The following is a 54,696-nucleotide window of genomic DNA, read 5'->3' on the forward strand; positions in this document are numbered from 1 at the left end:
CCGCCGCAGCGGCGGGCGCCACGCCCAGCGTCAGCCCATCTTGAAGACGCAGACCTTGTTGCCGTCCGGATCGCGGAAGTAGGCGCCGTAGAACGTCGGCAGGCGCTGGCCGGGCGGGCCGTCGCAGACGCCGCCGGCCGCCATGGCCGCGGCATAGGCTTCGTCCACCTGCTCCTTGGACGCTGCGGGCAGGCCGAACATGCTGCCGTTGCCGACGGTGGCGGGCTTTTCGTCGTAGGGCTTGCTGACGGCGATCATGCCGGGCGTCGTGCTGCTGCCGTAGAACTGCATCCGGTCGCCGTTGGCGAAGGTGCGCTTGCCCCCCAGCGGGCCAAGCACGGCGTCGTAGAACTTGGTCGCCTTCTCGAGGTCGTTGGTGCCGATGGTCGCATAACCGATCATTTGGGAATCCCCCTTTGAATCCGGCGACCCTAGCCGATGACCTGCGCGGAAGCGCAAGCGCCGCGTGACGTGAGCCCGCCGGCCGGTCCACTATCGCCGCAACGAAGCGACGGAGGGGCGGATGAAGCGCGGCACGATGTGGGGCCTGGCGGCGATGCTGTTGGCCGGTTCGGCGCAGGCGGACGTCTCCAGCGCCGTGCGCCAGGAGACGAGCGCCGTGCCGGGCCTGGCCGCGCCGGCCGAACTGATCGTCGACCGCTGGGGCATCCCGCACATCTACGCCCAGTCCTCGCGCGACGCCTTCTTCCTGCAGGGCTGGAACGCAGCCCGGGACCGCCTCTGGCAGATCGACCTCTGGCGCAAGCGGGGCCGGGGCCGTCTCTCCGCGAGCCTCGGGCCGGCCTATGTGGCGCAGGATCGGGCTGCGCGCCTGTTCCTCTACCGTGGCGACATGGCCGCCGAGTGGGCGGCCTACGATCCCGCCGGCAAGGAGGCCGTCGAGGCGTTCGCCGCCGGCGTGAACGCCTATGTCGCCGACGTCCGCGCGGGCAAGCGCCCGCTCCCCGTGGAATTCAAGCTGACCGACAGCCGGCCCGAGGACTGGAAGCCGGAGGACATCCTGCGCATCCGCAGCCATGCCCTGGTCTCCAACGTCGCCTCGGAAGTCGCCCGCGCCCGCACCATCTGCGCCGGCGGCGTGGAGGCCGACACCCTGCGTCGCAAGCTCGAACCCGCGCATAAGGTGACGATCCCCAAGGGCCTGGACCCCTGCGACGTGCCGGCCAATGTGCTGGCCGATTATGTGCTGGCCACCGAGCCGGTGAGCTTCAAGCCCTTGGCGCCCAGGCCCCTCGCCCAGGTGATCGACGAGCGATCGGCCGAGGGCTCGAACAACTGGACGATCGCCGGCTCCCGCACCGCCACCGGACGGCCGATCCTGGCGAACGACCCGCACCGGGCCGTGGGGACGCCCTCGCTCCGCTACATCGCGCACCTGGACGCGCCGGGCCTGTCGATCATCGGCGCCGGGGAACCTGCCCTGCCCGGAGTCTCGCTCGGTCACAACGGGACCGCCGCCTTCGGCCTGACCATATTCTACATCGATCAGGAAGACCTCTACGCCTACGAGACCCGCGGCGACGCCTATCGCTACAAGGGCGGCTTCGAGCCGATGACGGTGGTCCGGGAGACCATCGAGGTGAAGGGCGAGGCGCCGCGCGAGGTCGAGCTGCATTTCACGCGGCACGGGCCGGTGGTGTTCCAGGACGACGCCAAGGGCCGCGCCTTCGCCATCCGCACGATCTGGAACGAACCGGGCCTCGCCGGCTATTTCGGCTCGTCCCGGCTGTGGCGGGCCAAGGGCTGGGAGGATTTCCAGAACGCCCGCGACCGCTGGGGCGCGCCGCCGTTGAACCTTGTCTATGCCGATACCAACGGCGACATCGGCTGGTCGGCTGCGGGGCGCACTCCGGTGCGACCCAACTGGGACGGCCTGATGCCCGTCCCCGGCGATGGCCGCTACGAGTGGGCAGGCTTCGTGGAGGACGGCGGTCTGCCCACGGCGAAGAACCCCGCCGCCGGTTACTTCGCCACCGCCAACGCCATGAACATCCCCGCTGAGCCGGCCTATCCCCGTGACCGCCGGAAGCTGGGCTTCGAATGGGCGGACCCGTCGCGGACGCAGCGCGTCCACGAGGTGTTGGACGCGCTCCCCAAATCGACCCTCGCCGACTCCATGGCGCTGCAGGTCGACAGCGTCAGCCCGCAGGCCCGCCGGGGGGTGGCGTTGGTGAAGGGGCTGCAAAGCGCAGATCCGGACATGGCCCGCGCCCTCGCCCTGCTCTCCGCCTGGGACGGGCACGAGAGCACCGACAGCGCCGCCGCGGCGATCTACGAGACCTGGGCGGTGAAGCACTTGGGCCGCCACACCACCGCGGCCGCGGGCCTCTCGGCCGACGCACGGAAGCTGATCGGCGCGGGCGCCCCCGACCCGATGCTGACGTGGCTGGAAGCGCGGCCGGCCAGGGTCCGCGAGCCGATCCTGCTTTCAAGCCTCGCGGACGCCGTGGGCGAGCTGAAGGGCCGCATGGGCCCTGACATGGCGACGTGGACCTGGGGCCGGCTGCACCGCGCGACCTTCGTCCCCGCCATTGCGGCTTTGGCCGACCCTCACCTCGCCGCCCAGATGACGGTGGGGCCGCTCCAGGTCCCGGGCTCGTCCTCGACGCCGCGCGCCGCCACCTGGCGGGCCGAGGATTTCGCCCAGTCGGCCGGCGCCTCGGTCCGGATCGTGCTGGATGTGGGGGCCTGGGACAACTCCATGGCCATCAACACGCCGGGCCAGTCCGCCGATCCCACGAGTCCCCACTACCGCGACCTCTTCCCTCTCTGGGCCGCCGGATCCTTCGTGCCGCTCCGCTTCACCCGCGCGGCGGTGGAAGCGGACGCGGAAACGGTGATGACCCTGATGCCCGCGCCCTAGAATCCGGCCGCCCGGGCGGGTTGTCGGCATTGGGGCCCTCAGGGTTCAGGCGGGCTTGTGGACGCCGACGGCGATAAGGACGAGCGCAACCGCGATCAGCATCCAGCCCGGATGGCGGCCCCGCGTGCCCCAATGGTTCGCCACGGCCCCGAACAGGTACGAGCTGCCCACCAGCAGGCCGGCGATCAGCCTGCCGTCCGGCTCGACCCCGGCCGCAATCGCGATCAGGGCCAGGCCGCCCACGAACCAGTTGAAGGTGCTGAGGTGCAGCAGCGGCGGGATCAGCCGCCGGATCGGCGCCGACATCCGCAGGTCCGCGGCCGCGGCGAACGGCGCCACCATCAGCCGCTGCACCAGCACCCCGTGGAACACCGCCACGCCCATGCCGACCACGCCCGCCGCGCCCAGGGCTCCGTCCTGCCAGTCCATGACCATACACCTCTGTATGGAACCTCTGCGCCGTCCCTTGTTCGACGTCAATACACTTGTGTATGGTGAGACGATGAACGAGCGCCTGACCCGGTCGGACTGGATCCAGCACGGCCTGCGGACCCTGGCGGCGGAGGGGGCCGGCGCGCTGAAGGTCGGGCCGATGGCCAGCGGGCTGGGGGTGTCGCGCGGCAGCTTTTACTGGCACTTCGAAGACGTCGCCGCGTTCCGCGCTGAGCTGCTGCAGGCCTGGCGGGAACAGGCCACCGACCGGGTGATCCGCAGGCTCTCCGAGCGCACCACCCCCGACCGGCTGAACTATCTGCTCAAGGGCGCCTTCAGCGAGGACCGCACCCTGGACCGGGCCGTGCGTTCGTGGGCCGCCGAGGACGCCGAGGCCGCCGCCGTCGTCACCTCCGTCGACGCCAGCCGCGTCGCCTATATCGCCAAGCTGCTGACCGAGGCCGGGGTGGACGCCGGCAAGGCCCTGCCCCGCGCCAACTTCGTCTACTGGGCCTACCTGGGCCAGGCGGCGGTCATGGATCCCCGCCACGCTACCATCGACCCCTCCGCCATCGACGACATCGGCGACCTGTTCGAGGCCTAGACCCGGCCGGTCACCGGGACCAGCGCCCCGGTCACCGCCGTGGCCGCCTCGCTGGCCAGAAACAGCATCACGGCCGCGAGGTCTGCGGGCGCCACCCAGGCAGAGGGGTCGGCGTCGGGCATGTCGGCGCGGTTGGCCGGCGTGTCGATGATCGAGGGCAGGACGGCGTTGACGGTGACGTTGTCGCCCTTCAGCTCCTCTGCGAGCGCCTGGGTCAGGCTGTGCACGCCGGCCTTGGCGGCCGCGTAGGCGCCCATGCCCAGCGCGGCTTTCAGGGCCGCCGACGAGCCGACGTTGACGATCCGCCCCGCGGCGCTGCGCTTCAGGTGCGGAACAGCGGCGCGGCAGGCGGTCGCGGCGGTCAGTACGTTCAGCCGGTACATGGCCGGCCAGCTTTCGATCGCGCCGCCCTGCAGCGTCTCCCAGGTGAACCCGCCTGCGATGTTCAACAGGACGTCGATGCCGCCGAACCGATCGGCGACCGCATCCATCGCTGCGCCCGCCTGGCCAGCGTCCGACAGGTCCACCCCGCCCAGCACCAGCGCGTCGGCCCCAGAGGGCAGGCCGGCGGACGGGTCCTTCGCGAAGTCGATGAGCCCCAGCCGCGCATCCTGCGCCGCGGCGGCTTTCGCCACCGCCTGGCCAAGGACACCGAAAGCTCCGGTGATCACCACGACACGTCCGGCCATCCGCTAGTCTCCAAGCAACGAGAAGGCGGCCGAGGTCTCCGCCGGCCGCCTCCTGAGAACCGTATTTCGAGCGGAAGCGCTAGAGGCGCTCGACGATCGTGACGTTGGCCATGCCGCCGCCTTCGCACATGGTCTGCAGGCCGTACTTCTTGCCCCGGGCCTTCAGCGCATAGAGCAGCGTGGTCATCAGCTTGGTGCCCGAGGCGCCCAGGGGATGGCCCAGCGCGATGGCGCCGCCGTTCACGTTCACCCGCTCCGGATCGACGCCGAGCTTCTGGATGAACGCCACCGGCACCGAGGCGAAGGCCTCGTTCACCTCGTAGAGGTCGATGTCGTCCACCGACATGCCGGCCCGCTTCAGCGCGCGCTCGGTGGCCGGGATCGGGGCTTCGAGCATGATCACCGGGTCGTGGCCCAGCAGCGACAGGTGATGGATGCGAGCCAGCGGCGTCAGGTTGTGCTCCTTCAGCGCCTTTTCCGACACCACCATCACGCCCGAGGCGCCGTCGCAGATCTGGCTGGAGGTCGCCGCCGTGATCCGGCCGCCCTCGCGCAGCAGCTTCACGCCGCGCATGCCCTCCAGGCTGACGTCGTAGCGGATGCCCTCGTCGCTATCGTGGCGGACCGTATTGCCCTCGGCGTCCAGGCCGTCGATGGCCAGGATCTCGTCCTTGAAGGCCCCGCCCTGGGTCGCGGCGATGGCGCGCTGGTGGCTGTGGTAGCCGAACTCGTCCAGCTGGTCCTTGGTCAGGCCGTACTTCTCGGCCACCATTTCGGCGCCCATGAACTGGCTGAACTGGATGTTGGGATAGCGCTCCTCCATCCGCGGGCTCTTGGGAATGCCGAAGCCTTCCTTGGCCGGCAACGAGACCGACAGGCCCATGGGCACGCGGGTCATGCTTTCGACGCCCGAGGCGATCACCACGTCCATGGTGCCGCTCATCACGGCCTGGGCGGCGAACTGCAGCGCCTGCTGCGAGGAGCCGCACTGACGGTCGACCGAGGTCGCCGGCACGCTTTCCGGCAGCTTCGAGGCCAGTACGGCGTTGCGGGCGACGTTGGTCGATTGCTCGCCCACCTGCATCACGCAGCCCATGACCACGTCCTCGACCGCGGCCGGATCGACGCCGGTGCGGTCCATCAGCTCGTTCAGCACCACCGCGCCCAGGTCGGCGGGGTGCCAACCCCGGACCCGGCCGCCCTTGCGGCCGCCGGCGGTGCGGGTTGCGGCGACGATGTAGGCCTCGGCCATTGCATAGCTCCCAATGCTCGTTCGCGCCGCATCCGGCGCTTCGCTGCGGGTCTTAACGGGGCGCCCTTGCGTAAGACAACGGAGGTGACCGGGGCGTCATTCGACGCGGCCGTCGCGCCGCTCGACGCAAAGCTCTCGAAGTCGCTCCGGCCCTTGGGCAGCGTGAGCCCGGAGGGAGGCAGTTCGCCGAGGAGTCCCGTATGACCGCATTGTTGCTCGCCGTCCTTCTCCAGGGCACGGCGCCCGTCACCACGTTCACGGCGCCGAATATGCCCAAGCCCTATGCCGGGACGCCGGACAAGGACGGCGTGGTCTGTCGGAAGGAGGCTGTTCTGGGCAGCCGGATGAAGACCAAGGTCTGCATGCGACCCTCGGAAGCGCTTCAGCGGGCCAAGGACGACCGCGACCTGGTGGACAAGGCCCAGGTGCTGCAGACGATCCGAGACCCGGGCCTCGGCCCGCCCCCCTGATCAGGCGGGCGTCATCGGAAGGTGGCGCCGAGAATCCGCTCCAGCCATTCCTGATCCACCGCGTCGAAGGCGGCCGGCTGCTCGGAATCCACGTCGAACACGCCGATCAGTTCGCCCCGGCTATCGATCACCGGCACGACGATCTCGCTGGCCGAGCGGCTGTCGCAGGCGATGTGGCCGGGGAACGCATGCACGTCCTCCACCACCTGGGTCTGGCGGCTTGCGGCCGCGGTCCCGCAGACCCCGCGTCCGAACGCGATGCGCATGCAGCCCAGAGTGCCCTGATAGGGTCCGATCACCAGCTCGTCGCCCTTGGTCTCATCGACCACGTAAAACCCGGTCCAGAAATAGTGCTCGAAGCTGTTGGCCAGCATCGAGGCCACCGTCGCCATCCGCGCGACCCGATTGGGCTCGCCCTCCAGCACCGAGGCGATCTCGGCGGACACGGCGGCGTAGCGCTCCGCCTTTTCAGCAGGCAGGGCGATTTCGTTGAAGGCTTCGGCCATGCGCGGCATGTAGCGAGGCGGGAGCGCGGGGACCAGCCCCGGCCTGTCAGTCGACCGTAGCGACGCGCAGGGTGGAGGCCCGCAGCGGCGGCGTTGCGGCCCGCCAGGCGGCGCTGGCCGCCTTGGCCTCCGGCGCACCCATTGCCGCGGCGAGCGAATGGCCATCTGCGCGGCAGGTCGCGCCGGACTCGCCGACGACGCAGACCACGTCCTTGCCGAAGCCGACGCTCATCAGCTCCGCCCAGGCGGCCGCGGCCGGCGCGCCCTGAAGCTCCAGCTTGACCCATGTGGCGGGGTCGGGCGTCTGGGCGACGCAAAGGGTGTGGCCGTCGATGACGTGAAGTACGGGTCCCCGGACCTGCTGTCCGACAGCGGCCTGCGGGGCCCGGCACGGCTCCTCTTGCGCTTGCGCCGCACCGTGGGCCAGCACGCTCAGTCCCAAGGCGAGAAGAATCCGCGTCATGGCGTGCTCCTCCGCAAGGCCCGTGCCGCCAATTCGCTAATGCGCAGCCGGACGATTGGCTGCGTGGCGGGACATCCTTTCCGGTACGGGCGCGGAAGAAGCGTCAGGCGATCTCTCGATGAGCGCCAAGCCGGGCCGCGGCGGGGTGACGGAACGCTATTGCGCAGCGCGCGCTTTAGGGGCCTCACAGTCAAGCCTCAGGTCCCGCCGCATGTCCCTGCTCATCTTCGCCATCATCGTTCTGGTCGTGGCCGCCCTCATCGCGTGGGCCGTCCAGAAGCTGCCGCTCCCCTCGCCCTTCAACCAGATCATCCAGGCGCTGATCCTGATCGTCGCCGCCGTGGTCATCGCCCAGCGCGCGGGCCTGTTCTAGGCGCCCTCCACGCTCGGCGCCGCCTGTTCGTCGAAGCGTTTCTGGACAAAGGCCCGCCGCGCCCCTCTCCTGACCGACCTGTTCGGCTTGGGGATTCCTCACATGCGTCTGGCGGCTCTGGTCTCGGCGATGGTTCTGGCGACGGCGGGCGCCGTCTCGGCTCAGGTCGCCGACGGTCCCTCCCGCACGTTCGGCGCCCGCGACCTGTTCGGTTTGCAGATGGCCAGCGACCCGCAGGTGCGGCCCGATGGCGGCGCGGCGGCCTATGTGCGCGTTTCCAACGACATCATGACCGACCGCGCCCGGCGGTCGATCTGGCTGGTGGACACCGCCACCGGCGCCCAGACGCCGCTGGTCGTCGACGAGGCCTCGAACCTGGCGCCCCGCTGGTCGCCCGACGGTTCGCGCCTAGCCTATGTGGCCGCGGGGCCCGATGGCGCGCAACTCTACGTCCGCTGGATGGCCACCGGCCGCTCGGCCCGGGTCGCCAGCCTGGAGCAGGCCCCCAACGACATCGCCTGGTCGCCCGACGGCAAGACGCTGGCCTTCACCATGCTGACCGTGGATGAGGGCCGCCCCCTCGCGCCTTCGATCCGCAAGCCGGAGGGCGCCAAGTGGGCCGAGCCGCTGAAGGTGATCGACCGCATCACCTACCGGGCGGACGGGGAAGGCTTCCTCAAGCCCGGCTACCGCCAGGTGTTCGCGGTAAGCGCCGACGGCGGCCAACCGCGCCAGCTGACCTTCGGCAAGTTCGACAACGCCGGGCCGATCAGCTTCACCAGGGACGGCCGGTCGGTGCTCTTCTCGACCAACCGGGCCGAGACCTGGGAGCGCGACCCCCAGGAAGCCGAGATCCATGCCGTCAGCCTGGAGGATGGCGCCCTGACCCGGCTCACCAACCGGGTCGGCCCCGACCTCGCGCCGACGGTCTCTCCCGACGGTTCGAAGATCGCCTACGTGGGCTTCGACGACCAGCGCCGGCGCGGCTACGAGAACCAGCGCCTCTACGTGATGGACCGCGACGGCCGGAACAGCCGCGTCCTGACCAGCGGCCTCGACCGCAGCGTCGGCGCTCCTCAGTGGGCTGCCGACGGCAAGAGCCTCTATGTCAGCTATGACGACGAGGGTGTGACCAAGGTCGCCCGTGTCGGCCTGGACGGGAAGATCGAGACCGTGCTCTCCGGCCTTGGCGGCGGCGGCCTGGACCGTCCCTATACGGGCGGCGAATTCTCGGTGGGCCGCAACGGCCTCCTGGCCTTCACCGACGCGGCCACGACCCGGCCCTCGGACCTCGTCCTCTACCGAGCGGGCAAGGCCCGGCGCGTCACCGACCTCAACGCCGACCTCCTCGCCGGCAAGTCCATGGCCCGGGTCGAGGCGCTGCCGGTGACGTCGAGCTACGACAAGAAGCCCATCGGGGCCTGGATCGCCTATCCGCCCAACTTCGATCCGTCCAAGAAGTACCCGCTGATCCTCGAGATCCACGGCGGCCCCTTCGCGGCCTACGGCCCGAGCTTCTCGACCGACGTGCAGCTCTACGCCGCCGCGGGCTATGTGGTGGTCTATTCGAACCCGCGCGGCTCCACCTCCTACGGCGAGGCCTTCGCCAACGAGATCGACCGCAACTACCCCAGCCACGACTACGACGATCTGATGAGCGTGGTGGATGCGGCCATCGCCAAGGGTGTCGTCGACGAAAAGCGCCTGCACGTGACCGGCGGATCGGGCGGCGGGGCGCTGACGGCCTGGATCGTGGGCAAGACCGACCGCTTCCGTGCGGCGGCCACCCAGAAGCCCGTCATCAACTGGTCCAGCCAGGTGCTGACCACCGACGGCTACACCTTCATGGCCAGCTACTGGTTCGGGAAGATGCCCTGGGAGGACCCGCAAGGGTACTGGGCCCGCTCGCCGCTCTCGCTGGTGGGCAATGTGAAGACTCCGACCCTGGTGGTCGTGGGCGAACAGGACGACCGAACGCCGCCATCCGAGGCCGACCAGTACTTCGCCGCCCTCCAGTTGCGCGGCGTGCCGACCGCCCTCGTCCGTGTGCCGGGCGCCAGCCACGGCGGCATCGCGGCGCGCCCCTCGCAGTCCGGCGCCAAGGCGGGCGCCATCCTGGCGTGGTTCGAGCGATACAGGTGAGGTGAGTTTCGCCGGGGTGTTACGGGTCGGATGCAATATCCCGCGTAACATGGTTTATTCGGCTCGCATGCCGAGGCGGGGAACATAGGGGCCATGGCGCGCGATGCGCCCAGCACCACCATCCGCGTGGCCGCGCGCCTCGCCAACGGCTTCGCCCTGGATCTGGTGAAGCTGGGTGGGTTCGGGCGCGACGTGATCGACGGCCTGCTGATGGTCGCCATCAGCCAGGCCAACGTCGCCCAGATCACCCGCAACGCCGATCTTCAGCGCACCTATGCGACCCTCGACCAGCCGCCGCCGGACGAGCTGCGCCGCCCGGTCAGCGTCAGCGCCATCGCCAATTCGCTGCGGATCCCGTTCGAGACGGCGCGCCGCCGGATTTCCAGCCTCGTGGAGCTGGGCGTCGTGCGCACGGCCGCGCGCGGCGTCATCATCCCGACGGCGCCCCTGAACTCGCCCTTCTACCGGATGGGGGCGGGGGCGAACTACGCCCTGGTGCGCAATCTCTACTTCCGCCTGCGCGGCATCGGCCTGCTGGAGGATCTGCCCCGTCCGGCCGCCGGCGCCTTCGACGCGGAGCGTCCGCCCGTTCGCCTCGTGATCCGCCTGTCGTCGGACTACCTGCTGCGCCTGGCTGAGCCGATCACGATCCATATGGGCGACCTGGTGACGGGCCTGGTGCTCATGGACGTCGTCCACGCCAACACCGAGCACTTGGACGACAGCCAGGGCGGCGAGGACGACGGCGCGTGGACCGAGCGCAGCTTCGTGCCGGACAGCCTGCGCCGGCCGGTGCGGACGACCACCCTCGCCGAACGGCTGGGCATCCCACAGGAAACCGTGCGCCGGCACATTCACCGATTGGTCGAATCCGACAGATGCGAACGCAGAGAGAACGGATACGTCGTTCCCGCCCGCGTATTGGCCCGTCCGCCCTTCGTCCAGTACATGTTGGACAATCAGTCGCACCTGCATCGGTTGTATGCGGCGCTGCGCGATTTTGGCGTTCTTGCCGAGTGGGAACGCGAGGTTCTTGCCCTCCGCGGCGCCGCCTGACCGAAACGAGAACGCGGCATGGCCCCAAAATGGGTAGGCGTTCGTTTTCAAGCTGGGCTACGGCGCCTCAACTTATGGACGTACCTCGGGGGAGGTACGGGCGCGGGGGCTGCTCCATCGGGGGGTGAGGCGGCCCCCGCATCACCGGGTCGGGGAACATGACAAGGCCATTGGAACGCGAAATCGAAGGGGCCCCGTTGGCGGAAACGCCCGAGGCCGGGCGAGGCGAAGGGCCTCATCCCGTTGACCGCCATGTCGGCCTGCGCATCCGCATGCGACGCAAGGAGATGGGCGTGAGCCAGGAACGGCTTGCGGAAGCCCTCGGGATCACATTCCAGCAGGTCCAGAAGTACGAGCGGGGCGCCAACCGCGTCAGCGCCTCCAAGCTGTGGGAGATCGCCGCGGCGCTCAAGACGCCGGTGGCCTATTTCTATGACGGCCTCGGCGACCAGGACGCCCTCGCGGCCCAGCGCGACGCGGCGCAGGAATTCATGCTCTCCACCGAGGGCATGGAGCTCATGGCCGCCTTCCCGCGCATCGCCGAACCCGCCATCCGCCGCAAGATCGTCGAGCTGGTGCGGGTGGTGGCCGACGAAGGTTAGGCCGAAGCTGTAGCCTTGTAGCCGTCGCGCAGCTCGCGTTTGAGCACCTTGCCGATGTGGCTGCGCGGCAAGGCCTCCACCAGGGTCAGGTCCGCCAGCCGCTGGGTCTTGCCGACCCGGCCGTTGACGAAGCCCTTCACCTCTTCGGCCGTGGCGGATGCGCCCGGCTTCAGCGCCACGAACGCCACCGGCGTCTCGCCCCAGGCGTCCGACGGCACGCCCACGACGGCCGCCTCCAGCACCGCGGGATGCTGGTGCAGTTCGGCTTCCAGGTCGCTCGGGTAAATGTTGAACCCGCCCGAGATGATCATGTCCTTCTTGCGGTCCATGAGGCTGAGGAAGCCGTCCTCGTCGAAGCGGCCGACGTCCCCGGTGCGGATGAAGCGCAGGCCGTCGGGGCTGTACCACTCGGCTTCCGAGGTCTTCCCCGGTTGGTTGTGGTAGCCGACCATCATCGCGCCCGAACGGCCGACCACTTCGCCCACTTCGCCTTGGGCCACTTCCTTCCCGTCCTCGCCGATCAGGCGGATGTCGTGGCCGGGCAGCGGCCGGCCGACCGTATGCAGCTTGTCCGGAAACTCGTGGCACTGCAGCCCGCACGAGCCGCCGCCCTCGGTCATGCCGTAGAATTCCACGAGGCCGCCCGGCCAGCGGTCCAGCACCTGGCGTTTCAGCTCGGCCGAGAACGGCGCGGAGGTAGCGAACTTCATCTGGTAGGATGACAGGTCGTAGCGGTCGAAGTCCGGGTGCTCCATCAGCCGGCGGTACTGCACCGGCACCAGCATAGCGTGGGTGGCGCGGTGCTTCGCCGACAGGTCCAGGAACTGCTTCACGTCGAACTTCGGCATCAGGACCGCCGTGCCGCCGTTGGAGATCGTCGGCAGGTACGAAACCAGGGTGGTGTTGGAGTAGAGCGGCGTTGAGATCATCGTGACCGCGTCCGCCGGATAGACCCCGCGCCGGATCTGCCCCCATCGCATCCGGTGCGGCTGGACGATCCCCTTAGGCGCCCCGGTCGTGCCGGAGGAATAGATGATGTTGAAGCCCTGGTCCGGCTCCACCTCGTGCAGCACGGGCTTTGCCCCCTCCGGCGCCAGCCACTGCTCGAATGGCGTCCCAGCGTCCGAGCCGTCCAGCGAGACGCGCCTTGCGGTCACCTGGTCCATGACGCCGGCCATGTGCTCAGCGAGCTGGGCGTCCAGGAAGAAGACCTTGGCGCCTGAGTCCTTGAGCTGGATGACCAGGCTCTCAGGCGTCGACGACGGCGCCAGCGGCGCGACGGTGGCCGCCGCGCGCAGGATGCCGAAGAACGTCGCGCCGTATTCCGCCGAGGTGGTGGCGCAGATGGCGGCCACATCCGCCCGGCCCACGCCGTCCCTCTGCAGGGCCGCCGCGACCCGGTCCATCAGGGCGTCCAGCTCGCGGTAGCCGATGGTCCGTTTGGCATCCACCAGAGCCGGCTTGTCGCCGTGCTCGGCGGCCTGGGCGCGGATGACGTCCGCGAGGGTCCCGAAATCCTGGGACAAAAGCTCTTCGGCGGTCATGCGGCGAACTCCAGTCTACGCGGTTCAGGCCAGTCCGGACTTGCCGGACGCGGGCTCGCCCTCCTGCGCCAGGTCGGCGGCGGCGGCAAGCTTGCGGAGGGTCTCCATATGGCTGGCGCGGCTGATGCCGTAGCCCATCAGGAGAAGCGCTGCGGTCCCGTAGAGGACGATCTGGGTGGGGGCGTAGATCAGGCCCAGCCCGCGCACGATCTCCTCCGGGACGCTGCCCGGCTTGGCTCCGGTCGGGAACCTGACGGCCGACACGATCAGGCCCGCGGCGAAGATGCCGAGACCCGTGGTCGACTTGTTGGCGAAGGCGATGGCGGCGAAGAACAGGCCTTCCTGGCGGCGGCCGGTCTTGAGCTCGGCGTCCTCCACCACGTCGGCGATCATCGACGAGAACAGGATGTTCGCCGTCACCCCGATGCCCACGTAGAGCAGGTTGGTCACGAAGATCGTCCCGAAGATCAGCGGCGAGTCGTTGGAGGGAAAGGCGCCCAGCAGGCGCAGGATGATCGGCCCGACCCCAAAGGCGACGCCGGTCGGGATCAGCACCATGGCCACCGGCTTCTTCTCGAACCGCCGCGCGAGCCGGGGGGCGACCACGAAGGCCATGATCGCGGCCAGCAGGCTGGACACGCCGAACAGGGCGATTTCCCCGGTGCTGAACTCCCAGAAATAGGTCGAGAAATAGAGGGTGGTGGCGAAGCCCAGGCCGATGCCGGCGTAGAGGAAGAAGCCGGCCGCCAGGATCATCAGGAAGTTGCGGTTGTTCAGTGTGCCGACCATTTCGCGGGCCAGGCGCCCGAAGGTGATCCGCTCAGACGGCGGACTGCGCAGGTGCGGGATCTGCCGGTGGGTGCCCAACGAGGTCACCAAAATCGCCAGCAGCATGAGCCCGGCGCCGAACAGGCCGTGCTGCGCATAACCCTCCGGATTGAGTTGGCCGGCCGGATACTCGGCGGTGGGCTTCAGGAACACCGCCGTGGTCACGGCATAGGCGACCAGCCCCCCGCCCCAGCCGAAGAGATAGCGATAGCTGAGCAGCCGCGTGCGCTCGTCGTACTCGGTGGTCAGCTCTGCCGCGAGCGCCGCGGACGGGATCTCGTAGCAGCTGATGAAGCTGCGGATCAGCACCGCCACGGCGACCAGGTAGGCCACCTGCGCCGGCTGGCTCCAGCCCGTGGGCGGATTCCAGATGAGGATGTAGGACAGCCCCACAGGGATCGCCGCGGCATACATCCAGGGGTGCCGCCGGCCCCATTTCGAGCGGGTGTTGTCCGATAGCTGGCCCACGATCGGATCGATGAAGGCGTCGAGCAGCAGAGCGACCATGATGGCCAGGCCCACGGTCTGGGCCGGCAGCCCCACCACCTGGGCGTAGAAGAAGGCCAGGAAGTACGAGAAGCCGTTGTCCTTCACCCCGAAGGCGACGGACCCGAACCCGTAGAAGAACCGGGTCGAGAAGCTCAGGCGGCGCGCGCCTGCCTGCGCCGGAGCGTCGGTGGCCAAAGGATATCCTCCAGGGTGCGCGGCGTTCGCCATCTGCCGATCGAGGCGGAACCTGGGGTAGCCGGCCAGCCACGTCAATCCGTTTGAGCGTGCGGTACGGATCGTCCCACAAACCGATACGCGGTCAAGTTGAGCGTCTGGTACGAAGTGACGTTCGCAACGCCATCAGGCGGCGGGGGACGTCAGGCCCTCGAACAACGGCCGCACATAGTGCTGCACCACCGTCTCCGGCGCCATGCCAGGGGTCCAGTAGTGCAGCTCGGCGGCCGCATTGATCGCCGTGCTGATGATCTGCGAGGCGATGTTGACGTCCACCGGCGCGATGGAGCCATCGGCGACGCCGTCGCAGAGGATCGAGGCGAAACGGTAGGACAGGCGGTTGAACCGCTGCATCAGATCGGGCCGCAGCGGCTCCGGCACGGCGCTGAGGGCGGAGGTGCGCAGGAGCGGCGCCTCGCCGCTGACCTGATGTTCGATCAGCGCCGCCACGGCCGACGCTAGCACCTCGAGTCCGGAGCCCCCGGCCCCCTCGGCCGCATGGATCGCCCGCCACATGATGTCGAAGGTGCGCTGGAAGCACGCCACCACAAGGTCGTCCTTGGTTTCGTTGTGGTGATAGAAGGCGCCCTTGCTGACGTTCAGCCGCGCCGAGATCCGCTCCACCGAGGCGCCGTGATAGCCTTCCTCGTTGATCAGGCAGGTGGCCGCCTTGAGGAAGAGCTCGGACGAGGCGCTGGCGGCGGGCCCGTCGTCACGGACGAGGCTGAGAGGCTTGCGCGCCGGCCATGCGCCGCCCTCCGGCACGAGGCCACGGGTCAGGATCGCCGCCATCCGGTCCGCGGTGCGGGGATAGTCAGAGACCTCGACCTGATGCTGCCAGGCCGCCGTCCAGAACATCTCGGACAGCAGGATGTGCGCGCGTGCATTCCGGTGCAGTCGCGGCAGGACGTCCGGCCCGGCCAGCAGGTTCCGGAAGCTTCGGAACATGTCCACATAGGCCGTGTTCACCCGCTCGGAATTGAGAGCGCGGACATCGTTGAACGCCGGCAGCGGATCGGCCTCGCCCTGCACGACCCGCGCGGCATAGTCGAACCAGGCGTGGATGAAGGCCGTGAGGCGATCCGTCGGCGTCGCTTCACCCGCCGCCACGGCGATCAGGACCTCGTAGGTCTCGACGCCCTTGAGGAACGCAGCCGCGGCCAGTTCCTCCTTGTTGCGGAAGTAGTAGATGACGCCCGTCGGGACCAGATCGAGGCGAGCTGCAACGTCGCCGAGGGTCATGCCGCGCACGCCCTTGCGGTTCATTTCCTCGACCGCGGAGCGGACGATCGCGTTGCGCTTGGCCTCGTAGCGTCGCGTGGGCCGGCGCGCCCCCGTCTCACCGCTCGACGAGGCCCCATCGTCGGCTGTCATCCCCATGTCACCTGTCTTAGCGTGGTTCGCGGCGGGTCTCCATGGCCCCTTCCGCAAGGTCAGTTGTGGCAAGCCGTGGCCAGTGCTCTGTTTCGCACCGGAGGATCCCCATGCTGCTCGAGGGCTTGAAGGTCGTGGAGATGGCCACCTGGGTCGCCGGGCCCAGCGCCGCGGCGGTCCTGGCCGACTGGGGCGCCGAGGTGGTCAAGGTCGAAAGCCCGATCGGGGACGCCACCCGCGTCTACTATCCCGACACCGCCGAGGCCCCGGGCAATCCCATCTTCACCAACGAGAACCGCGGCAAGAAGGGCGTGGTCCTCGACATCTCCAAGCCCGCGGGGCGCGAGGCGCTGAAGGCCCTGCTGCGACAGGCCGACATCTTCGTCACCAACGTCCGGCCCGGATCCATGAAGCGGCTGGGCCTGGACTACGACGCCCTGAAGGCCGAGATGCCGACCCTGATCTACGCCGCGGTCACGGGATACGGCCTGGTGGGACCGGAGGCCGACACGCCGGCCTTCGACATGACCGCCTTCTGGACCCGCTCTGGCGTCGCCCACGCCACCATCCCCCCCGACCAGGAGCCCTTCGCCTCACGCCCGGGATTCGGCGATCATGTGACGGCGCTGGCCACCGTCTCAGCGATCCTGGCAGCGGTTCACGAGCGCCATTCGACGGGTCGCGGCCGCTTGGTGGAGACCAGCCTGCTTAGGGCCGGCGCCTATGCGATCAGTTGGGACCTGGCGATCCAGCTCCGCTACGGCCATGTGGTCACCGCCCAGCCGCGCGACGAGCGGCCGGGGCCGATCTCGGGCTTCTTCCGCACCAAGGACGACCGCTGGCTGCTGCTGCTGCCCCGCACCCTGGATTGCTTCGCCCAGTTGATGATCGCCCTGCACCGGCCCGAGATCCTCGCCGAGCCGCGCTACGATCCGCCGGTGACGGACATGGAGACGGTCCGCGAGATCCGGGCCATCGTCGACGAGGCCTTCGCGCAGATGACCCTGGCTGAGGTCGGCGAGCGGTTGACGGCGGGCGATCTCGCCTGGGCGCCCATGGGGACGCTGGCCGAGCTCGCCGAGGCGGACTTCGCCCGGGACGCAGGCTGTTTCGAGTTCGTGGACGACGGCTGGGGCCAGACCTTTCGCGTGCCCGCCTCGCCCGCACGCTTCCCGGAAGGCGCGCCGAAGGTCAGCCGGCCTGCGCCCAAGCTGGGCGAGCACACCCGCGAGGTGCTGGAGGCCGCGGGCCTGACACCCGACGAGATCGCGGCGCTGCTCTAGCGGGCGCCCGCAGCCGTCGATCGACCGTTGATCTCGTTGCGGCTTGTACGGGGCCCGCGCCGGCGCGAACCTCCTCCCGTGGCAGGGGGATCGAGCATGGGCATATCGCGGCGGGCGTTCCTGGAACGCGTGGGCAAGGCCGGCGGCTACGGCGCGCTGTTCGTCACCATGCAGGGCCTCGGGCTCCTGGCGGCGCCGCGGGCCTATGCCGGGCCGCCCAAGCTTCCGGCCGGCAGTGGCAAGGGCGTCAAGGTGGCCGTGCTCGGCGCCGGGATCGCGGGCCTGGTCGCCGCCTACGAACTGCGCAAGGCCGGCTATGAGGTGACGGTGCTGGAGGCTCAGGACCGTCCAGGCGGCCGCGCCTGGAGCGTCCGCCGGGGCACGGTGATCCGGCAGATGGACCGGCCGGACCAGGTCGTCGACTGGGAGGATGGCCGCCACCACTACATGAACGCCGGCCCCGCCCGGATCCCCCAGACGCACCACGCGATCCTCGGCTACTGCCGCGACCTCAACGTGCCGCTGGAGGTGATGGTCAATGGCAACCGCACCGCCAAGCTGGACTATGCCGGCAAGGTGGTCACCAACGGCCAGGCGATCAATGACACCCGCGGCGCCTTCTCCGAACTGCTGGCCAAGGCCATCGACAAGGGCGCGCTCGACCGCGAACTGACCGGCGTCGATAAGCAGCGGCTGATGGGCTATCTCGGCGCCTACGGCGACCTCGACCCCAAGCACATCTATTCCGGCGCCGGCGCCCGGTCGGGCTTCAAGAACCACCCCGGCGGCTATGCCCACCCGCCCAGCGGCGTCGATCCGCTCCGGCTGTCCGACCTGATGCAGGCGCAGTTCTGGGGCATCTCGGGCTTCTTCGAAGAACTGATCGAGATGCAGGCCACCATGCTGCAGCCGGTCGGCGGCATGGATCGCATCAGCTACGCGCTCTACGATCAGGTGAAGCCGTCGGTGACCTTCGGCGCGGTGGTGAAGGAGATTCGCCGCGCCGGCCGAGGCGCCAGGATTGTCTATTCGGCTGGCGGCGCGGCCCGCACCCTGGACGCCGACCATGTGGTCGTGACCATCCCGCTGCCGGTCCTCGCCAAGATCCCGTCCGACTTCTCGCCGCGGGTGCAGGCGGCCATCGTCTCGGGAGGCAAGACCTATCCGCACGGCACCAAGGTGGCCTGGCAGAGCCGGCGCTTCTGGGAGCAGGACGACTACCAGTTCGGCGGCCTGGGCTGGACCGACCAGCCCAATGAGCTGATCTGGTATCCGTCCGGCGGCTTCGGTGAGAAGACCGGCGTCATCATGGGGGCCTACTCCATCGGCTTCTCAGGCATCCTCAACCCGCCGAAATACGCCGGCATGTCGTTCGAGGAGCGCTATGCCGTCTCACGCGCGGTGATCGACAAGTTCCATCCCGGCCGCGGCAAGGAGCTGGAAAAGCCCTTCACCGTCTCATGGAAGCAGACGCCCTTTGCCGAAGGGGTGTCCGTCGGGTGGAGCGAGAACCAGCGCTCGACGGACTATGCCGAGCTCTGCAAGCCGGACGGCCCGTTCTACTTCGCCGGCGAGCACATGAGCTACATCAACGCCTGGCAGGAAGGCGCCGCGCTGGCGGCGCACGAGGCGATCCAGCTGATCCAGGCGCGGGTCTCCGCGGCCTGACGCGTCTGCCGATCCAGAAATGAAAAAGGGCCGCGCGGTTCGCCGCGCGGCCCGAAGTTCGAGGAAGGAGAACGCCCCGAGAGGGCAAGGCCACTGTGTGACCGACGTTCACCTGCCGACAGAGGACACCGGTGTCGCGAGTCGGATTTGCCGCAAGACGCCCAGGATCGAAGCACGATCGACCCCGGGCGCCTGAATCCACGGCAAGGCCCGGCCCCTGAGACTCAGCGCGTGCCGTACATCCGGTCCCCGGCGTCGCCCAGGCCGGGCAGGATGTAGCCATGGTCGTTCAGCCGCTCGTCGACGGCGGCTGTCCAGAGGCGGACCCCGGGATGGTGGCCGTGGAATTTCGACACGCCCTCCGGCGAGGCCAGCAGGCAGGCCATGCGGATATCCCGGGCCCCCGCTTCGAGCAGGCGGTCGACCGCCGCGATGGCCGTATTGCCGGTGGCCAGCATCGGGTCGATCACCACGACCGCGCGCTCGGCGATGTCGGCCGGGGCCTTGAAGTAGTACTCCACGCAGGCCAGCGTCTGGGGATCGCGGTAGAGGCCGACGTGGGCCACGCGCGCGGCGGGAACCAGCTCCAGCATCCCGTCCAGCATGCCCATTCCCGACCGCAGGATCGGCGCGAACACCAGCTTCTTGCCGGCGAGCTGCGGCGCCTTCATCCGCGACAGAGGGGTCTCGATCTCGACCTCTTCCAGCCGCAGGTCGCGGGTCACCTCGTAGCAGAGCAGCGCGCCGATCTCCTTGAGCAGCTGCCGGAAGCTCTTGGTCGAGGTGTCCTTCTTCCGCATCAGGGTCAGCTTGTGCTGCACCAGCGGGTGGTCGACGACAGTGACGCCCTTCGTCTCGCGAACCATCTTCAAGTCCCCTCAGAAAACCGTGCCGTCGGAGATGACGGCGATGGGCGGCGACAGGTCGGGCCGCTTCGCCTGCGCGATCCGCCGGCCCGCGGCCCACGACCCGCCCTCGAGGACCCGCGCCAGCGGAAAGTCCTCGGCGCTGACGCCCAGGCGGTCGCGCACCAGCGGCGCCAGCTTGTCGAGGAGGGCCACGGTCAGCGAGCGCCATCCCACGACCAAGGCGCTGTCGACGGGATGGCCGCGCGATGCATCCTCGGGATCCTTGAGGACCAGCACGCCCGTGTCCACGAACAGCCCGCCGTTCCGATACTCGGCCAGGCCGGTCAGGCCGTCGATATCGACCACCTGGACGCCCGCCGCCTGTAGCGGTTCGATCAGCGAATAGCTCATCCACTGGCTGAGCTTGTGCAGGGGGACGTAGCCCTCGATCGCGGGGTGGGTCCAGCAGTCGCCCAGCGGCGCGCCGCCCAGGGTCAGGCGGCCGGGCCAGATGGGGCCCAACGCCTGCAACAGGACGTCGAGGATGACCGGCGCCGGAAGCCGGCCATCCGCGGCGCGCCCGGCCATGACGTCGAACAGCGAGCCGGGCCGGCCCACCGCCTCGCCAAGCCGCCGCAGAAGCGCCGCGCGCCCCTCCAGGCCGACGAGCGGGTTGTCGGCGGAAACCTGGAACGCCGCCGCGATCATCGCCGCATCCACCTTGTCCAGCGCATCGGCGCGCAGGGGATCGGCCGGGTCGGACGACAGGGCGCCGGACTCGAAAAACCGCAGCGACGCCACGCCCAGCCCTTCGGACCGCCCCAGCACCGCCCCGGTAACGGCGTCGCGGTAGCGCCAGGCCGAGCCCGCGCCGGCGTCCAGCAGCACCGACGGGATCACCAGGTCGAAGGCCGCACGCCCCAGGGCCGCCGGATCGGACGGCTTCTCCCGCTCGTCCCACAAGTCGCGCCCTTCGACGACGAAGTGCCGCCAGCGGGCGTGGAACGGGACCTTGAGGTCGGGATAGTTCAGCCGCACCGTCTCGGCCGTCAGGTCGGCCGCCGCCGCCAGCCGCCCCATGTCCACGCGCCATTCCGCCAGGCCGCCCGCTTCGGCGATGGCCAGCATCTCGTGGGCGCGGCTCCGCACCGCCGCCGCGGACAGAAGCCCGCGGGCGGTCTCGCTCTCGTTCACGCCTAGAATTCCTTCAGATCCCGGCCGACCGTCTTCTTGAGGTCTTCCGCCGACGGCGCGCCTTCCGGCGTGAAATAGCCGGCAGCCTTCTTGGCCTCCATCTCCACGCTGGCGTCCGGGGGGACCAGCTCGTCCGGGATCGGCACCCGCTCCCCGATCTCGATCCCGCCGCCGACCAGGGCGTCGTACTTCATGTTGGACATCGAGACGAAGCGGTCGATCCGCCGGATGCCCAGCCAGTGGATGATGTCGGGCATCAGCTGCTGGAAGCGGGCGTCCTGCACCCCGGCCACGCATTCGGTGCGCTCGAAATAGGTCGCCGCCTGGTCGCCGCCCGGCTGCCGCTTGCGCGCATTGTAGACGAGGAACTTGGTCACCTCGCCCAGCGCTCGGCCTTCCTTGCGGTTGTAGACGATCAGGCCGGTCCCACCGTCCTGAGCCTGTCGCGTCGCCTCCTCGATCCCGTGGGTGAGGTAGGGACGGCAGGTGCAGATGTCCGAGCCGAAGACGTCCGAGCCGTTGCATTCGTCATGCACGCGGCAGGTAAGCGGGACCGAGCGATCGCCCAGCTTCGTCGCATCACCGAAGATGTAGAGCGTGATCCCACCGATGGGCGGGAGGAACACCTGCATGTCGGGCCGGGTCACCAGCTCCGGATACATGCCGCCGGTCTGTTCGAAGAGCGTCCGGCGCAGGGTCTGTTCGTCCACGCCGAACCGCGCCGCCACGCCGGGCAGATGCCAGACGGGGTCGATGGCGGCCTTGGTCACCGCGATGTCGCCGGTTTCGTACAACACCTTGCCGTCGGCCCTCAGCCGGCCGGCGCGCATGGCGTCGGCGATCTCGGGCAGCGTCAGCCGGGCCTTGGTGACCGCGATGGTCGGGCGGATGTCGACACCCTCGGCGATCTCGGCGGCGAAGTCCTCGGCGATGCGGGCGCCCCAGGGATCCAGCGAGACGATCTTGCCCGCCTCGCTCCACTGCGGGTGCGGCCCCACCGGCACGACCGGATGGGTGTTGACCAGCTCCGGGCGGATCATCGGATCCATGGCGCCCGAGGCCACCGCCAGCGCCCGATAGACGGAATAGGCGCCGCCGTGGGCGCCGATGGCGTTGCGGTCGGTCCCGGCGTTCGCCGTGGCGATGACGGGGCCGCGTTCGCGGGCGGTGGACGCATCCCAGACGATCGGAAAGCGGCTGGCCGCGCCCGTGCCCGGGTGCGACGTCAGGCGGATATGCGATGTCCTGTTGCCGGACATAGGGCTCGAACCTCCAGAGTCGAAAAGGCCCTGTCGCCGGGTTCGCCGGCGCAGGGCCTTTGAGAGACGAGCATGATCCTGGCGCTCCGACTTGGCAAGAAATCCCGAAGGCGGTCCAAAAGGCGGCGCCCAAAAACCGGGCGCCGGCGGTTGACGCATGCACGCACCCCAGCGTTGTCTGGACACCTCCGACGCGCGCCTCAGGGTGAGCCCGTGATCCAGGGGCCTGCTTCTCTGCCGGAACTGCCAAAACTGCAGCGCGCACGTGGCGCCGGGCGCATCGTCGTGGCCGCCGATGGCGGGCGCACGCGGCTGGTGCGCCTGTTCCAGGACGGCTGCGGCAAGATCCGGCTGCCGCGCGACGCTCGCGCCGTCGGGCTCGAGGCTGTCCTCATCAATTCGTCCGGCGGACTGACGGGCGGCGACCACATGGAGTGGCTGGCCACCGCCGGCGACGGCGGCCGCCTGACGCTGTCGACCCAGGCCTGCGAGAAGGTCTACCGCGCCCGCGATGGCGAGGCTCGGCAGCGGGTCGGCCTGATCCTGGGCGAACGGGCCCGACTCGACTGGCTTCCGCAGGAGACCATTCTGTTCGACGGCGGCGCCCTGTCGCGCACGCTGGAAGCCGACCTGGCTGCGGGCGCGCGCCTGCTGGCGGTTGAGGCGGTGATCCTCGGCCGCACCGCCATGGCCGAGACCGTGCGCCACGGCCTGCTGCGCGATCGCTGGCGGATCCGCCGCGAGGGCCGGCTCGTGTTCGCCGACGATCTGCGCCTGGACGGCGCCATCGCGGAACTGGCCGCCCAGGCGCCGGTGCTGGACGGCGGCCGCGCCTTCGCCTCGCTGCTGCTGGTGGACGAGGATGCCGGGCGCCTGCTGACGCCGCTGCGGGCCGCGCTGGGAAAGCATGGCGGCGCCAGCGTCTTCGATGGCAAGCTGTTCGCCCGCGTCGTCGCGCCCGACGGCTTCGCCCTGCGCGAGGCGCTGCTTCCGGCGCTGGAGATTCTGCGCGACGGCGAGCCCCTGCCCCGGGTCTGGAGGACCTGAATGAACCTGACGCCTCGCGAGAAAGACAAGCTGCTGGTCGCCATGGCCGCCGAGGTCGCGCGCAAGCGTCTGGCCCGCGGCGTGAAGCTGAATCACCCGGAGACGATCGCCCTGATCACCGACTTCGTGGTCGAGGGCGCCCGCGACGGCCGCAGCGTCGCCGACCTGATGGAGGCCGGCGCCCACGTCGTCGGCCGCGGCCAGGTCATGGAAGGCATCGCCGAGATGATCCACGACGTGCAGGTCGAAGCCACCTTTCCCGACGGCACCAAGCTGGTGACCGTCCACCACCCGATCCGCTGAGGAAAACGACGATGCAACGCAAGACCTGGAACAGGATCATTCCCACAGTCGCCGCCCTGTCGGCCACCGTGGTCGCCGGCCTGCCAGCTTCCGCCCATGAGGGCCATCACGAGCACATGGAAGCGGTGCAGGCCCTGCGCCATCTGGTCTCGCAGCCCGACCACCAGATCGCGTTCGCCGCGCTCATCGTCCTGGCCGCGGCCGCCGGCTGGGGCTGGCGCCGGGCGAAGGCGCGCAAGTGATCCCGGGCGAGATCATCCCGGCCGACGGCGAGATCGAGCTCAACGCCGGGGCCGCCGTCGTGACGCTGCGCGTGGCCAACACCGGGGACCGGCCGATCCAGGTGGGCAGCCATTACCACTTCTTCGAGACCAACCCGGCCCTGGGTTTCGACCGGGCCGCCGCCCGCGGCATGCGCCTGGACATCCCGGCGGGCACGGCCGTCCGCTTCGAGCCCGGCCAGTCGCGCGAGGTGACCCTCGTGCCCTTCGGCGGCGCGCGCGTGGTCTACGGCTTCCGGCAAGACGTCATGGGCGGGCTCTGATGGCCCGGATCCCGCGCGCCGCCTACGCCGACATGTTCGGCCCCACCACAGGCGACCGGGTTCGCCTGGCCGACACCGAGCTGTTCATCGAGGTCGAGCGCGACCTGACCACCTACGGCGAGGAGGTGAAGTTCGGCGGCGGCAAGGTGATCCGCGACGGCATGGGCCAGAGCCAGGCGACCCGCGCTTCCGGGACCGCCGACACCGTCATCACCAACGCCCTGATCGTCGACCACTGGGGGATCGTGAAGGCCGACGTGGGCCTGCGCGACGGGCGCATCCTGGCCATCGGCAAGGCGGGCAACCCCGACGTCCAGCCGGGCGTAACCATCGTCATCGGACCAGGCACGGAGGTGATCGCCGGCGAGGGCAAGATCCTGACCGCCGGCGTCATGGACGCCCACATCCACTTCATCTGCCCCCAGCAGATCGAGGAGGCGCTGATGAGCGGCGTCACCACCATGCTGGGCGGCGGCACCGGCCCCGCCACCGGCACCAACGCCACCACCTGCACCCCCGGCGCCTGGCACCTTCAGCGGATGATCGAGGCCGCCGAGGCGTTTCCGATGAACCTCGGCTTCTCGGGCAAGGGCAACGCCAGCCTGCCCGAGGCGCTGGTGGAACAGGTCGCCGCCGGCGCCTGCGCCCTGAAGCTGCACGAGGACTGGGGCACCACGCCCGCCGTCATCGACTGCGCCTTGAGCGTCTGCGACGACCTCGACGTCCAGTGCATGATCCACACCGACACGCTGAACGAGAGCGGCTTCGTCGAGGACACCATCGCCGCTTTCAAGGGCCGGACGATCCACGCCTTCCACACCGAGGGCGCCGGCGGCGGGCATGCGCCGGACATCCTGAAGGTCGCGGGCCTTCCGAACGTGATCCCGTCGTCCACCAACCCGACCCGGCCCTACACCCGCAACACCCTGGCCGAGCACCTCGACATGCTCATGGTCTGCCACCACCTGGACCCCTCGATCCCCGAGGACGTTGCCTTCGCCGAGAGCCGGATCCGCAAGGAGACGATCGCCGCCGAGGACATCCTGCACGACCTGGGCGCGCTCTCGATCATCTCCTCCGACAGCCAGGCCATGGGCCGGGTCGGCGAGGTGTCGGTCCGCACCTGGCAGACCGCCGACAAGATGAAGAAGCAGCGCGGTCCCCTGCCCGGCGACGGCCCCGCCGACAACAACCGGGTGAAGCGCTACATCGCCAAGATCACCATCAACCCGGCCATCGCCCACGGCATGAGCGCGCACATCGGCTCGATCGAACCGGGCAAGCGCGCCGACCTCGTACTGTGGAGTCCGGCCTTCTTCGGCGTGAAGCCGGACCTTGTCATCCTGGGCGGCAGCATCGCCGCAGCCCCCATGGGCGATCCCAACGCCTCGATCCCCACGCCTCAGCCGGTCCACTACCGGCCGATGTTCGCGGCCTACGGGCGCAGCGTGACCCGCTCGTCCGTCGTCTTCACCTCCAAGTTGGCCGTCGAAAGCGGCCTGCCGGCGAAGCTGGGGCTGTGGAAGGAGATGGTGGCGGTGGAAAACGTGCGCGGGGGCCTCTCCAAGGCCTCGATGATCCACAATTCCGCGACCCCGGCGATCGACGTCGACCCCGAGACCTACGAGGTCCGCGCCGACGGCGAGCTGCTCACCTGCGAGCCCGCCGAGGTGCTGCCCATGGCGCAGAGGTATTTCCTGTTTTGACTACGATCACCGACATCCTGCCCGCCGGCGCCTGGACGGGCGATCCCGCCGATCGGGTGACGCTGGACTACGACGGCCGCCACCGCCGGCGGATCGTGCTGACCGGCGCGTCCGGCGCCGAGTACCTGCTGGACCTCGCCGAGGCGACGCACCTGAAGGACGGCGATGGGCTGCAGCTGCCCGGCGGCGGCGTGGTGGCCGTCGTGGCGAGGCCCGAACCGCTTCTGGAGATCACCGCCCACACGCCGGCGGAGTTGATCCGCCTCGCCTGGCATATCGGCAATCGGCACCTCGCCGCCCAGGTCTTCGCCGACCGCATCCTGATCCGCCGTGACCACGTGATCGCCCACATGCTCCAGCACCAGGGCGCGCATGTGCGCGAAGTCATGGCGCCGTTCGATCCGGAAGGCGGGGCCTATCATGACCACGGGGCCCACGATCATGCCCACTGAAGCGCGGCTGCTCCGTCTCCTGACGTGGCTGTCGCCCGCCTTTCCCGTCGGCTCGTTCGGCTTCTCGCACGGGCTGGAGACGGCGATCCGCGAAGGCGCGGTCAACGACGTGCGCTCGCTCACGGGCTGGATCGCGGCCCTGCTCGAGCACGGGTCGGCCTGGACGGATGCGGTCCTGGCCAAGGCCGCCTGGACCGCCGTAACCGCCGAGGACCATGTGGCTCTCGACGAGATTGTCGAGCTCGCCGAGGCGATGGCGCCTTCCCTGGAACGCCGGCGCGAGACCATGGCTCAGGGCGAGGCATTCCTGACCGCCGTCGCGGCCTGGAGCCCGCCGCCCATCATCCACGCGCCCTATCCCGTGGCGCTCGGCGCGGCCGCCGGGGCGGCGTGCCTCCCCCTGGAACCGGCCCTCATGGCCTGGCTGCACGCCTTCGCCGCCAACCTGGTGAGCGTGGCGGTGCGCGCCGTGCCGCTCGGCCAGTCCGATGCTCTGCAGGTGATCGCCGCCCTTGAGCCAGTCATCATCCGCACCGCGGCCCGGGCCGCGGAATCCACCCTGGACGACCTCGGCTCGGCGACGCTCAATTCCGACATCGCCGCCATGCGGCATGAAACCCTGGACGGAAGGCTGTTCGGCTCATGAGCGGCAACGGACCCCTGCGCGTCGGCATCGGCGGGCCGGTCGGCTCGGGCAAGACGACCCTCACCGAGAAACTGTGCAAGGCGATGCGCGACCGCTGGTCCATCGCGGTGGTCACCAACGACATCTACACCCAGGAGGACGCCCTGATCCTGACCCGCCTCCAGGCCCTGCCGGAGGACCGGATCCTGGGCGTGGAGACCGGCGGCTGCCCGCACACGGCGATCCGCGAGGACGCCTCGCTGAACCTTGCCGCCATCGCCGATCTGAACCGCCGTCACCCCGACCTGGACGTCATCTTCATCGAGAGCGGCGGCGACAACCTGGCGGCCACCTTCAGCCCGGACCTCGCGGACCTGACGCTCTACGTCGTCAGCGTCTGCCAGGGCGAGAAGATCCCCCGCAAGGGCGGCCCCGCCATCACCCGCTCGGACCTCCTGATCATCAACAAGACCGACCTGGCCCCGCACGTCGGCGCCGACCTGTCGGTGATGGACCGCGACGCCCGGACCGCCCGCGGCGAGCGGCCCCATGTCTTCACCGACCTTAGCCGGCTGCAGGGGGTCGACGAGGTCATAGCCTTCCTCGCCAAGGCCGGCGGGCTGCCGGTCGCCAAGGCGGCCTGACCGGAAGCACTGCTGCCAGGAAGCTGTCAGCAGCTCTGCGTGAAAGCAGGGTCATGACCCGACCCATGCCCAATCGCCGCACCCTGCTCGCCGCCGGCGCTGCGCTGGCTGCTACACCGGCAAGAGCCGCAGCCGACGATCAAGTCCTCGAACTGCGCCAGTACACCTGCCACCCTGGCGGGCGGGATCGCCTGATCGAACTTTTCGAGCGCACGTTCGTCGCGCCGCAGGAGGCGCTGGGCGCGCAGGTGCTCGGGACGTTCCGCGACCGTGACGACCCCGACCGTTTCGTCTGGCTGCGCGGCTTCGACGACTATGCGGCGCGGCCGCAGGCCCTGGCGACCTTCTATGGCGGCCCGGTCTGGAAGGCCCATCGCGAGGCGGCCAACGCCACCATGCTGGATTCGGACAACGTGCTGTTGCTCAAGCCGGTCGATCCGTGGCGCAGGTCGCGGACCGGCCTGCCGCGCGAAATCCTGATCTACGTCCATTACCTCGACAGCGATCTTGTCGCCCCTTTCGCGGCCTTCTTCGCGGGGACGATGCGGCCGCAGATCGAGGCGGATGGCGGGGAGATCCTGGGAACCTTCGTCAGCGAGACGCGGCCAAACAACTTCCCGGCGCTGCCCGTGCGCGAGCGCGATCGGGTCTTCGTCTGGGCTGCGCATCCGACGGGCGGTGAAGCCGCTTTTCTCGCCCGCCGCCGCGCACGGACAGGTTGGCGCGAGACGGCGGGCGAAACATTGCTGCCGGCGCTGATGCGCAAGCCGGAGTTGCTGCGACTTGCCGCGACCGACGGCTAGCGGGCCACCGTCCCCATGAGCCGCAGCCGGCTGACGCCGCCGTCGGGATAGATATTGAGCCGCACGAACCGGATCGGCCCGAGGTCGGCCAACTCGTCCCGAAAGGCGTGGATGTGGTCGGCCTGCAGCTTCACCTCGGGCAACAGCACCGGCCAGCTCTCGGCCTGGGCCGCCAGCTCGTGCGGCGCGCCATGCGCCCTGGCCGTCGCCTGGATGGAGCAGCGGTCGGGGTAGTTGCCCTTGAAGTGCGCCGTGTCGACGATCACCTCGCCGATCCGGCCGAAGGTCCCCAGCTCCAGGATCGCCCAGTCGTGGCCCGGCTCCCGCCGCCGGCGGGTCTCCCACCCATCGCCCATGTCCACGCCGCGGCCCGGCGCGGTCATGTTCTCGACCCGGCCGAAGTGCTCGTCGTTGGCGATGATGCCGCGGCCGCCCCAGGCCATGGCCATCAGGTCGATGACCTCGCCCTCCGCGACCTTGCTCCAGTCGGGATCCACGCGGCCCCAGACGCGCAGCCGCGCGACGCCGCCGTCCGGATAGATGTGCAGCCGCACATGGGTGGCGGGCGTGGCGTGCTCCACCGGGAACCAGGCGCGGTCGTTCCCCTTCAGCTCCAGCCGCCCCGTGGCCTTGATCCAGCCGGCGTCGTCGCCGGGAAGGGTTTCGCCGGAGACGCACAGCTCGACCTCGGCGCCGGGCGGATAGTTGCCGGTGAAGTGGCGCGTATCGATCTCGAAGCCCGCGACGATGCCGGGCACGCCTAGCTTGACCACGCACCAATCGTGGCCGGGCGTGCGCTTGCGGCGGCTTTCCCAGCCGTCCATCCACTTGCCGTTCTCGTCGTACTTGCCCGGGATGAACACCGGCTCGGTCGGCGCGATCAGCCGCGCCTTGTCGGCGAAGAAGTCGTCGGTGGCGTAGACCACCTCCGAGCCCAGGCGGGGCTGGGCAAGATCCACGAACTGGCGGCGAAGGTCATCGAACATGGGCTTTACGTCTCTAGATCAGGTCGGCGAGGCGGAAGCCGGCGATCCGGTGGATCTGGGCGATAGCCGTCTCGAACTCGGTTTCCGGGTCGTTGGCGAGGCGCGCTTCGAACGCCGCCAGGATATCGCTGCGCGTCGCGCCTTTCACCGCGAAGATGAAAGGAAAGCCGAAGCGGTCGTTGTAGGCGGCGTTCAGCCGCTGGAACGCCTCGAACTCCTCGGGGCTGCACTGGTCGAGCCCGGCGCCCGCCTGCTCGCGGACCGAGGCGTCGGCCATCTTCGCGCGGCTGGCCAGTTCGGGGTGGGCGCGGATCAGGGTCAGCTTCTGCTCCCGCGAGGCGGCGTTCACCACCGCGGCCATGGCCTTCGCCAGGCCCTCGCGATCGGCCGGCGGATCCGGCCACACGCCCTCCGCCACCCAGGGCGAGGCCTCGTAGACCGGTCCGAAGCGGGCGATGAAATCCTCCTTAGCGCCCATGCGGATGCCGCTCCCGCCAGTGCCGGGCGATCTCGATCCGCCGGCAGAACCAGACGTCCTGGTGACCCAGGGCATAGCGGATGAAGCGCTCCAGGCCCGCCATTTTCCCCGGCCGCCCGACGATGCGGCAGTGCAGGCCGATGGACAGCATCTTCGGCCGGTCCTCGCCCTCGGCGTAGAGCACGTCGAAGGCGTCCTTCAGGTAGGAATGGAACTGCTCGCCGGTATTGAGGCCCGTTCCCGAGAAGCGCATGTCGTTGGCCTCCAGGGTGTACGGCACGATCAGGTGCGGGCGCCGCCCCACCTCCGTCCAGAACGGCAGGTCGTCCGAGTAGTCGTCGGCGTCGTAGAGGAACCCACCCTCGGCCGCCACCAGCGCCCGCGTGTTGGGGCTGGTGCGGCCGGTGTACCAGCCCAGCGGCCGCTCGCCCGTCAGCCGCTTGTGGATGTCGATGGCGCGGAACATGTGCTCGCGCTCCACCCGCTCGGGCACGTCCTGGTAGTTGATCCAGCGCCAACCGTGGCTGGCGATCTCGTGGCCCGCCTCCAGCATGGCTTCGACCACGGCCGGGTTGCGCTCCATGGCCATGGCCACGCCGAACACCGTCACCGGCGTCTTGTAGCGGTCGAACAGCCGCAGCAGCCGCCAGACCCCGGCCCGGCTGCCGTACTCATAGATCTGTTCCATGCTCATATGCCGCGCGCCGGCGACGGCGGGCGGATTGATCATGTCGGAGAGGAAGGCCTCGGAGGCCGGATCCCCATGCAGGACGCAGTTCTCGCCGCCCTCCTCGTAGTTCAGCACCATCTGGATCGCGATCCGCGCCCCGCCCGGCCAGTCGGCGTGCGGCGGATCCTTGCCGTAGCCGATGAGGTCGCGTGGGTAACTGGGCTCGGGCATGGTTGTCCGCTTAGCAGGCTTCGTAAGGGGCGCACCGTCGCAATCCTGCGCCACGGTTGCAATTCCCGGCCTCAGGGCGGATTCTGGGCGGCTGGATTTCGGAGTCTTCCTTGAGCGGCCTCACCACCCACGTCCTCGACACCATGCACGGCCGGCCCGCAGCGGGCGTGACGCTGCGCCTGTCGCGCGCGGAACAGGTGCTGGCCTCAGCGGTGACCAACGCCGACGGCCGGGTGGACCAGCCCTTGCTCGATGGCGACGCCCTCACGCCAGGCGCCTACCGTCTCGAGTTCGACGTGGGCGGGTATTTCCGCAGCCTCGGCGTCGCCCTTGCGCGGCCCGCGTTCCTGGAGACCGTGGTCATCGACTTCGGCGTCGCCGAGGCGGGCGCCCACTACCACGTGCCGCTCCTGGTCAGCCCCTTCGCCTATTCGACCTACCGGGGCAGCTGACATGGGCCGGCCGATCCGATTCCTGCTGGACGGCGAGGTGCGAGAGCTGCCCGCCGACACCGACCCGACCCTGACCGTCCTCAACCTGCTGCGCTACCACCTGCGCCTGACGGGCACGAAGGAGGGGTGCGCCGAGGGCGACTGCGGCGCCTGCACCGTGGTGCTGGGCGAGCTCAGCGAGGGCCGCGTGCGCTTCCGGGCGGTGAACGCCTGTATCCTCTTCGCGCCCATGCTGGACGGGCGGGCCCTGTTCACGGTGGAGAGCCTGGGCCGCGAGGGCGCGCTGCATCCGGTCCAGCAGGCCCTGGTGGACCATCACGGCAGCCAGTGCGGGTTCTGCACGCCGGGGTTCGTCATGAGCCTCTACGCCATCCAGCAGGAAGGCGCCCCCGCCGACCCGGCAAGCCTGAAGGACGCCCTGGCCGGCAACCTCTGCCGCTGCACTGGCTATGGCCCGATCCTCGCCGCAGGGCAGGCGATGGGCGAGGCGCCGGCACCGGACATCGCCGCGGCCCTTGAGGCCATCCAGCCCGCCGAAGAGCTCGCGCTCGAGCACAAGGGGCGGCGGTACTTCGCGCCCCGTTCGGCCGATGAGCTGGCGGCCGCGCTCTTGGCGCATCCGGACGCCACGATCCTGGCCGGCGGCACCGACGTCTGCCTCTGGGTGACCAAGCAGCAGCGGATCCTGTCGACCCTCATCTCGCTGAACGAGGCGGCCGATCTGACGGGGGTCGAAGACCTTGGCGACGCCGTCCGGATCGGCGCGGCCGTCCGCTACGTCGACGCCCAACCTGCACTGACAGCGCTCCACCCCGAGTTCGGCGACCTGCTGCGCCGGCTGGGCGGACTGCAGGTCCGCAATCTCGGCACGGTCTGCGGCAACATCGCTAACGGCTCGCCCATCGGCGACATGCCGCCGGCGCTGATCGCGGCCGGCGCGACCCTGGTCCTGCGCCGCGGCTCGACCCGCCGCGAGGTGCCGCTGGAAGCCTTCTTCCTCGCCTACGGCAAGCAGGACCGCCAGCCCGGCGAGTTCGTCGAGGCGGTGATCGTCCCCAAGATCGCCAAGGGCCGAATCTTCAAGATCGCCAAGCTTTCCAAACGCTTCGACCAGGACATTTCAGCGGTGTGCCTGGGCCTGTCGGTCGGCGTCGAAGCCGGCAAGGTGACCGACGCCCGTATCGCCTTCGGCGGCATGGCGGCGACGCCGAAGCGCGCGGCGGCCTGCGAGGCGGCGCTCACCGGCAAGCCCTGGACCCTTGCGACGATCGAGGCGGCGGTCGTAGCGCTGGCCGACGATTTCACCCCCCTCACCGACATGCGCGCCTCGGCCGGTTATCGACTGGAGGCGGCCCGGAACATGATCCGCCGCGCCTACCTGGAGAGCGGCGGCGCGGCGCGTGTGCTGGACGCAGAGGCGGTGGCCTATGGCTGACAGCGGCGGCGCCACGCGTCATCTCCCGGTCCTACACGCGCCCATCGGCCACGACAGCGCGCCACGCCACGTGAGCGGCGAGGCGCTCTATATCGACGACATCCCGGAGCCTCCGGGCCTCGTGCACCTCTACGTCGGCCAGAGCGCCCGGGCCCATGCCCGAGTGACGAAACTCGACCTCGCTGCGGTCCGCGCCGCGCCCGGCGTCGTGGCGCTGCTGACGCCCGCCGACGTCCCCGGAAAGAACGACATCAGCCCCTTCGCCGGCGACGACCCGCTGTTCGCCGAGGGCGAGGTAAAGTTCCAGGGCCAGGCGCTGTTCTGCGTGGTCGCCGAGACCCTGCCCAAGGCCCGCGCCGCGGCCGCCATGGCCGTAGTGGAATACGAGGACCTGCCGCCGCTGCTGACCGCCGAGGCCGCGGTCTCGGCCGGCGCCTTCATCGAGCCCACCCAGACCATCCGCCTGGGCGACGCCCGGACCGCCATCGCCGCGGCGCCCCACCAGCTATCGGGCCATCTCCAGGTCGGCGGGCAGGAGCACTTCTATCTCGAAGGCCAAGTGGCCCTGGTGGTCCCGGGCGAGGGCCGGGACCTGCACGTCTGGACCTCCACCCAACACCCGACGGAGACGCAAGCCATCCTGGCCCGAGTGCTGGGCTGCGCCGATGGGGACATCACCGTGGAGGTCCGCCGCATGGGGGGCGGCTTCGGCGGCAAGGAGACCCAGTCGGTGCAGTGGGCCGCCATGGCCGCGCTGGCCGCGAAGCTGACCCGCCGCCCCGCCAAGATCCGCCTCGACCGCGACGACGACATGGTCATGACGGGCAAGCGGCACGATTTCGAGATCGACTGGACGCTCGGCTTCGACGGCGACGGCAAGCTGCAAGGGGCCGCCTTCGAATTCGCCTCCCGGTGCGGCTTCTCCGCCGACCTCAGCCACGCCATCAACGACCGGGCGATGTTCCATGCGGACAACGCCTATGCCCTGCAGGCGGCCGAGATCGTCAGCCACCGCGCCCGCACCCACACCGTCTCCAACACCGCCTTCCGCGGCTTCGGCGGGCCGCAGGGGATGATGGCCATCGAGCGGGCGCTCGACGCTGTGGCTCTGTCGCTGGGCAAGGACCCGCTGGATGTGCGCCTGGCCAATCTCTACGGCGTCGCGGGCGACCTTACGCCCTACGGCCAGACGGTCACCGACGCGGTGGCCCGCGAGATCATGATCGAGCTGGAGGCCAGCTGCGACTACCGCGCCCGCCGCGCCGCCATCGCCGCCTGGAATGCGGAGAACGACCACCTGAAGCGCGGGATCGCCCTGACGCCCGTGAAGTTCGGCATCTCCTTCACCACCACCTACCTCAACCAGGCCGGCGCCCTGGTGCACGTCTATACCGACGGCTCGATCCACCTGAACCACGGCGGGACCGAGATGGGCCAGGGGCTCAACATCAAGGTCGCCCAGGTCGCCGCCGACGCCTTCCAGGTTCCGCTCGCCAGCGTGAAGATCACCTCGACGCGCACGGACAAGGTGCCCAACACCTCCGCGACCGCCGCCTCCTCCGGCAGCGACCTCAACGGCATGGCGGCGCTGGACGCCTGCGAGCAGATCAAGGCCCGCCTCGCCGACTGGGCGGTCCAGAGCTACGGCCATGCGCCCGTCTTCACGGAGAGCGGCGTGCGCCTGGGCGCCGAGCTCCTGAGCTTCCGCGACTTCGTGCACGAGGCCTATGTGGCTCGCGTCTCGCTGTCGGCGGCGGGCTTCTACAAGACCCCGGACATCCACTACGACCGGGTCACCCACAAGGGCCGGCCGTTCTACTACTACGCCTATGGCGCGGCCTGTTCGGAGGTGGTCGTCGACACCCTGACCGGCGAGAACAAGGTCGTCCGCGTCGACATCCTCCACGACGTGGGCCGCTCGCTGAACCCGGCCATCGACCTCGGCCAGATCGAGGGCGGATTCATCCAGGGCATGGGCTGGTTGACCACCGAGGAGCTGGTGTTCGACGACGAGGGGCGCTTACGCACCCACGCCCCCTCGACCTACAAGATCCCCACCGCCGGCGACCGACCGAATGAGTTCAACATCGCCATCTGGCAGCCGGGCGAAAACCGCGAGAACACCATCCACCGCTCCAAGGCCGTGGGCGAGCCGCCGCTGATGCTGGCGATCTCGGTCTTTTCCGCCCTGACCGACGCGGTGGCGAGCGTGGGGTGCCATAAGGTCATGCCGAACCTGGACGCCCCCGCGACGCCGGAACGCATCCTGGCGGCCTGCAACGATGTCCGCCGGAGAGCAGCCAATGGCTGACTGGATCGGGCAGGCCCTGGCCTCCGCCCGGCGCGGCGAGGCGCTGGCGATGGTGACCGTCGTGGGGGCGCAGGGCTCCACGCCGCGCGAGATCGGCGCGCGCATGCTGGTCTGGCCCGACCGTTTTACAGGCACCGTCGGCGGCGGCTCCCTTGAGCGCCAAGGTCTCGACCAGGCCCGCCGGCTGCTGCGCCAGGCTGAGCGCCGCCATGCGCTGCAGGACTATCCGCTGGGCCCGCTGCTGGGCCAATGCTGCGGCGGCCATGTGCGCCTGCTGGTCGAGCGGGTGGACGCAGACAGCCTCCCCTGGCTGGAGCCGGCCGCCGCGGCGACCAGGCCCTTCGCCCTGACAGCCAGATTCGAAGAGGGCGGCATGACCCGCGCCGTCGAGGCCGAAGTTCCGGCCGCCGACAGCCCGCGCATTCCGATCCCGGAGGTTCGCTGCGTGTCCGAACTGATCCGTCCCACCCTGCCGCGCCTCGTCATCTTCGGCGCCGGCCATGTGGGCCAGGCCGTGGCCCGCGCCTTCGCGCCCCTGCCCTTCCACCTGGATTGGCTGGCCAGCCGCGAGGATCTGCGCCCCGAGGCCAGCGGAACCCGGGCCACGATCCTCGACGAGGATGAACTGGTGGAGGCGGCGGAGGCGGCGCCGGCCGACACGCTGTTCGCCATCTTCACTCACAGCCACGACCTGGACTATCGCCTGACCCGGGCGGTACTGGCCCGCGGAGACTTCCGCTACCTCGGCCTGATCGGCTCGCGGACCAAGCGCGCGCGCTTCGAAAGCCGCCTGCGGGCCGACGGGGTCGCCGACGCCGAACTCGCCCGCCTCACCTGCCCCATCGGCATCGCCGAACTGAAGAGCAAGGCGCCCGCCGTGATCGCCGTCGCCCTGGCGGCCGAGCTCTTGAAACTGACCGAAGACACCGCCGAATGATCGCCGACCTCGAAGCCTGGGCGAACCTGGCGATCCGCTGGCTGCACCTGGTCGCCGGCATCGCCTGGATCGGATCGTCCTTCTATTTCATGTGGTTGGACAGCCATCTGAAGCCGCCCAAGGTTCCGCGCGGCGAGGGCGTGGCCGGCGAGCTGTGGAGCGTCCACTCCGGCGGCTTCTACCACCAGATGAAGTTCATGGTGGCCCCGGCCGACATGCCGGAGGAGCTGCACTGGTTCAAGTGGGAGGCCTACACCACCTGGATCTCGGGCTTCCTGCTGCTCAGCCTGATCTTCTACGTCGGCGCCGACCTCAACCTGATCGACAAGACCAAGGCCGACCTGGCCACCTGGCAGGCGATCCTGCTGGGCCTGGGCAGCTTGGCGGCCGGGTGGCTGGTCTACGACGGCCTCTGCCGCTCACGGATCGGCCAGAACCTTCGGCTGTTCGGCGCGGTCTGGTTCCTGGTTCTCACCGCCGCCGCCTTTGGCCTCACCCGGGTCTTCTCCGACCTCGGCGCTTTCATGCACGTGGGCGCCATCATCGGCACGGTCATGGCGGCCAACGTCTTCCTGATCATCATCCCGAACCAGCGGAAGGTGGTGGCCCAGGTCCTGGCCGGCCAGGCGCCCGACCCATCGCTGGGCAAGCAGGCCAAGCAGCGATCCGTCCACAACAACTACATGACCCTGCCGGTGCTGTTCATCATGATCAGCAACCACTATCCGATGATCTTCGCCGCCCCGCTGAACTGGCTCTGGCTGGCGGGGCTGGGGATCGCCGGCTGGACGATCCGCCACTTCTTCAACCTCAAGAACGCCGGGCGGGTGGAGCCCCAGATGCTGCTCTACGGCGCCCTGGCCTTCGTCACCGTCGCGGTGCTGAACGAGAGCGCCCGGCCCAAGCCGCCCACCGTGGCGGAGGTCCCCGCCTATGCCACCGTCCGCGCCATCGTCGACAAGCACTGCATCGCCTGCCACGCCGCCCACCCCACGCACCGCGGCGTGCCGGTCGCGCCCAACGGCACGATGTTCGACACCGACGCCGGCCTGCAGCAACACGCCGAGAAGATCTACACCCGCGCGGTCGCCACCCAGTCCATGCCGCTGGGCAACGAAACCCAGATGACCGAAACCGAACGCGCCCAGCTCGGCGCCTGGATCAAGGCCGGCGCGAAGGTGGGCGGATGATGGTGGGCCATCCCAGGTCCTCCCCCCTTGGGGGAGGTCCGCGCGCAGCGCGGGGCGGGGGTTTCAGGCAGGGCGGAACGTCCGTTGGCTTGAGCCCCCTCTCGCTTCGCGAGCTCCCCCCGAGGGGGAGCATCTATCATGCGTAACCTCACCCCCGAGCCCCTGACCGCCGACGCCTTCGCCCCATTCGGCGACGTGATCGAGGCCTGCGACCGGGCCGAGGTCATGCCGATCAACTACGGCTGGACCACCCGCTTCAACGCCTTGGCTGACGTGGCCGTGGGCGACGGGCACGCCATCCTCAGCATCTTCCGCTCCAAGCCCCTGACGCCGCCGGTACTGAAGATCTTCGAGCGCCACCCCCTGGGCAGCCAGGCCTTCATGCCGCTGAATGGGCGGCCGTTCCTGGTGGCGGTGGCGCCGCCGGGCGACTTCGATCCCGCCGCGGTGCGGGTCTTCCGCGCCGCCCCCACCCAGGGCGTGAACTACGCCAAAGGGACCTGGCACCACTTCCTGCTGGCCCTGGAGGCCGAGAGCGACTTCCTGGTCGTCGACCGCGAGGGGCCCGGCGAGAACCTGGACGAGGTCGAGCTGCCCGAGGCGGACTGGATCGCCGTCGACCCATGACTCGCCACGCCTATCGCGCCGCCCTGCTCCACATGCTGGACGACCCCTCCCGCGCGCCCGCGGCGGAGGCGCACGCCTATCATCCCGACGGCCTGCTGTTGGTCGAGGACGGCCATGTGGCCGCCTTCGGCGCCTGGGCGGACCTCGCACCCACCCTGCCCGCGGACACGCCGGTCGAGCACCTGCCGGGCCGGCTGATCACACCCGGGTTCGTGGACGCCCACGTCCACTATCCGCAGGTCGACGTCATCGCCGCCTGGGGGGCGCAACTCCTGGACTGGCTGAACACCCACACATTCCCGGCGGAGCAGGCCTTCGCCGACCGGGCCCATGCCGAGGCGGTCGCCCAGGTGTTCTTGGACCAGCTCCTCGCCAACGGCACCACCAGCGCGCTGGCCTTCTGCACCGTCCACAAGGCCTCGGCCGAGGCGCTGTTCGCGGCGGCCCTGGACCGCAACATGCGCCTCATCGCCGGCAAGGTGCTGATGGACCGCGAGGCGCCGGCCGGGCTCACCGACACCATCGACAGCGGTCGCGAGGACACCCTGGCCCTGATCCGCGCCTGGCGGGGCCGCGGCCGGCTGGGCTACGCCGTGACGCCCCGGTTCGCCGTCACCTCCACCGACGCCCAGCTCGCCATGGCGGGCGAGGTGCTGGCCGCCCATCCCGACGTCCTGCTGCACACCCACATGTCGGAGAACCACGCCGAGATCGCACGCGTGGGCGAGCTGTTTCCCTGGGCGCGGGATTACCTGGACGTCTACGACCGCTTCGGCCTCGTGGGGCCGCGCTCGGTCTTCGCCCACTGCGTCCACTGCGACGAAGGCGTGATGGCTCGGATGGCCAGGGCCGGCGCCTCCGCCGCCTTCTGCCCCTCCTCCAACCTGCTGCTGGGCAGCGGCCTCTTCAGCCTCAAGCGCGCCTGCGCCTGCGGACTGAACACGGCCCTCGCCACCGACGTGGGCGGCGGCGGCAGCTTCTCCCTGCTCCACATGATGGGCGAGGCCTACAAGGTGGGCCAGCTTCAGGGCGACAACCTCGATCCCCTCCACGCCTTCTACCTGGGCACGCTGGCGGGCGCCCGGGCGCTGCACATCGACGGCCGCGTCGGCAACCTCCTGCCCGGCAAGGAGGCGGACTTCGTGGTCCTGGACCTGACCGCGACGCCCTTGCTGGCTCGTCGCACCGCCCGAACAAGGACCCTGGCCGAGACCCTGTTCGTGCTCGCCGTGCTGGCAGACGACCGGGTTGTCGAGCGCACCTATCTGATGGGCCGGCTGGCGCACCAGCGCGCCTAGCGTTTGGCCTTCGCGTTGGCGTCAGCCGGAAACGGGTGGGCAACGTGGAACATCGTTCCGCCCTGCGGCGCTGCCCAGAATCCGATGAGGAACGGCTCTCGACGGCCACAGAGCGATACGATCCAACGCTCGTGGACCTCCTTCGCCCCCTGAACAAACTCGTGGTTCATGTCCGGCCGATAATTGTCTGGGAGAATTTCGGCTTCGACGCCCTCGATCACACCACAATCGAACTTGCCCAGGCCGACGAGTTGGACCTGCTTCAATGCATCTTTGGCGACAGCCATGTCGACCGTCGTCGTCCCGGTGAAACGGAAGGTCTCGGCGCGCGTCACGCCGGCGACGCCTGCGGAAAACGCCGCCAACAACAAGATTCGACTTCTCACCAGTAACAGACCCACCTGAATTGCCGCCTAAAGGCGTACGACGAGGGCAACGCACAAGCAACGCGAACTCTCCGCACCTTGTGGGTTGCGCACATCGTGCGGTTCGGCCCCATTGCGGGCAAGCTTGAGCGGAGCTGCGATGCGATCCCTTTTCCTTGCCCTGACGATTCTCCTCGCGCCTCTGCCGGCGCTGGCCCAGCCCAAGCCCATCCCGATCAAGGTGGTGGTGATCGCCGCGTTCGAGATCGGGGCGGACACCGGCGACAAGCCGGGCGAGTTCCAGCACTGGGTCGAGCGGTACCCACTGGCCGAGACGGTGAAGATCCCCGGCGTCGAGCGGCCGGCGCGCCTTTCCAAGGACGGCGTCCTCGGAATCACTACCGGCATGTTCGGCCGGGCGCGAGGCTCGATGGCCGCGCTGCTGGCCGACCCGCGGTTCGACTTCTCCCGGAGCTACTTCCTGATGGCCGGCATCGCCGGCGTGGACCCCAAGGCCGGGTCCATCGGCAGCGCCGCCTGGTCCGATTGGGTGGTGGACGGCGACCCGGTCTACGAGATCGACGACCGCGAGATCACGCCCGGCTGGCCCTGGGGCCTCTACGCCTTCAACAGCAACAGCCCGGCCGAGAAGGGCAGCGGCGAGGGCGCCAGCGGCATGGCCTGGCGACTGGACCCTGGCCTGACCCAATGGGCCTACCAGCTGACCCGCGACACGCCCCTGCCCGACGGTCCCCAGCTGGCGGCCGAACGCGCGGGCTTCCGCGCCGAGCCCGCGGCTCAGAAGCCGCCCGGGGTCTTCGTGGGCGCGAGCCTGGCCACCGTACGCTTCTGGCATGGCCCGCGCCGGACCCAGTGGGCGCGCGAATGGGTCCGGCTGCAGACCGACGGCGCCGGGGTCTTCGCCATGAGCGACGGCGAGGACCAGGCCGTTCTCGACACCCTCCATCTGTTCGCCCAAGACGGCCGGGTCGACCCGCGCCGGGTGCTCGTGCTGCGGACGGCCAGCAACTACACCTGGCCTGGCGAGGGCAAGCCGATGCGCGTCGAGTTCGCCGACGGCGGGTTGGACGCCGCGTTCGAAGCCGCCTACCGCGTGGGCGCCCCGGTCGTGAAGGCCCTGGTCGCGGGCTGGCCCACCTACGAAACCACCCTTCCGAAGGCCCGGCCGTGAGCGTCCTCGAAAAGACCTTCCAGCTCCGCGAGCGCGGGACCAACATCCGGACCGAGGTGCTGGCCGGCGCGACCACCTTCCTGACCATGGCCTACATCGTCCTGGTGAACCCCGCGATCCTGGGGACCACGGGCATGCCCATCGCGGGGGTGGCGGCGGCCACCTGCCTGGCCGCCGGCGTCGGCTGCCTGCTGATGGGCTTCCTGGCCAACTATCCGATCGCGCTGGCGCCCGGCATGGGCCTCAACGCCTACTTCGCCTTCACCGTGGTGGGGGCAATGGGCGTGCCCTGGCAGACCGCGCTGGGGCTGGTCTTCATCTCAGGCATCCTGTTCATCGTCCTGACGGTGGCCGGCGTCCGACAGCTGATCGTCAGCGCCATACCGCGGGCGCTGTTCTCGGCCATCGCGGCCGGCATCGGCCTCTTCATCGCCTTCATCGGCCTGCGGGGCGCCGGCCTCGTGGTCGCCAACCCGGCCACGCTCGTCAGCCTCGGCGACATTCATGCGCCGACCACCCTGCTGGCGCTGCTGGGCCTGGCCATCCTCTCCGTCCTGTTGGTGCTGAAGGTGCGCGGCGCGATCTTCATCGGCATCGTCGCCACGGCCATCCTGGGCTGGATTTTGGGCCTGGCGACCTGGGCCCCGCAGCCGTACAGCCTGGATGAGATGACGGGCACGGCCCTGCAGCTCGACATCCCCGCCGCGCTGGGGATCGGCGGCCACGGCTTCGGCCTGGCCCTGCTGGAGATCCTGTTCGTCTTCCTGTTCGTCGACCTCTTCGACAACGTCGGCACCCTGGTCGCGGTGTCCAAGAAGGCCGGGCTGATGCGGCCGGACGGGTCGATCCCGCGCCTCAACCGCATCCTCTTCGCCGACGCCGGTGCGACCGTCGTGGGCTCGCTTGCCGGCACCTCCACCGTGGTCAGCTACATCGAGAGCGCCTCGGGCGTCTCCGCCGGCGGCCGGACGGGCCTGACCGCGGTGGTCACCGGCCTGCTGTTTCTGGCGACCCTGTTCGTCGCGCCCTGGGCCCAGGTGATCCCGGCCGCGGCCACGGCGCCGGCGCTGATCCTGGTCGGCGCGATGATGATGGGGCCGCTCACCGAGATCGACTGGGACGACCCGGTGGTGGCGATCCCGGCCTTCCTCACCCTCGTGACGATCCCGCTGACCTTCTCCATCGCCAACGGCCTGGCGTTCGGCGTCATCGCCTATGCGGTGCTGAAGCTCGCCAGCCGGCGGGTCGCGAAAGCCGACTGGCTGCTCTTCGCCCTCGCCGCCCTGTTCGTGGCGCGGTTCGTCTACATGGCCGTGGAGGCTTGATTCTTTTTCCGCTCATCCTGGCGAAAGCCGGGACCCAGATCGCAAACGCCGACGCTGGCGGGATCCACTCTGAGCCGCTCGGTGGCCGCGCTCGTCGGCGTGCGTAGAATGTTGGCTTTCTGTTCTTCGCGTCGGACCGGCGGCCCGAGGACATCGCAATCTGTCGAGGAACGGCCTCTGAGCGGTACGCCCATCCGACGCCGCAACGAGGAGATGCGGCGCCGGTATTTCCCCAATTCAAAGCCCGGGGGTCTTGTCGCGTAGAAGGCTTCGGTCGGGCGGGCGCTTCCGGCGCCCGCCAAAAGCGCTTCCGCTGGACCGGTTCAGAACGACACAGCGTTCCTTAACCTGGGGGCGGCCACGCCTCATGTTTGCTTTTTGTTCTTCTCGTTGGACTGTGCCGCGGCTATCATGTCATGGCCATGCTTGTCGACGCATCCCGCTTTCCCGTTGGTCTCGACATCGACTACGAGAGCCCTGAGGAGATCGAGGGCCTCCGGCGACTGCAGTTAGAGGCCAGAGAATTCGTCGAGAACGATAGCAGCAGGCCGATCTCTGACCTTGTCCTGGCGTTCGGCATAGCGCCGATCCTCGCGCTATTCTTGGTGCGTTTCGAGCGCCCCCGAAAGCCGGAAGACGCCGAGCGGTGGGCGGTCGTGGGCAATCTGCCTGCTATGCATTTCGAGACGGACGATACGCCGACGCCGGCCCTCGCGTTGCAGCTCTATTGTGCGATCGCGCAGGATTGGGCGGACAATGTCCTTGAGGGGCGAGATCTGTCGGAGAACTATCCCATCGAGGCCGCGCCAACGCGAGAACATGCTGAGATGCTGCTGGATCGCATCGACTTCATTAGGCGAGAACTCATTCCGCGGGCTGCTGTCTCGCGCCGTGACCCTCACGGAGACGTGTAGGGGCTCCATGATGTCATTCGGAAGTGCGCGTCGCGATGTGGCTGCGCAACCCGTCGGACTCAGCGATCGCCGATGCCCGTATCAAAACCGCTCAAACCGAGCGGTCGCGCTTCATCTGGGTCGCGACTTTCGCCGGGATGAGCGGGATCAACGGAGGGCTTCGAACGTCTTCAGCAGGTGCTCGTGCCGCCACTGCTCGCGGGCCTTGTCGCTCCCCGCCACGAACGCCGCGCAGGCGCCCTTGGGTTCGACGGCGCCCACCTGGCCGCGGCAGGCCGCCACCGGCTTTCGATAGACGTTGGGGTCGGTCCATAGCCCCTCGCCCGCCAGGAAGCTGTAGGCGATGCCGTTGCGCGCCGCCGTCTTCAGGTCCGCGTACGTCGCCCCCGTTTTCACCGCCAGCACGTAGTCCGCCGACAGGTCGCTGCGCAGGATGCCGGCGTCGTCGGTGGACAGCGCCACCGGCACGCCCCGCTGCCGGAACCAGGCGTAGGGATGCTCCTCCGGCTTCACGCCCAGGATCTCGCGGTTCGAGATCGGGTTGACCTCCACCAGCACGCCCTTGGCCACCATTTCCGCCGCCAGCGCCTCGGCGCCCGTCTCATGGGGCAGCGCCACCCCGTGCCCGATCCGCCGCGCGCCCGCTACCCGCACGGCGGCGCCGACGTGGTAGCTCAGGGTCTCGGGCGTCGCGACGTTCAGGCTCAGCTCGCCGGCATGCAGCGCCACGGGCGTCTTGCGGCCCCGGTCGGTCAGCAGTTCCACGATCTTCATGTGGGTGTCGTAGTGGGTCACCGCGTCCTGGCTGTCCTCGGGCGCCACCAGCTGCAGGCCGACCCAGCGCGGGTCCGCGGCCACCGTGGCGACGCCGAGCTGGAGTTGGGCCATGGTCTCCTCCGGCCGGCCCTGGCGAATGGCCTGGAAGAGGAAGCGCACCGTCACCTGGCAGCCGGGCCTGGCCTCCGCCGTCCCGCACTTCAGCACCTCGCGGGCGCGGGCCTGCATGGCGTCGGTCTGGGCGATCACCGCCGGGACCAGCGTCTCCAGCCCGGCCTCGCGCAGCCCCGCCTGCGTCGCTGGCGGATCGCCCTTCCACCCGACACGCGCGCCCAGGCTGCGCGACGGGAAGAACTGCGGCGTGACCATCAGCTCGAGGTAGAAGGTGTTCTGCCGCGCGAGGTCGCCCATCACCACCGCCAGGGCGTCGCCCTCCCGGCCCGGCTTCATGCCCATGCGGCCGAAGGACGAGAAGAACTGGTCGTGTCCGGACCGGTCCCGGAAGCCGGGGTGGCGGGTGCTGAGGCTGTCCACTACCAGCGAGCGCAGCGCCTCGTCGGCGACCACGGCCGGCGCCGGCTTGGAGTCCGGCCCTGTACACACCGGCCGGATCGCCAGTTCCCGCATGTCCACGCACAGACCGTCCTCAGCCGCCCAGTTCAGCAGGGTCTCGCCGTAGATCGCGCCGGACAGGTGGTTGTGAAGCTCGCCGCCCTTGGGGAACGCCTTCATGAAGGCGGCAAGCTCGCCGGCGGTCATCGTCGAAAGGTCGGGCGTCGCGGCGGCGGCCGGCGCGGCCACGGCGAGTGCGCCGATCAGGCCCAGCAGGATTCGTTTCATGGGGCATGAAGGCGCCCGACCTCGCTTCCCCGGTCAAGCTCCGGCTGGCGCAATGGGCGAACTGGCGCTCTGATGGCCGCGATGAGCACCGCCGCCGACCTGATCGACCGCCTGGGCCTGAGGCCCCATCCCGAGGGCGGCTGGTACCGCGAGACCTGGTGTTCGGAGGCCACGATGCCGGACGGCCGCGCTGCCGGCACCTCAATCCTGTTCCTGCTGGAGCATGGCCAGCGCTCGCACTGGCACCGGGTGGACGCCGAGGAGCTGTGGATCTTCCAGGCGGGGACCCCGCTGAAGCTGCGCACGGCAAGCGACGGCGCGATCGTCGAGACCCGCCTGGGCCCGGAGGTCGGCCAGGCGCCGCAGTATCTGGTCCGGACCCACGAATGGCAGGCGGCGGAGGCCGACGCCGGCTGGTGCCTCGTCGCGTGCGTCGTGACGCCCGGCTTCCGCTTCGAGGGCTTCCAGCTGGCCCCGCCGGGCTGGGAACCTGTCGCGAGGCGCTGAAGCCTGTCGCCCTTCTCATCGAGGATGGGAGGACGCGAAGTCACTCTTCTGCCTAGCCGTCGACTTGTCCTAACCGAACAGGGCCAGGATGTAGGGCGCCACGAAGGCGAACAGGCTGGCCACCAAGCCCGCCAGCAGGATGCGGTAGGCGTAGCCGAGGTAGAGGTACTTCTTGAACGCGAGCACCTTGCCGTTCTGGTAGATGTCGCGCGCGAAGGCCTCATAGACCGTCCTCGGATCGCCTAGCACCGTGAACAGGCGCTCCAGGAACTCCTCCTCCGGCACCTGGGTGAAGGAGCCGAAGAACAGCAGGTTGGCCGGGCCGTCGGGCCGGGGCGGCGTCTTTACCGACGGCAGCACCGCGAGGATCGCCAGGAAGGCCGAGGCGAACGCCGCGCCGCCCAGGATGAACAGGGGCAGCGGCCGGGCCACGTTGTGGATCTGACTGATCGAGACGGTGAAGATCACGAAGGTGGCGGCCAGCACCATGTTGGCCTTCTGATCGGCCATCTGGCTGAGCTGGTACTGCACCTGCTGGGCCGTCCGCAGCAGGTGGACCCCGTCGACCGCGAAGGTGGGCCGCGGTCCGGCCGCTTGGTCTTGCATCGTACTCCCCCAGAACCCCGGCATCGGACCTCAGCCCTAGCCTCTATGCCCTGAACCGCCCCTCGAAGGCGAAGCTGGAAACCGGGTTACGCGGACTCGGCGTTTCGCGCGACCGATACGGCTCCTCCAGGATGTCCTTGTCGGCCGGACGACCGACTGCGATGGCGGCCTCGACGCGGTACTGATCCTCGGGCACGTCCAGCACAGTATACGACCGGTCGAGGTCGAAGCCGGCCATGCCGTGCGCCGCCCAGCCGATCCTGTGGGCCTGCAGCGCGAGGTAGGCCCAGGCCGCGCCGGCGTCGAACGAATGGCTGTGGACCGGCGCCGGCTCCCGCCCCTCGACCCGCCGGAACCGGTCCGAGACGACGTACATCAGCACCGAGGCGTGCTTCACCCAGGCCTGGTTGTAGGGGATCAGGACATCGAACAGCCGGTCCCACGCGGCCGTCCCCTTGTGGGCGTAGACGAACCGCCAAGGCTGGCCATTGTAGGCGCTGGGCGCCCACCGCGCGGCCTCGAACAGGCTCATCAGCAGCGCATCCGGCATCGGCTCGCCGGTGAAGGCGCGCGGCGACCAGCGCTCCAGGAACATGGGATCGACGTCGTGGTCCGCCGACCGCCCGTTGGCCTCGGGACCGGCCACCTACGCCTTCCCGATGTGGGCGATGGAGGCGATCTCGACCAGGAAGTCCGGCCGCACCAGACCGCACTGGATGCAGAACCGCGCGGGCTTATCGCCCGGAAAATACTCGGCATAGACCTTGTTGATGGCCGCGTAGTCCGCCCAGTCCTTCAGGAAGATGTGGTTCATGGTCACGTCGTCCATGGTCCCACCGGCCGTCTCGATGACGGACTTGATCGTCTCCAGCACCTGCCGCGTCTGGGCCGCCGCATCGCCGACGTGGGCGACGTTGTTGTCCTTGTCGAAAGCCAGGGTCCCGGAGACGTAGACCACGCCGTCTGCGAGCGTGCCGGGCGAGAAGGGCGCGATGGGCGTGCCGGTCCCCGGCGGGGTGATGACGGTCTTGGGCATCTGTCTTCCTCTTACGCTCGGGGCGGGGCCTGGCCGATGGCGCCGCAGAAGTCGGCGGTGTTCGACACCCAGCCGAAGAATTTCTCGACGTTGTAGATCGTGGCCTCCTGCAGGAAGGCCGGCCCTGCCTGGTGGGTCGCATCCTCCAGCAGCACGCCGAAGTACTCCCGGTGATAGCCGTCACGCAGGGTGCTTTCCACGCAGACGTTGGTGGCGATGCCGCAGAACGCCAGGCTGCGGATGCCGCGCGCCCGCAGCATCGAGTCCAGGGCGGTGTTGTAGAAGGCGGAGTACCGCGGCTTCTCGATGACGATGTCGCCGGCCTGCGGCTGCAGACGATCGACCAGGGCGTAGTCCCAGGTCCCCTTGGCCAGCAGCTTGCCCTCAAGCTCGGGCCGCTCACGCATGGTCTTCAGCGCGTTCGACTTCCACCAGTTGGGCGAGCCGGGGCCACCCGCCTCGACGTAGCCGGGGTCCCAGCCGTTCTGGAAGAACACCACCTGCACCCCGGCCTGGCGCGCCGTCTCGACCAGCATCGCGATCCGGTCGATCACCGCCGCCGCGCCGCCGATGTCGAACCCGGCGATGTCAAGATAACCGCCCGGCGAGGCATAGGCGTTCTGTATGTCCACCACGATCAGCGCGGTGGCCTGCGGATCGATCGGCAGGTTCTCAGGGCGCGCCGGCAGGGTGACCGCGCCATCGATGGGAATGGTCGGCCTAGGCTGCGACATGCTTGCGGCTCTTCATCAGCGGCTGGATCTTGGAGCCGAAGTCCTCGACGCCCTGCACGAAGTCGTCGAACACCAGAAGGACGCCGGCCGTCCCGGGCACCTCCGCCACCTCGTCCAGCATCCGGGCCACGCTCTCATACGAGCCGACCAGCGTGCCCATGTTCAGGTTCACCGCCGACTCCGGTGCGGCGAGCTGGGTGGTGTTGGTATTGGTCGTACCGCCCGCCGCGGCATTGGGCGCCGCCTGATTGGTCAGCCAGGCCAGGGCCTCATGGTCGGCGCCATCGCGGTAGAGCTGCCACTTGGCCAGGGCGGCTTCGTCCGTCTCATCGGCGATGATCATGAAGAGGATATAGGCGGCCACGTCGCGGCCGGTCTTCGCCTTGGCCGCCTCCAGCCGCTTGTTCACCGAGGCGAAAGCCACCGGCGTGTTCGTCCCCTTGCCCAGGGCGAAGCTGTAGTCCGCATACTCGGCGGTGAAGGCCAGGCCCTCGTCGGACGAACCGGCGCAGATGATCTTCACGCCGGCGGTCGGCTTCGGGCTGACCCGGCAGTCGTTCATGGTCAGATACTTGCCCTTGAAGTCCGAGACGCCGGTCTCCATCAGGCCCTTCAGCACCGTCGCGTATTCGGCGAGGTAGTTGTAGCGGTCCGAGTAGTGGCTCTCGCCGGGCCACAGGCCCATCTGGTCGTACTCGGCCTTCTGCCAGCCGGTGACCAGGTTGATCCCGAACCGCCCCGGCGCGATGGAATCGATGGTCGAGGCCATCCGCGCCACGATCGCCGGCGGCATGGTCAGCGTCGCCGCCGTCGCGAAGATGTTGATCTTCGAGGTCACCGCCGCGAGGCCGGCCATCAGGGTGAAGCTCTCGAGGTTGTGCTCCCAGAACTGCGTCTTGCCGCCGAAGCCCCGCAGCTTGATCATCGAGAGCGCGAAGTCGAAGCCATACGCTTCAGCGCTTTGGACGATCCGCTTGTTGAGCTCGAAGCTCGGCATGTACTGCGGCGAGGTCTCCGAGATGAGCCAGCCGTTGTTGCCGATCGGAATGAAGACGCCGATGTCCATGGGCCCCGCCCCCTCTGCACGGCCGTCCAGTTGGCGCCCGTCGGCCCAGCGGCGCAAGCGACTCTAGGCCAAATCCTGGCCATCCGCCGGCGGCGGTTCCGGAATGTCCTCATAGGGGCGCAGGCCACCCGCCAACAGGCAGTTCCAGACCTCTTCCGCGGTCTCGGCGAAACGGAAGAGGTCGAGGTCGGCCTTGGCCACCATCCCCGCCGCGACCAGGGCGTCGAAGTTCACGATCGAGCGCCAGTAGCCCTCGTCGAACAGGACGATCGGCATGGGCGGCGACTTGTCCGTCTGGCGCAGGGTCAGGATCTCGAACAGCTCGTCCAGCGTGCCGAACCCGCCGGGGAACACCACCAGGGCGCTGGCCCGCATGGCGAAGTGCATCTTGCGCATCGCGAAATAGTGGAAGCGGAAGGTGAGCTCGGGGGTGGAGTAGCTGTTCGGGTACTGCTCGTGCGGCAGGGTGATGTTCAAGCCGACCGAGGGCGCGCCTACGTCCATCGCGCCGCGGTTGGCCGCCTCCATGATGCCGGGGCCGCCGCCGGTGCAGATCACATTGAACCGCTCGCCCTTCGCCGACAGGTGCGCCCCGCCGCGCTTTGAGGCGATGGCCGCGAACTCACGGGCGGCGGCGTACCAGCGGGGATGCGGCTCGGGCCCGTCCTCGCGGATCCGCGCCGAGCCGAAGACGACGATGGTGGAGCGGACGCTCCAGTTGCGCAGCGCCTCGTCGACCTTGGCGAACTCCAGCAGGAACCGAACCCCGCGCATGGAGGGGCCCATGATGAAGTCCGGGTCCAGGGACGCCAGTCGGTAGGTCGGCGAGGCCATCTGCGGCGCGGCCGGATGGGGGGATTGAGTCTCGGTCATCCCGTCAGTCTAGGCGGATCAGGCCGACTTCGTCAGGGCGCGTGCGATCACCTGGGCGAATGCATCGGCTACAGGCGGGATCAGGGGCGGCGAGACGCAGCTGAGGTCGTCGCCGCGGGCGTGGTGGAAGCGGTGGGCCCCGAAGATCCCCATCACGGGGTCGTAGCCGGCGGCGAGGATGCTGGCGAGCTCCCCGGCGGCGCGCCGGGGGTCGGCAGGATAGGTCTGCTCCAGGCCCGGCTGACCAGCGAAGGCGGCCTTGCAGGCGTCGAGCAGCGGCGGGCTGGCCAGCAGGAACCGCTGGGGGTCGGCGCTGGGCAGCGGCCCGAGTTGGGCGCCCCGCTCGTGCCAGTCCCGGGCGGCGACATTGGCCCCGAGGTGGACCCAGAGGGCGGTGGCCGCCGGCTTGGGCGCCGCGTGGGCTATATAGGTCTCGCCCCCTGCGTATTCATACTCGTGGCCGCTAGTTGCGACCAGGGCCAGGTTCACGGGCAGCTTGGACCTGGCGGCCCAGGCGGCGAGCTGGAGCCAGGCGGCCAGGCCGCTGCCGCGTTCCCCCACGCAGCCGAACCAGCCCGAGCGGGGCGTGGATAGGACGAGTGTTTTGGGTGCGCCGCGACCTAGGGTTGCGGTGACGTTGAAGGCGGGGCGGCGGAAGGCGCGGCCGGGGATGCGCAGGGTGGCGGCGGCGCCTCGGGCGGCGGCTTCGACGAAGGGGTCGGCGTCGCGTGGGGCCAGGACGGCGACGGGCACGTCGAACAGCGGCTTGTCGACCGGAGTGTTGAGCGCCAGGGCCTGGCCGGTGGGGCCGGTGGTGACGAGGACCACGGCCTTGGCGCCGGCGTCCGTCGCCGCCTTCACCCGCCGCTCGACCTCGCCCTTGGCCGTGGACCAGCGGGCGTAGGGCAGCACCAGGAGCGCGATCTCGCCGGCGCCGCGGCCGGGGACGAACAGGCGGCCCGTCAGCCCCGGCGTCGGCTGGACGATGGCCTGCGGGATCAGGACCGCCTGGGCGCCTTCGACGGACAGGCTGGGCGCCTCGCCCTCATAGGCCGGCACGTCGAACGGCTGGCGCTCGCACCGGTAGCCCAGGGCCTTGAGCTCGTCCTCGATCCAGGCGCCGCAGGCGATGTCGCCCGGCCCGCCGGACGCCTTGTCGCCGAACCCGGCGTAGCGCTCGAGCACGCGGCGCGCCTCCGCCTCGGAACCGACGGCGCTGGCCGGCGCGGCGGTCACGGGCCCGGCGGCCAGCAGGGTCGCGCCGGCGCCGAGGATGGCGCGGCGGGAGGCGGAGAGCGGGGCGTTCGGATCCATCCGGCGAGGCTAGCGGAGGCCGTCGACCGGCGCGATGGGCGTCGGCGGGCCACAGCGCTTGGCCTTGGCATAGCCATCGCCCGCGGGGTCGATCCGCCCGGGCAGGTCGCAGAGCTCTCTCGCGGCGACGGCATCGCCCGTCAGATAGGCGCGCCAGAACCGGATGGTCTCGGCCTTGACGATCTCCATCTGCGGCGGGTCGGTGGGCTTCAGCACGCCGCCCGTGCCGCGCCGCCCGCCGAACAGGCCGTGGTCGGCGCCGTCCAGCACGATCAGGAACTGGTCCGGGCCCTGGATCGCCTGGAAGGGCGTGGTCCGTTCGAACGGGGTCTTCTCCAGGTCGAAGGGCGTCACGTCCGCCGTGCCGGTGAAATGCAGCATCGGGGTCTTCACGGCCGCGAAGGCCGCCTTGGGATCGTCGCCCCGGGGCTTGTTCGGGCTGTAGGCGACGGCGGCCCGTATCCGCTGTTCGGCGAACCGGGTCTGCGGCGTGGCGCCCGGGACCCGTTGGCCGACGGCCACGAGCGTAGACAGGGCACCGTAGGAATGGCCGGACATGCCGATGCGGCTCATGTCGGCCTTGGCCGCCAGCCGCGGGTCGCGCGCGATCTGGTCCAGGGCGAAGGGCAGGTCGCCGTAGCGCGCCTGGGCCACCTGCGGATTGATCGCCGCGCCGCCTGCGGCGACCACGCCCGCCGTGGTAGGCCGGCCGCCGGCCAGGATGCCCGTGTCGGAGCCGGCGTGCTGCAGGCAGACCACCAGAAAGCCCGCCTCGGCCACCGCCTGCAGGAGGAAGACCGACGCCTCCCGGCTCCCGCCCAGGCCATGGCTGTGCACCACCACGGGAAACGGGCCGTCGCCCTGGGGGACGTAGGCCTTGAACGGCACGACACGGCCGCCGCGGGCCGGATCGGTCCACTCTCCATAGACCACCTGGACCGCCGAGGCCGGCGCGACGGCCGGCGCAGGCTGGGCGACCGCGGCGGCGGGCGCGAAGCCCGCCAGCGCGGCCAGGGCCAGGAAGGCTGCGCCGCGCCGGCTCATTCGCTTACCAGGAGTAGCGGAGCTGGGCGCCGTAGGTCCGCGGCATGTTCCAGCGCCGGGTCGTGGCCGCGTTGAACACGATATAGGACTCATCGCCCACGTTGTTCGAATAGACCGCGAACTCCCAGCCGTTCTTCTGCAGGCCGGCCCGGACGTCGAAGATCTGGTAGTCGTTCAGCTCCGGCGTCTGAGCGATCTCCTGCACGCCGCCCCAGCGGCCGGTCCCCTTGATGTTGAAGAAGCCGACGTAGTCGTCGCGCAGGTCGCGGCGGTAGTTGAGGTTGAACGTGCCGGTCCAGTCGGGACGCTGCGGCCCCTTCTTGCCCTCGTCGGGACCCGAGGTGATCTTGCCGCCCTGGCGCGAGCCGCCGAGGGTCAGGCGGGCCGTGCCGCCCAGCACCTCGGCCGCGCCGGTCAGCTCGGCCTCCAGGCCCCAGAGCTCGGCCTTGCCGGCGTTGTAGACGAACGGCGTCGCCTGGACCGGGCAGACGGTCGAGCCCACCGCGCAGCCGTTGTCGGTCTGGACCAGGAGGTCCTTCACATTGGTCTGGTAGGCGGACAGGCTGAGGAACACCCGCGGCGCCAGATTGCCCTTCAGGCCGACCTCGTAGGCGGTCGCCTTCTCGTCGTCGAAGGTGGACGGAATAGACCGCGGCTGGCGCGGATCGCCGAGCGCCAGGTTGAAGCCGCCGGCGCGGTAGGCGGTGCCGATCTTGCCGTAGGCCAGCCAGCCCGCGAGCTTGTAGGCGGCGGTGACGTTGTACGAGAAATCGCTCGTCTCGCGCCCCGTGTCGATGTCGAAGCCCACGCCCGACGGACGGCCGGTGCCGAAGTCGAGGCGCGTGGACAGCAGGTCCTTGTCGTCGCGGGTGTAGCGGCCTTCGGCCGTGACGTTGAAGGCTTCGGTCAGGTCGTAGCCCACCGAGCCGTAAGCGGCCCAGGAGACGAAGTCGAGGCGGCTGACCCCCACCGTGCCGAACGAGCGGCCGTTGGCGGCGGTCGGCGGGCCGGCCAGGGTGTTCTGGTACTTGTCGTTGAGGTCGTAGTACTCGAACCCAGCCAGCCAGCTGAAGCCCGCCGTCTTCTCGCCGACCAGGTGGACGTCCTGAAACAGCACGCGGGCATAGTCATTCTGCGAGCCGCCCAGGTCCGCGCTGGTCTGCACCTGACCCGGCGCCACCAGGCCAGCCGCCGCGACGCGCGCCTGGAACGAGGGCGAGGTGGCGTCGCGGTCGTAGGCGTTCTGCGAGCGGCGCTCGCGCAGCGCCGTGGTGGAGGTGAGGGTCGCGAAACCGAAGTCGTACTCCAGCACCAGCTCGGCGTAGTTCACCTGTTGCTTGGCGGAGGACGGGTGGTTCCACTCGATGTCGTACTTGTCCTGGAAAACGCCGCGCGGGTAGACCGCGCTCGTGCCCGCAGGGATCACCAGCTGGTACATCAGGCCGGGCAGCTGGTCGCGGCCGTGCTCCAACAGCAGGTTGGCGCTGAACGGCCCGTTCTCGTAGCGGACCTGACCGCGATAGATCTCGGACTCCTGGCGGTCGAAGTACTCGTCCCGCACCGGATTGTAGAAGAAGCCCTTGCGCTGCTTCATCAGGTTGGCGCCCAGGCGCACCGACCAGTTGTCGTTGATCGGCTGGTTCCAGACGAGCTGGCCTTCGTAGCGGGCGTTGTTGCCGCCATCGAGGACGAAGAAGCCCTCCTGGCGCTGAGTCGGCCGCGCGGAGACGACGTTGATCGAGCCGCCCACGGCGTTGCGCCCGTTCAACGCCCCTTGCACCCCGCGCAACACCTCGATGGTGCGCACGTCGAAGAAGTCGGTCTTGGAGAAGGTGCGGCCGCCCACGTAGCCGCCGCCGATGTAGACGCCGTTCCGGTAGAGGCCCACGGCCGCGTCGGCCGCCGTCGCCCGGCTGGTGCCCGACCCGCGGATCGAGATCTCGGAGGTCACCGGGTTGGAGGTGTTGGCGAAGTTGACCGCCGGCACGTTGGAGAGCAGCGCCTGGGTGTTGGCGATGCCGCCCATCGCCTGGATCTGCTCGGCGCCCAGCGCGGTGCCCGCCGCGGGGATCTCGCGCAGGCTCTCCTCGCGCTTGCGGGCCGTGACCAGCACCTCGTCCAGTTCCGGCGCGGCCGCCGCCGTGGTCTGGGCGTAGGCCGGGGCGCCGACGGCGCAGCAGATGGCGGCGATGGATGCGCTTTTGAGGATGTGGCGCTTCATCATGTTTTCCCCCTCGTCCCGCATGTCTCTCGGTGTGTTACCGGGCGGTGACAGTGAGGCGTGAAGCTAGCGACAGACCCTTCGCATTTCCAATGCCTGCAAGGCTTGGAGCCATAGCGCCGTGTCCGCTTGACGATGCGGAACGTGCTCGCAGAGTGGGATCATGACCGTCGACCGCAGACGCTGGATGGCCGGCGCAGGCGCATCCATCCTGGCCCCCGCGGTGGCCGAAGCCGCCGGAGCGACGCGGATGTACGACTACCTGTTTCTCGACCTCGAGGCGCCGGCCGGAACGCCGCCGGCGAAGGCCTACGCCGATCAGGTGCGCGCCCGCGCGGCGGGGATCGCCGCGGCGGGCGGCCAGGTGCTGGGGCTGTTCACGCCGCAGCTCGGCTGGCGGTCGCGGCAGGCGGCGCTGCTCGCGGGCTGGCGGCCGGATGCGCCGGGGCGCGAGGTGGAGATGAACGCGCTCGCCAAGCTGGACGGCGTGGGCAAGGCCGAGCGCCACCGCCTGGCCGCCACCGCCCGCCCCGCCGCGGGTGACGTCCCCAGGTCCGGCGGCGTCTACGTCCATCGCTGGTTCGTCATCGGCGCGGGCAGCCTGGACGAGGTGGTGGCGCTCTCCACCGAGGGCTGGCGCGACTTCGAGGCCCGGTTCGACACCAACATCTTCGGCCTGTTCGCCGCCGAGCGGACGGCCGCGGACGAGGCGGCGGGCGCCACGCGCCTCTTGCTGATCACCCGCTACAAGGACCACGGCGTCTGGGAGACCTCCCGCGATCCCTCCACCGCCGCCATGGCCGCCTTCATGCGCCGCCAGAAACTCACGCGCGACACCTGGGCGGCGAGCACCCTGCTGACCAGCCTTTAGGGGTCGGTGCGGGTCGTCGGCACGCGAGGCTGAGCGGATCCGCTGGTGCTGGCTTGCGGACGGGGCGCGTTTGCCGGC

56 protein-coding genes are annotated in these 54,696 nt (G+C 69.7%); 30 read left to right on the top strand and 26 right to left on the bottom strand.

Annotation, left to right across the window (positions count from 1 at the left end):
• Positions 1–30 precede the first annotated feature (30 nt).
• Positions 31–402 carry a VOC family protein gene (locus AX721_RS19480; protein WP_068877641.1) on the bottom strand — a complete coding sequence of 124 codons (372 nt, stop codon included), beginning with the start codon at positions 400–402 and terminating at the stop codon, positions 31–33.
• Positions 403–523: 121 nt separating this feature from the next.
• Between AX721_RS19480 and AX721_RS19485 the strand changes: the two genes are divergently transcribed.
• On the top strand, positions 524–2,884 hold the full coding sequence (locus AX721_RS19485) for a penicillin acylase family protein (protein WP_068877642.1): 2,361 nt from the start codon (positions 524–526) through the stop codon (positions 2,882–2,884).
• Between the two features lie 45 nt (positions 2,885–2,929).
• On the opposite strand, the gene AX721_RS19490 is transcribed toward AX721_RS19485, so the two are convergent.
• Positions 2,930–3,313 (bottom strand): hypothetical protein, encoded by a 384-nt coding sequence (locus tag AX721_RS19490; protein WP_068877708.1) that lies wholly within the window; start codon positions 3,311–3,313, stop codon positions 2,930–2,932.
• Positions 3,314–3,386: 73 nt separating this feature from the next.
• Between AX721_RS19490 and AX721_RS19495 the strand changes: the two genes are divergently transcribed.
• The gene (locus AX721_RS19495) at positions 3,387–3,920 is read left to right on the top strand and encodes a TetR/AcrR family transcriptional regulator (protein ID WP_068877709.1); all 534 of its coding nucleotides are present in this window, start codon (positions 3,387–3,389) and stop codon (positions 3,918–3,920) included.
• On the opposite strand, the gene AX721_RS19500 is transcribed toward AX721_RS19495, so the two are convergent.
• Together AX721_RS19500 and AX721_RS19505 are read right to left on the bottom strand one after the other, a co-directional pair.
• Complete coding sequence (locus tag AX721_RS19500; protein WP_068877643.1) at positions 3,917–4,609, bottom strand: SDR family NAD(P)-dependent oxidoreductase; 693 nt, start codon at positions 4,607–4,609, stop codon at positions 3,917–3,919. The two genes, AX721_RS19495 and AX721_RS19500, sit on opposite strands and share 4 nt — an antisense overlap.
• A 79-nt stretch (positions 4,610–4,688) precedes the next feature.
• A complete protein-coding gene (locus AX721_RS19505; protein WP_068877644.1) occupies positions 4,689–5,861 on the bottom strand; it encodes an acetyl-CoA C-acetyltransferase in 1,173 nt (390 codons plus the stop codon).
• Between the two features lie 200 nt (positions 5,862–6,061).
• On the opposite strand from AX721_RS19505, the gene AX721_RS19510 reads away from it, so the two are divergent.
• Positions 6,062–6,331 (top strand): hypothetical protein, encoded by a 270-nt coding sequence (locus AX721_RS19510; protein ID WP_068877645.1) that lies wholly within the window; start codon positions 6,062–6,064, stop codon positions 6,329–6,331.
• 11 nt (positions 6,332–6,342) lie between these two features.
• On the opposite strand, the gene AX721_RS19515 is transcribed toward AX721_RS19510, so the two are convergent.
• Together AX721_RS19515 and AX721_RS19520 are read right to left on the bottom strand one after the other, a co-directional pair.
• Entirely contained in the window at positions 6,343–6,837 is a 495-nt protein-coding gene (locus AX721_RS19515; RefSeq protein WP_068877710.1) for a GAF domain-containing protein, read from the bottom strand.
• 46 nt (positions 6,838–6,883) lie between these two features.
• Positions 6,884–7,300, bottom strand: a complete 417-nt coding sequence (locus tag AX721_RS19520; protein ID WP_068877646.1) for a hypothetical protein — start codon at positions 7,298–7,300, stop codon at positions 6,884–6,886.
• Between the two features lie 211 nt (positions 7,301–7,511).
• Between AX721_RS19520 and AX721_RS27515 the strand changes: the two genes are divergently transcribed.
• The 4 genes from AX721_RS27515 (at position 7,512) to AX721_RS19535 (ending at position 11,473) form a co-directional block, all read left to right on the top strand.
• Positions 7,512–7,673 carry a hypothetical protein gene (locus AX721_RS27515; RefSeq protein ID WP_156467270.1) on the top strand — a complete coding sequence of 54 codons (162 nt, stop codon included), beginning with the start codon at positions 7,512–7,514 and terminating at the stop codon, positions 7,671–7,673.
• 102 nt (positions 7,674–7,775) lie between these two features.
• On the top strand, positions 7,776–9,815 hold the full coding sequence (locus tag AX721_RS19525; protein WP_068877647.1) for a S9 family peptidase: 2,040 nt from the start codon (positions 7,776–7,778) through the stop codon (positions 9,813–9,815).
• Between the two features lie 93 nt (positions 9,816–9,908).
• Positions 9,909–10,871, top strand: a complete 963-nt coding sequence (locus tag AX721_RS19530; protein ID WP_068877648.1) for a hypothetical protein — start codon at positions 9,909–9,911, stop codon at positions 10,869–10,871.
• 158 nt (positions 10,872–11,029) lie between these two features.
• Positions 11,030–11,473: a helix-turn-helix transcriptional regulator gene (locus AX721_RS19535; protein ID WP_156467271.1), complete on the top strand. Its 444-nt coding sequence runs from the start codon at positions 11,030–11,032 to the stop codon at positions 11,471–11,473.
• Here AX721_RS19535 and AX721_RS19540 read toward each other — a convergent pair.
• From AX721_RS19540 to AX721_RS19550, 3 genes are all read right to left on the bottom strand, one after another.
• Positions 11,470–13,017 (bottom strand): class I adenylate-forming enzyme family protein, encoded by a 1,548-nt coding sequence (locus tag AX721_RS19540; RefSeq protein ID WP_068877650.1) that lies wholly within the window; start codon positions 13,015–13,017, stop codon positions 11,470–11,472. The genes AX721_RS19535 and AX721_RS19540 overlap by 4 nt on opposite strands.
• 24 nt (positions 13,018–13,041) lie before the next feature.
• A complete protein-coding gene (locus AX721_RS19545) occupies positions 13,042–14,529 on the bottom strand; it encodes an MFS transporter (RefSeq protein ID WP_068877651.1) in 1,488 nt (495 codons plus the stop codon).
• Positions 14,530–14,694: 165 nt separating this feature from the next.
• On the bottom strand, positions 14,695–15,942 hold the full coding sequence (locus AX721_RS19550; RefSeq protein ID WP_197422651.1) for a TetR/AcrR family transcriptional regulator: 1,248 nt from the start codon (positions 15,940–15,942) through the stop codon (positions 14,695–14,697).
• Between the two features lie 110 nt (positions 15,943–16,052).
• Between AX721_RS19550 and AX721_RS19555 the strand changes: the two genes are divergently transcribed.
• Both AX721_RS19555 and AX721_RS19560 read left to right on the top strand, forming a co-directional pair.
• Entirely contained in the window at positions 16,053–17,225 is a 1,173-nt protein-coding gene (locus AX721_RS19555; protein WP_231733471.1) for a CaiB/BaiF CoA-transferase family protein, read from the top strand.
• Between the two features lie 96 nt (positions 17,226–17,321).
• A complete protein-coding gene (locus tag AX721_RS19560) occupies positions 17,322–18,893 on the top strand; it encodes an FAD-dependent oxidoreductase (protein WP_068877653.1) in 1,572 nt (523 codons plus the stop codon).
• 224 nt (positions 18,894–19,117) lie between these two features.
• On the opposite strand, the gene upp is transcribed toward AX721_RS19560, so the two are convergent.
• From upp to AX721_RS19575, 3 genes are read right to left on the bottom strand one after another with little or no spacing between them, the layout of a single operon-like run.
• On the bottom strand, positions 19,118–19,759 hold the full coding sequence (upp, locus tag AX721_RS19565) for a uracil phosphoribosyltransferase (protein ID WP_068877712.1): 642 nt from the start codon (positions 19,757–19,759) through the stop codon (positions 19,118–19,120).
• A gap of 12 nt (positions 19,760–19,771) precedes the next feature.
• Entirely contained in the window at positions 19,772–20,935 is a 1,164-nt protein-coding gene (locus tag AX721_RS19570; RefSeq protein ID WP_068877654.1) for a DUF1688 family protein, read from the bottom strand.
• Between the two features lie 2 nt (positions 20,936–20,937).
• Complete coding sequence (locus AX721_RS19575; protein WP_068877655.1) at positions 20,938–22,194, bottom strand: GTP cyclohydrolase II; 1,257 nt, start codon at positions 22,192–22,194, stop codon at positions 20,938–20,940.
• 213 nt (positions 22,195–22,407) lie between these two features.
• On the opposite strand from AX721_RS19575, the gene AX721_RS19580 reads away from it, so the two are divergent.
• The 9 genes from AX721_RS19580 to AX721_RS19620 are packed head-to-tail and all read left to right on the top strand — an operon-like array spanning position 22,408 to position 28,318.
• The gene (locus AX721_RS19580; protein ID WP_068877656.1) at positions 22,408–23,241 is read left to right on the top strand and encodes an urease accessory protein UreD; all 834 of its coding nucleotides are present in this window, start codon (positions 22,408–22,410) and stop codon (positions 23,239–23,241) included.
• Positions 23,242–23,544 (top strand): urease subunit gamma, encoded by a 303-nt coding sequence (locus AX721_RS19585; protein ID WP_068877657.1) that lies wholly within the window; start codon positions 23,242–23,244, stop codon positions 23,542–23,544.
• Between the two features lie 11 nt (positions 23,545–23,555).
• On the top strand, positions 23,556–23,786 hold the full coding sequence (locus AX721_RS19590; protein ID WP_068877658.1) for a hypothetical protein: 231 nt from the start codon (positions 23,556–23,558) through the stop codon (positions 23,784–23,786).
• Positions 23,783–24,088, top strand: a complete 306-nt coding sequence (locus tag AX721_RS19595; RefSeq protein WP_068877659.1) for an urease subunit beta — start codon at positions 23,783–23,785, stop codon at positions 24,086–24,088. Before AX721_RS19590 ends, AX721_RS19595 begins: the two co-directional genes overlap by 4 nt.
• Positions 24,088–25,794: an urease subunit alpha gene (ureC, locus tag AX721_RS19600; RefSeq protein WP_068877660.1), complete on the top strand. Its 1,707-nt coding sequence runs from the start codon at positions 24,088–24,090 to the stop codon at positions 25,792–25,794. Before AX721_RS19595 ends, ureC begins: the two co-directional genes overlap by 1 nt.
• Positions 25,791–26,246, top strand: coding sequence for an urease accessory protein UreE (locus AX721_RS19605; protein WP_197422652.1), 456 nt, complete (start codon positions 25,791–25,793; stop codon positions 26,244–26,246). Before ureC ends, AX721_RS19605 begins: the two co-directional genes overlap by 4 nt.
• Positions 26,215–26,892 (top strand): urease accessory protein UreF, encoded by a 678-nt coding sequence (locus AX721_RS19610; RefSeq protein ID WP_068877661.1) that lies wholly within the window; start codon positions 26,215–26,217, stop codon positions 26,890–26,892. Before AX721_RS19605 ends, AX721_RS19610 begins: the two co-directional genes overlap by 32 nt.
• On the top strand, positions 26,889–27,515 hold the full coding sequence (gene ureG / locus AX721_RS19615) for an urease accessory protein UreG (protein WP_068877662.1): 627 nt from the start codon (positions 26,889–26,891) through the stop codon (positions 27,513–27,515). The genes AX721_RS19610 and ureG overlap by 4 nt, the downstream gene beginning before the upstream one ends.
• 53 nt (positions 27,516–27,568) lie before the next feature.
• Positions 27,569–28,318 (top strand): NIPSNAP family protein, encoded by a 750-nt coding sequence (locus AX721_RS19620; RefSeq protein ID WP_068877663.1) that lies wholly within the window; start codon positions 27,569–27,571, stop codon positions 28,316–28,318.
• Here the strand turns inward: AX721_RS19620 and alc are convergent.
• From alc to puuE, 3 genes are read right to left on the bottom strand one after another with little or no spacing between them, the layout of a single operon-like run.
• Positions 28,315–29,304, bottom strand: a complete 990-nt coding sequence (alc, locus tag AX721_RS19625) for an allantoicase (RefSeq protein WP_068877664.1) — start codon at positions 29,302–29,304, stop codon at positions 28,315–28,317. The two genes, AX721_RS19620 and alc, sit on opposite strands and share 4 nt — an antisense overlap.
• 13 nt (positions 29,305–29,317) lie before the next feature.
• On the bottom strand, positions 29,318–29,782 hold the full coding sequence (gene uraD / locus AX721_RS19630) for a 2-oxo-4-hydroxy-4-carboxy-5-ureidoimidazoline decarboxylase (RefSeq protein WP_068877665.1): 465 nt from the start codon (positions 29,780–29,782) through the stop codon (positions 29,318–29,320).
• Positions 29,772–30,683: an allantoinase PuuE gene (gene puuE / locus AX721_RS19635; RefSeq protein WP_068877666.1), complete on the bottom strand. Its 912-nt coding sequence runs from the start codon at positions 30,681–30,683 to the stop codon at positions 29,772–29,774. Before puuE ends, uraD begins: the two co-directional genes overlap by 11 nt.
• A 110-nt stretch (positions 30,684–30,793) precedes the next feature.
• Here puuE and uraH point away from each other — a divergent pair, with 110 nt between their 5' ends.
• From uraH to guaD, 7 genes are all read left to right on the top strand, one after another.
• The gene (uraH, locus tag AX721_RS19640; RefSeq protein WP_156467273.1) at positions 30,794–31,135 is read left to right on the top strand and encodes a hydroxyisourate hydrolase; all 342 of its coding nucleotides are present in this window, start codon (positions 30,794–30,796) and stop codon (positions 31,133–31,135) included.
• 1 nt (position 31,136) lies between these two features.
• Positions 31,137–32,570: a xanthine dehydrogenase small subunit gene (gene xdhA, locus AX721_RS19645; RefSeq protein WP_068877667.1), complete on the top strand. Its 1,434-nt coding sequence runs from the start codon at positions 31,137–31,139 to the stop codon at positions 32,568–32,570.
• Entirely contained in the window at positions 32,563–34,881 is a 2,319-nt protein-coding gene (gene xdhB, locus AX721_RS19650; RefSeq protein ID WP_068877668.1) for a xanthine dehydrogenase molybdopterin binding subunit, read from the top strand. Before xdhA ends, xdhB begins: the two co-directional genes overlap by 8 nt.
• Positions 34,874–35,818, top strand: coding sequence for a xanthine dehydrogenase accessory protein XdhC (gene xdhC / locus AX721_RS19655; protein WP_068877669.1), 945 nt, complete (start codon positions 34,874–34,876; stop codon positions 35,816–35,818). The genes xdhB and xdhC overlap by 8 nt, the downstream gene beginning before the upstream one ends.
• Positions 35,815–37,008, top strand: coding sequence for a urate hydroxylase PuuD (locus AX721_RS19660; protein ID WP_068877670.1), 1,194 nt, complete (start codon positions 35,815–35,817; stop codon positions 37,006–37,008). Before xdhC ends, AX721_RS19660 begins: the two co-directional genes overlap by 4 nt.
• A 138-nt stretch (positions 37,009–37,146) precedes the next feature.
• A complete protein-coding gene (locus tag AX721_RS19665; RefSeq protein ID WP_068877671.1) occupies positions 37,147–37,635 on the top strand; it encodes an ureidoglycolate lyase in 489 nt (162 codons plus the stop codon).
• Positions 37,632–38,933 (top strand): guanine deaminase, encoded by a 1,302-nt coding sequence (guaD, locus tag AX721_RS19670; RefSeq protein ID WP_068877672.1) that lies wholly within the window; start codon positions 37,632–37,634, stop codon positions 38,931–38,933. The genes AX721_RS19665 and guaD overlap by 4 nt, the downstream gene beginning before the upstream one ends.
• Here guaD and AX721_RS19675 read toward each other — a convergent pair.
• Positions 38,930–39,304 carry a hypothetical protein gene (locus tag AX721_RS19675; protein ID WP_068877673.1) on the bottom strand — a complete coding sequence of 125 codons (375 nt, stop codon included), beginning with the start codon at positions 39,302–39,304 and terminating at the stop codon, positions 38,930–38,932. The two genes, guaD and AX721_RS19675, sit on opposite strands and share 4 nt — an antisense overlap.
• A gap of 154 nt (positions 39,305–39,458) precedes the next feature.
• Between AX721_RS19675 and AX721_RS27520 the strand changes: the two genes are divergently transcribed.
• The 3 genes from AX721_RS27520 (at position 39,459) to AX721_RS19690 (ending at position 42,729) form a co-directional block, all read left to right on the top strand.
• Positions 39,459–40,490, top strand: coding sequence for a purine nucleoside permease (locus AX721_RS27520; RefSeq protein ID WP_068877674.1), 1,032 nt, complete (start codon positions 39,459–39,461; stop codon positions 40,488–40,490).
• Entirely contained in the window at positions 40,487–41,815 is a 1,329-nt protein-coding gene (locus tag AX721_RS19685) for an NCS2 family permease (protein WP_156467274.1), read from the top strand. The genes AX721_RS27520 and AX721_RS19685 overlap by 4 nt, the downstream gene beginning before the upstream one ends.
• A 416-nt stretch (positions 41,816–42,231) precedes the next feature.
• Positions 42,232–42,729 carry a hypothetical protein gene (locus AX721_RS19690; RefSeq protein ID WP_068877675.1) on the top strand — a complete coding sequence of 166 codons (498 nt, stop codon included), beginning with the start codon at positions 42,232–42,234 and terminating at the stop codon, positions 42,727–42,729.
• Between the two features lie 147 nt (positions 42,730–42,876).
• Here the strand turns inward: AX721_RS19690 and AX721_RS19695 are convergent, their stop codons facing one another.
• On the bottom strand, positions 42,877–44,346 hold the full coding sequence (locus AX721_RS19695; RefSeq protein WP_068877676.1) for a hypothetical protein: 1,470 nt from the start codon (positions 44,344–44,346) through the stop codon (positions 42,877–42,879).
• Between the two features lie 72 nt (positions 44,347–44,418).
• Here AX721_RS19695 and AX721_RS19700 point away from each other — a divergent pair, with 72 nt between their 5' ends.
• Positions 44,419–44,853: a cupin domain-containing protein gene (locus AX721_RS19700; RefSeq protein WP_068877677.1), complete on the top strand. Its 435-nt coding sequence runs from the start codon at positions 44,419–44,421 to the stop codon at positions 44,851–44,853.
• 69 nt (positions 44,854–44,922) lie between these two features.
• On the opposite strand, the gene AX721_RS19705 is transcribed toward AX721_RS19700, so the two are convergent.
• From AX721_RS19705 to AX721_RS19745, 9 genes are all read right to left on the bottom strand, one after another.
• Positions 44,923–45,459, bottom strand: a complete 537-nt coding sequence (locus tag AX721_RS19705) for a Pycsar system effector family protein (protein WP_068877678.1) — start codon at positions 45,457–45,459, stop codon at positions 44,923–44,925.
• A gap of 43 nt (positions 45,460–45,502) precedes the next feature.
• The gene (locus tag AX721_RS19710; protein WP_197422653.1) at positions 45,503–46,105 is read right to left on the bottom strand and encodes a nitroreductase family protein; all 603 of its coding nucleotides are present in this window, start codon (positions 46,103–46,105) and stop codon (positions 45,503–45,505) included.
• Complete coding sequence (rutC, locus tag AX721_RS19715) at positions 46,106–46,495, bottom strand: pyrimidine utilization protein C (protein WP_068877679.1); 390 nt, start codon at positions 46,493–46,495, stop codon at positions 46,106–46,108.
• 11 nt (positions 46,496–46,506) lie between these two features.
• Entirely contained in the window at positions 46,507–47,229 is a 723-nt protein-coding gene (gene rutB / locus AX721_RS19720) for a pyrimidine utilization protein B (protein ID WP_068877680.1), read from the bottom strand.
• Positions 47,216–48,295: a pyrimidine utilization protein A gene (gene rutA, locus AX721_RS19725; protein ID WP_068877681.1), complete on the bottom strand. Its 1,080-nt coding sequence runs from the start codon at positions 48,293–48,295 to the stop codon at positions 47,216–47,218. Before rutA ends, rutB begins: the two co-directional genes overlap by 14 nt.
• Positions 48,296–48,358: 63 nt before the next feature.
• Complete coding sequence (locus AX721_RS19730; protein WP_068877682.1) at positions 48,359–49,168, bottom strand: TIGR00730 family Rossman fold protein; 810 nt, start codon at positions 49,166–49,168, stop codon at positions 48,359–48,361.
• Between the two features lie 18 nt (positions 49,169–49,186).
• Positions 49,187–50,482 carry a hypothetical protein gene (locus AX721_RS19735; RefSeq protein ID WP_068877683.1) on the bottom strand — a complete coding sequence of 432 codons (1,296 nt, stop codon included), beginning with the start codon at positions 50,480–50,482 and terminating at the stop codon, positions 49,187–49,189.
• A gap of 9 nt (positions 50,483–50,491) precedes the next feature.
• On the bottom strand, positions 50,492–51,526 hold the full coding sequence (locus AX721_RS19740; RefSeq protein ID WP_068877684.1) for a hypothetical protein: 1,035 nt from the start codon (positions 51,524–51,526) through the stop codon (positions 50,492–50,494).
• A gap of 4 nt (positions 51,527–51,530) precedes the next feature.
• Positions 51,531–53,750, bottom strand: a complete 2,220-nt coding sequence (locus AX721_RS19745; protein ID WP_197422654.1) for a TonB-dependent receptor — start codon at positions 53,748–53,750, stop codon at positions 51,531–51,533.
• A gap of 160 nt (positions 53,751–53,910) precedes the next feature.
• Between AX721_RS19745 and AX721_RS19750 the strand changes: the two genes are divergently transcribed.
• A complete protein-coding gene (locus AX721_RS19750; protein WP_068877686.1) occupies positions 53,911–54,618 on the top strand; it encodes a hypothetical protein in 708 nt (235 codons plus the stop codon).
• Positions 54,619–54,696: the final 78 nt, after the last annotated feature.

The organism is Phenylobacterium sp. CCH9-H3, assembly GCF_001557235.1.
Classification (GTDB): Bacteria; Pseudomonadota; Alphaproteobacteria; order Caulobacterales; family Caulobacteraceae; genus Phenylobacterium.

Bases quoted from the DNA above. Each gene is read 5' to 3' on its own strand.
- AX721_RS19480 (WP_068877641.1), bottom strand. From the start codon at position 402: ATGATCGGTTATGCGACCATCGGCACCAACGACCTCGAGAAGGCGACC.
- AX721_RS19485 (WP_068877642.1), top strand. From the start codon at position 524: ATGAAGCGCGGCACGATGTGGGGCCTGGCGGCGATGCTGTTGGCCGGT.
- AX721_RS19490 (WP_068877708.1), bottom strand. From the start codon at position 3,313: ATGGACTGGCAGGACGGAGCCCTGGGCGCGGCGGGCGTGGTCGGCATG.
- AX721_RS19495 (WP_068877709.1), top strand. From the start codon at position 3,387: ATGAACGAGCGCCTGACCCGGTCGGACTGGATCCAGCACGGCCTGCGG.
- AX721_RS19500 (WP_068877643.1), bottom strand. From the start codon at position 4,609: ATGGCCGGACGTGTCGTGGTGATCACCGGAGCTTTCGGTGTCCTTGGC.
- AX721_RS19505 (WP_068877644.1), bottom strand. From the start codon at position 5,861: ATGGCCGAGGCCTACATCGTCGCCGCAACCCGCACCGCCGGCGGCCGC.
- AX721_RS19510 (WP_068877645.1), top strand. From the start codon at position 6,062: ATGACCGCATTGTTGCTCGCCGTCCTTCTCCAGGGCACGGCGCCCGTC.
- AX721_RS19515 (WP_068877710.1), bottom strand. From the start codon at position 6,837: ATGGCCGAAGCCTTCAACGAAATCGCCCTGCCTGCTGAAAAGGCGGAG.
- AX721_RS19520 (WP_068877646.1), bottom strand. From the start codon at position 7,300: ATGACGCGGATTCTTCTCGCCTTGGGACTGAGCGTGCTGGCCCACGGT.
- AX721_RS27515 (WP_156467270.1), top strand. From the start codon at position 7,512: ATGTCCCTGCTCATCTTCGCCATCATCGTTCTGGTCGTGGCCGCCCTC.
- AX721_RS19525 (WP_068877647.1), top strand. From the start codon at position 7,776: ATGCGTCTGGCGGCTCTGGTCTCGGCGATGGTTCTGGCGACGGCGGGC.
- AX721_RS19530 (WP_068877648.1), top strand. From the start codon at position 9,909: ATGGCGCGCGATGCGCCCAGCACCACCATCCGCGTGGCCGCGCGCCTC.
- AX721_RS19535 (WP_156467271.1), top strand. From the start codon at position 11,030: ATGACAAGGCCATTGGAACGCGAAATCGAAGGGGCCCCGTTGGCGGAA.
- AX721_RS19540 (WP_068877650.1), bottom strand. From the start codon at position 13,017: ATGACCGCCGAAGAGCTTTTGTCCCAGGATTTCGGGACCCTCGCGGAC.
- AX721_RS19550 (WP_197422651.1), bottom strand. From the start codon at position 15,942: ATGACAGCCGACGATGGGGCCTCGTCGAGCGGTGAGACGGGGGCGCGC.
- AX721_RS19555 (WP_231733471.1), top strand. From the start codon at position 16,053: ATGCTGCTCGAGGGCTTGAAGGTCGTGGAGATGGCCACCTGGGTCGCC.
- AX721_RS19560 (WP_068877653.1), top strand. From the start codon at position 17,322: ATGGGCATATCGCGGCGGGCGTTCCTGGAACGCGTGGGCAAGGCCGGC.
- upp (WP_068877712.1), bottom strand. From the start codon at position 19,759: ATGGTTCGCGAGACGAAGGGCGTCACTGTCGTCGACCACCCGCTGGTG.
- AX721_RS19575 (WP_068877655.1), bottom strand. From the start codon at position 22,194: ATGTCCGGCAACAGGACATCGCATATCCGCCTGACGTCGCACCCGGGC.
- AX721_RS19585 (WP_068877657.1), top strand. From the start codon at position 23,242: ATGAACCTGACGCCTCGCGAGAAAGACAAGCTGCTGGTCGCCATGGCC.
- AX721_RS19590 (WP_068877658.1), top strand. From the start codon at position 23,556: ATGCAACGCAAGACCTGGAACAGGATCATTCCCACAGTCGCCGCCCTG.
- ureC (WP_068877660.1), top strand. From the start codon at position 24,088: ATGGCCCGGATCCCGCGCGCCGCCTACGCCGACATGTTCGGCCCCACC.
- AX721_RS19610 (WP_068877661.1), top strand. From the start codon at position 26,215: ATGACCACGGGGCCCACGATCATGCCCACTGAAGCGCGGCTGCTCCGT.
- ureG (WP_068877662.1), top strand. From the start codon at position 26,889: ATGAGCGGCAACGGACCCCTGCGCGTCGGCATCGGCGGGCCGGTCGGC.
- AX721_RS19620 (WP_068877663.1), top strand. From the start codon at position 27,569: ATGACCCGACCCATGCCCAATCGCCGCACCCTGCTCGCCGCCGGCGCT.
- alc (WP_068877664.1), bottom strand. From the start codon at position 29,304: ATGTTCGATGACCTTCGCCGCCAGTTCGTGGATCTTGCCCAGCCCCGC.
- uraD (WP_068877665.1), bottom strand. From the start codon at position 29,782: ATGGGCGCTAAGGAGGATTTCATCGCCCGCTTCGGACCGGTCTACGAG.
- puuE (WP_068877666.1), bottom strand. From the start codon at position 30,683: ATGCCCGAGCCCAGTTACCCACGCGACCTCATCGGCTACGGCAAGGAT.
- xdhA (WP_068877667.1), top strand. From the start codon at position 31,137: ATGGGCCGGCCGATCCGATTCCTGCTGGACGGCGAGGTGCGAGAGCTG.
- xdhB (WP_068877668.1), top strand. From the start codon at position 32,563: ATGGCTGACAGCGGCGGCGCCACGCGTCATCTCCCGGTCCTACACGCG.
- xdhC (WP_068877669.1), top strand. From the start codon at position 34,874: ATGGCTGACTGGATCGGGCAGGCCCTGGCCTCCGCCCGGCGCGGCGAG.
- AX721_RS19660 (WP_068877670.1), top strand. From the start codon at position 35,815: ATGATCGCCGACCTCGAAGCCTGGGCGAACCTGGCGATCCGCTGGCTG.
- AX721_RS19665 (WP_068877671.1), top strand. From the start codon at position 37,147: ATGCGTAACCTCACCCCCGAGCCCCTGACCGCCGACGCCTTCGCCCCA.
- guaD (WP_068877672.1), top strand. From the start codon at position 37,632: ATGACTCGCCACGCCTATCGCGCCGCCCTGCTCCACATGCTGGACGAC.
- AX721_RS27520 (WP_068877674.1), top strand. From the start codon at position 39,459: ATGCGATCCCTTTTCCTTGCCCTGACGATTCTCCTCGCGCCTCTGCCG.
- AX721_RS19690 (WP_068877675.1), top strand. From the start codon at position 42,232: ATGGCCATGCTTGTCGACGCATCCCGCTTTCCCGTTGGTCTCGACATC.
- AX721_RS19695 (WP_068877676.1), bottom strand. From the start codon at position 44,346: ATGAAACGAATCCTGCTGGGCCTGATCGGCGCACTCGCCGTGGCCGCG.
- AX721_RS19700 (WP_068877677.1), top strand. From the start codon at position 44,419: ATGGCCGCGATGAGCACCGCCGCCGACCTGATCGACCGCCTGGGCCTG.
- AX721_RS19705 (WP_068877678.1), bottom strand. From the start codon at position 45,459: ATGCAAGACCAAGCGGCCGGACCGCGGCCCACCTTCGCGGTCGACGGG.
- rutC (WP_068877679.1), bottom strand. From the start codon at position 46,495: ATGCCCAAGACCGTCATCACCCCGCCGGGGACCGGCACGCCCATCGCG.
- rutB (WP_068877680.1), bottom strand. From the start codon at position 47,229: ATGTCGCAGCCTAGGCCGACCATTCCCATCGATGGCGCGGTCACCCTG.
- rutA (WP_068877681.1), bottom strand. From the start codon at position 48,295: ATGGACATCGGCGTCTTCATTCCGATCGGCAACAACGGCTGGCTCATC.
- AX721_RS19730 (WP_068877682.1), bottom strand. From the start codon at position 49,168: ATGACCGAGACTCAATCCCCCCATCCGGCCGCGCCGCAGATGGCCTCG.
- AX721_RS19735 (WP_068877683.1), bottom strand. From the start codon at position 50,482: ATGGATCCGAACGCCCCGCTCTCCGCCTCCCGCCGCGCCATCCTCGGC.
- AX721_RS19740 (WP_068877684.1), bottom strand. From the start codon at position 51,526: ATGAGCCGGCGCGGCGCAGCCTTCCTGGCCCTGGCCGCGCTGGCGGGC.
- AX721_RS19745 (WP_197422654.1), bottom strand. From the start codon at position 53,750: ATGATGAAGCGCCACATCCTCAAAAGCGCATCCATCGCCGCCATCTGC.
- AX721_RS19750 (WP_068877686.1), top strand. From the start codon at position 53,911: ATGACCGTCGACCGCAGACGCTGGATGGCCGGCGCAGGCGCATCCATC.